The organism is Sphingobacterium sp. UBA6317 (genome assembly GCF_002440385.1).
Classification (GTDB): domain Bacteria; phylum Bacteroidota; class Bacteroidia; order Sphingobacteriales; family Sphingobacteriaceae; genus Sphingobacterium; species Sphingobacterium multivorum.
The window spans coordinates 1-57,671 of sequence record NZ_DJTD01000023.1 but is presented as its reverse complement, the minus strand read 5'-3'; the positions used below and the strand labels follow the sequence as shown (position 1 = coordinate 57,671).

Annotated in this window: 57 protein-coding genes and 2 tRNA genes (1 of these 59 running past the window's edge); 37 read left to right on the top strand and 22 right to left on the bottom strand. The window is 39.0% G+C overall.

Annotated elements, in window-relative coordinates:
* Both pstC and B3E92_RS06965 read right to left on the bottom strand, forming a co-directional pair.
* A protein-coding gene (gene pstC / locus B3E92_RS06970) for a phosphate ABC transporter permease subunit PstC (protein WP_286895942.1) crosses the window boundary here: on the bottom strand, positions 1-585 show its 5' portion. The gene continues 312 nt to the left of window position 1, outside the view; only the first 585 of its 897 coding nucleotides appear in the window; its start codon is at positions 583-585; the stop codon falls past the left edge of the window.
* Between the two features lies 1 nt (position 586).
* Complete coding sequence (locus B3E92_RS06965) at positions 587-1,504, bottom strand: PstS family phosphate ABC transporter substrate-binding protein (RefSeq protein WP_236560197.1); 918 nt, start codon at positions 1,502-1,504, stop codon at positions 587-589.
* Between the two features lie 199 nt (positions 1,505-1,703).
* Between B3E92_RS06965 and B3E92_RS06960 the strand changes: the two genes are divergently transcribed.
* From B3E92_RS06960 to B3E92_RS06920, 9 genes are all read left to right on the top strand, one after another.
* The gene (locus B3E92_RS06960; RefSeq protein WP_286895940.1) at positions 1,704-3,809 is read left to right on the top strand and encodes a HEPN domain-containing protein; all 2,106 of its coding nucleotides are present in this window, start codon (positions 1,704-1,706) and stop codon (positions 3,807-3,809) included.
* A gap of 12 nt (positions 3,810-3,821) precedes the next feature.
* The gene (cobA, locus tag B3E92_RS06955) at positions 3,822-4,580 is read left to right on the top strand and encodes a uroporphyrinogen-III C-methyltransferase (protein ID WP_286751882.1); all 759 of its coding nucleotides are present in this window, start codon (positions 3,822-3,824) and stop codon (positions 4,578-4,580) included.
* Positions 4,581-4,582: 2 nt separating this feature from the next.
* Positions 4,583-5,161, top strand: a complete 579-nt coding sequence (locus tag B3E92_RS06950) for a precorrin-2 dehydrogenase/sirohydrochlorin ferrochelatase family protein (RefSeq protein ID WP_070564161.1) — start codon at positions 4,583-4,585, stop codon at positions 5,159-5,161.
* Positions 5,151-5,852 (top strand): phosphoadenylyl-sulfate reductase, encoded by a 702-nt coding sequence (locus B3E92_RS06945; protein WP_070564164.1) that lies wholly within the window; start codon positions 5,151-5,153, stop codon positions 5,850-5,852. The genes B3E92_RS06950 and B3E92_RS06945 overlap by 11 nt, the downstream gene beginning before the upstream one ends.
* Before the next feature lie 54 nt (positions 5,853-5,906).
* Complete coding sequence (gene cysD, locus B3E92_RS06940; RefSeq protein ID WP_070564167.1) at positions 5,907-6,797, top strand: sulfate adenylyltransferase subunit CysD; 891 nt, start codon at positions 5,907-5,909, stop codon at positions 6,795-6,797.
* A 29-nt stretch (positions 6,798-6,826) separates the two neighbouring features.
* Positions 6,827-8,071 (top strand): sulfate adenylyltransferase subunit 1, encoded by a 1,245-nt coding sequence (locus B3E92_RS06935; protein WP_286895939.1) that lies wholly within the window; start codon positions 6,827-6,829, stop codon positions 8,069-8,071.
* A 525-nt stretch (positions 8,072-8,596) separates the two neighbouring features.
* Complete coding sequence (gdhA, locus tag B3E92_RS06930) at positions 8,597-9,928, top strand: NADP-specific glutamate dehydrogenase (protein WP_070564173.1); 1,332 nt, start codon at positions 8,597-8,599, stop codon at positions 9,926-9,928.
* Between the two features lie 102 nt (positions 9,929-10,030).
* Positions 10,031-10,276, top strand: a complete 246-nt coding sequence (locus B3E92_RS06925) for a hypothetical protein (protein ID WP_046673390.1) — start codon at positions 10,031-10,033, stop codon at positions 10,274-10,276.
* Between the two features lie 6 nt (positions 10,277-10,282).
* Positions 10,283-10,618, top strand: a complete 336-nt coding sequence (locus B3E92_RS06920; RefSeq protein ID WP_231585243.1) for a hypothetical protein — start codon at positions 10,283-10,285, stop codon at positions 10,616-10,618.
* 28 nt (positions 10,619-10,646) lie between these two features.
* Here the strand turns inward: B3E92_RS06920 and B3E92_RS06915 are convergent, their stop codons facing one another.
* From B3E92_RS06915 to B3E92_RS06905, 3 genes are all read right to left on the bottom strand, one after another.
* Complete coding sequence (locus B3E92_RS06915; RefSeq protein ID WP_112374139.1) at positions 10,647-11,303, bottom strand: MgtC/SapB family protein; 657 nt, start codon at positions 11,301-11,303, stop codon at positions 10,647-10,649.
* Positions 11,304-11,366: 63 nt separating this feature from the next.
* Positions 11,367-13,736, bottom strand: coding sequence for an endonuclease MutS2 (locus tag B3E92_RS06910; RefSeq protein WP_115048683.1), 2,370 nt, complete (start codon positions 13,734-13,736; stop codon positions 11,367-11,369).
* Positions 13,737-13,757: 21 nt separating this feature from the next.
* Positions 13,758-14,528 (bottom strand): DUF4296 domain-containing protein, encoded by a 771-nt coding sequence (locus tag B3E92_RS06905; protein WP_286895938.1) that lies wholly within the window; start codon positions 14,526-14,528, stop codon positions 13,758-13,760.
* A gap of 73 nt (positions 14,529-14,601) precedes the next feature.
* On the opposite strand from B3E92_RS06905, the gene B3E92_RS06900 reads away from it, so the two are divergent.
* From B3E92_RS06900 to B3E92_RS06855, 10 genes are all read left to right on the top strand, one after another.
* Complete coding sequence (locus B3E92_RS06900) at positions 14,602-15,294, top strand: YggS family pyridoxal phosphate-dependent enzyme (protein WP_112374798.1); 693 nt, start codon at positions 14,602-14,604, stop codon at positions 15,292-15,294.
* Complete coding sequence (locus B3E92_RS06895) at positions 15,287-15,739, top strand: GNAT family N-acetyltransferase (RefSeq protein ID WP_112374797.1); 453 nt, start codon at positions 15,287-15,289, stop codon at positions 15,737-15,739. The genes B3E92_RS06900 and B3E92_RS06895 overlap by 8 nt, the downstream gene beginning before the upstream one ends.
* Before the next feature lie 21 nt (positions 15,740-15,760).
* Positions 15,761-16,552, top strand: a complete 792-nt coding sequence (locus B3E92_RS06890) for a DUF3298 and DUF4163 domain-containing protein (RefSeq protein ID WP_112374796.1) — start codon at positions 15,761-15,763, stop codon at positions 16,550-16,552.
* A 23-nt stretch (positions 16,553-16,575) separates the two neighbouring features.
* Positions 16,576-17,838 carry an aspartate kinase gene (locus tag B3E92_RS06885; RefSeq protein ID WP_112374795.1) on the top strand — a complete coding sequence of 421 codons (1,263 nt, stop codon included), beginning with the start codon at positions 16,576-16,578 and terminating at the stop codon, positions 17,836-17,838.
* A complete protein-coding gene (locus tag B3E92_RS06880; protein WP_286895936.1) occupies positions 17,839-19,026 on the top strand; it encodes a THUMP-like domain-containing protein in 1,188 nt (395 codons plus the stop codon).
* A 46-nt stretch (positions 19,027-19,072) separates the two neighbouring features.
* On the top strand, positions 19,073-20,062 hold the full coding sequence (locus B3E92_RS06875) for an LLM class flavin-dependent oxidoreductase (RefSeq protein WP_112374794.1): 990 nt from the start codon (positions 19,073-19,075) through the stop codon (positions 20,060-20,062).
* 58 nt (positions 20,063-20,120) lie between these two features.
* A complete protein-coding gene (locus B3E92_RS06870; protein ID WP_286895935.1) occupies positions 20,121-20,933 on the top strand; it encodes a hypothetical protein in 813 nt (270 codons plus the stop codon).
* Between the two features lie 11 nt (positions 20,934-20,944).
* The gene (locus tag B3E92_RS06865) at positions 20,945-21,601 is read left to right on the top strand and encodes a DUF1345 domain-containing protein (protein ID WP_172462394.1); all 657 of its coding nucleotides are present in this window, start codon (positions 20,945-20,947) and stop codon (positions 21,599-21,601) included.
* A gap of 43 nt (positions 21,602-21,644) precedes the next feature.
* Positions 21,645-22,028 (top strand): hypothetical protein, encoded by a 384-nt coding sequence (locus tag B3E92_RS06860; protein ID WP_115048675.1) that lies wholly within the window; start codon positions 21,645-21,647, stop codon positions 22,026-22,028.
* A 91-nt stretch (positions 22,029-22,119) separates the two neighbouring features.
* Entirely contained in the window at positions 22,120-22,539 is a 420-nt protein-coding gene (locus B3E92_RS06855) for a c-type cytochrome (protein ID WP_112374791.1), read from the top strand.
* A gap of 205 nt (positions 22,540-22,744) precedes the next feature.
* Here the strand turns inward: B3E92_RS06855 and B3E92_RS06850 are convergent.
* Positions 22,745-22,824: transfer RNA gene (locus B3E92_RS06850), tRNA-Leu, on the bottom strand.
* A gap of 182 nt (positions 22,825-23,006) precedes the next feature.
* Between B3E92_RS06850 and B3E92_RS06845 the strand changes: the two genes are divergently transcribed.
* Positions 23,007-23,960, top strand: a complete 954-nt coding sequence (locus B3E92_RS06845; RefSeq protein WP_286895934.1) for an aldo/keto reductase — start codon at positions 23,007-23,009, stop codon at positions 23,958-23,960.
* A gap of 244 nt (positions 23,961-24,204) precedes the next feature.
* On the opposite strand, the gene coaD is transcribed toward B3E92_RS06845, so the two are convergent.
* From coaD to B3E92_RS06830, 3 genes are read right to left on the bottom strand one after another with little or no spacing between them, the layout of a single operon-like run.
* Entirely contained in the window at positions 24,205-24,681 is a 477-nt protein-coding gene (gene coaD, locus B3E92_RS06840) for a pantetheine-phosphate adenylyltransferase (RefSeq protein WP_286895933.1), read from the bottom strand.
* 1 nt (position 24,682) lies between these two features.
* The gene (gene rsmD, locus B3E92_RS06835) at positions 24,683-25,222 is read right to left on the bottom strand and encodes a 16S rRNA (guanine(966)-N(2))-methyltransferase RsmD (protein WP_112374789.1); all 540 of its coding nucleotides are present in this window, start codon (positions 25,220-25,222) and stop codon (positions 24,683-24,685) included.
* The gene (locus B3E92_RS06830) at positions 25,213-26,010 is read right to left on the bottom strand and encodes a DUF3822 family protein (protein WP_286895931.1); all 798 of its coding nucleotides are present in this window, start codon (positions 26,008-26,010) and stop codon (positions 25,213-25,215) included. The genes rsmD and B3E92_RS06830 overlap by 10 nt, the downstream gene beginning before the upstream one ends.
* A gap of 85 nt (positions 26,011-26,095) precedes the next feature.
* Here B3E92_RS06830 and B3E92_RS06825 point away from each other — a divergent pair, with 85 nt between their 5' ends.
* The 4 genes from B3E92_RS06825 (at position 26,096) to B3E92_RS06810 (ending at position 30,644) form a co-directional block, all read left to right on the top strand.
* Entirely contained in the window at positions 26,096-27,520 is a 1,425-nt protein-coding gene (locus tag B3E92_RS06825; RefSeq protein ID WP_286895929.1) for an ATP-dependent DNA helicase, read from the top strand.
* An 87-nt stretch (positions 27,521-27,607) separates the two neighbouring features.
* Positions 27,608-27,931 (top strand): hypothetical protein, encoded by a 324-nt coding sequence (locus tag B3E92_RS06820; protein WP_286895927.1) that lies wholly within the window; start codon positions 27,608-27,610, stop codon positions 27,929-27,931.
* Between the two features lie 3 nt (positions 27,932-27,934).
* Positions 27,935-30,094 carry a S9 family peptidase gene (locus tag B3E92_RS06815; protein ID WP_286895926.1) on the top strand — a complete coding sequence of 720 codons (2,160 nt, stop codon included), beginning with the start codon at positions 27,935-27,937 and terminating at the stop codon, positions 30,092-30,094.
* Between the two features lie 7 nt (positions 30,095-30,101).
* Positions 30,102-30,644, top strand: a complete 543-nt coding sequence (locus tag B3E92_RS06810) for a hypothetical protein (RefSeq protein WP_286895925.1) — start codon at positions 30,102-30,104, stop codon at positions 30,642-30,644.
* A 20-nt stretch (positions 30,645-30,664) separates the two neighbouring features.
* Here the strand turns inward: B3E92_RS06810 and ruvB are convergent, their stop codons facing one another.
* The 5 genes from ruvB to pdxH form a co-directional block, all read right to left on the bottom strand.
* On the bottom strand, positions 30,665-31,687 hold the full coding sequence (ruvB, locus tag B3E92_RS06805; protein WP_046673408.1) for a Holliday junction branch migration DNA helicase RuvB: 1,023 nt from the start codon (positions 31,685-31,687) through the stop codon (positions 30,665-30,667).
* A gap of 12 nt (positions 31,688-31,699) precedes the next feature.
* Positions 31,700-32,437 (bottom strand): polyprenol monophosphomannose synthase, encoded by a 738-nt coding sequence (locus B3E92_RS06800; RefSeq protein ID WP_070564553.1) that lies wholly within the window; start codon positions 32,435-32,437, stop codon positions 31,700-31,702.
* A 364-nt stretch (positions 32,438-32,801) separates the two neighbouring features.
* Positions 32,802-33,998 (bottom strand): NADH-quinone oxidoreductase subunit D, encoded by a 1,197-nt coding sequence (locus B3E92_RS06795; protein ID WP_376752073.1) that lies wholly within the window; start codon positions 33,996-33,998, stop codon positions 32,802-32,804.
* A 5-nt stretch (positions 33,999-34,003) separates the two neighbouring features.
* Positions 34,004-34,492: an NADH-quinone oxidoreductase subunit C gene (locus B3E92_RS06790; RefSeq protein ID WP_201639208.1), complete on the bottom strand. Its 489-nt coding sequence runs from the start codon at positions 34,490-34,492 to the stop codon at positions 34,004-34,006.
* 2 nt (positions 34,493-34,494) lie between these two features.
* Positions 34,495-35,148 (bottom strand): pyridoxamine 5'-phosphate oxidase, encoded by a 654-nt coding sequence (gene pdxH / locus B3E92_RS06785; protein WP_112374839.1) that lies wholly within the window; start codon positions 35,146-35,148, stop codon positions 34,495-34,497.
* Between the two features lie 152 nt (positions 35,149-35,300).
* On the opposite strand from pdxH, the gene B3E92_RS06780 reads away from it, so the two are divergent.
* The 3 genes from B3E92_RS06780 to B3E92_RS06770 all read left to right on the top strand — a co-directional run bounded on the left by B3E92_RS06780 (position 35,301) and on the right by B3E92_RS06770 (position 38,243).
* Positions 35,301-35,864, top strand: coding sequence for a YqgE/AlgH family protein (locus B3E92_RS06780; protein WP_201639210.1), 564 nt, complete (start codon positions 35,301-35,303; stop codon positions 35,862-35,864).
* 168 nt (positions 35,865-36,032) lie between these two features.
* Complete coding sequence (gene htpG, locus B3E92_RS06775; RefSeq protein WP_286751864.1) at positions 36,033-37,922, top strand: molecular chaperone HtpG; 1,890 nt, start codon at positions 36,033-36,035, stop codon at positions 37,920-37,922.
* Positions 37,923-38,169: 247 nt separating this feature from the next.
* Positions 38,170-38,243: transfer RNA gene (locus B3E92_RS06770), tRNA-His, on the top strand.
* A gap of 120 nt (positions 38,244-38,363) precedes the next feature.
* On the opposite strand, the gene B3E92_RS06765 is transcribed toward B3E92_RS06770, so the two are convergent.
* On the bottom strand, positions 38,364-39,521 hold the full coding sequence (locus B3E92_RS06765; protein WP_286751863.1) for a glycoside hydrolase family 130 protein: 1,158 nt from the start codon (positions 39,519-39,521) through the stop codon (positions 38,364-38,366).
* A 302-nt stretch (positions 39,522-39,823) separates the two neighbouring features.
* Between B3E92_RS06765 and B3E92_RS06760 the strand changes: the two genes are divergently transcribed.
* The 3 genes from B3E92_RS06760 to B3E92_RS06750 all read left to right on the top strand — a co-directional run bounded on the left by B3E92_RS06760 (position 39,824) and on the right by B3E92_RS06750 (position 42,410).
* Positions 39,824-40,576: a DeoR/GlpR family DNA-binding transcription regulator gene (locus tag B3E92_RS06760; protein ID WP_083295861.1), complete on the top strand. Its 753-nt coding sequence runs from the start codon at positions 39,824-39,826 to the stop codon at positions 40,574-40,576.
* 11 nt (positions 40,577-40,587) lie between these two features.
* The gene (gene rpiA, locus B3E92_RS06755; protein ID WP_286895924.1) at positions 40,588-41,319 is read left to right on the top strand and encodes a ribose 5-phosphate isomerase A; all 732 of its coding nucleotides are present in this window, start codon (positions 40,588-40,590) and stop codon (positions 41,317-41,319) included.
* A gap of 62 nt (positions 41,320-41,381) precedes the next feature.
* A complete protein-coding gene (locus tag B3E92_RS06750; protein ID WP_070564259.1) occupies positions 41,382-42,410 on the top strand; it encodes a Gfo/Idh/MocA family protein in 1,029 nt (342 codons plus the stop codon).
* Between the two features lie 57 nt (positions 42,411-42,467).
* On the opposite strand, the gene B3E92_RS06745 is transcribed toward B3E92_RS06750, so the two are convergent.
* Together B3E92_RS06745 and B3E92_RS06740 are read right to left on the bottom strand one after the other, a co-directional pair.
* Positions 42,468-43,361, bottom strand: coding sequence for a cation diffusion facilitator family transporter (locus tag B3E92_RS06745; protein WP_115048663.1), 894 nt, complete (start codon positions 43,359-43,361; stop codon positions 42,468-42,470).
* 93 nt (positions 43,362-43,454) lie between these two features.
* A complete protein-coding gene (locus B3E92_RS06740) occupies positions 43,455-44,039 on the bottom strand; it encodes a TlpA family protein disulfide reductase (RefSeq protein ID WP_070564265.1) in 585 nt (194 codons plus the stop codon).
* Positions 44,040-44,303: 264 nt separating this feature from the next.
* Between B3E92_RS06740 and B3E92_RS06735 the strand changes: the two genes are divergently transcribed.
* Complete coding sequence (locus B3E92_RS06735; RefSeq protein WP_286895923.1) at positions 44,304-45,587, top strand: retropepsin-like aspartic protease; 1,284 nt, start codon at positions 44,304-44,306, stop codon at positions 45,585-45,587.
* 110 nt (positions 45,588-45,697) lie between these two features.
* Here the strand turns inward: B3E92_RS06735 and B3E92_RS06730 are convergent, their stop codons facing one another.
* From B3E92_RS06730 to B3E92_RS06720, 3 genes are all read right to left on the bottom strand, one after another.
* Entirely contained in the window at positions 45,698-45,919 is a 222-nt protein-coding gene (locus B3E92_RS06730) for a cation transporter (RefSeq protein ID WP_070564271.1), read from the bottom strand.
* A gap of 142 nt (positions 45,920-46,061) precedes the next feature.
* The gene (locus B3E92_RS06725) at positions 46,062-48,479 is read right to left on the bottom strand and encodes a heavy metal translocating P-type ATPase (protein WP_286895922.1); all 2,418 of its coding nucleotides are present in this window, start codon (positions 48,477-48,479) and stop codon (positions 46,062-46,064) included.
* Between the two features lie 146 nt (positions 48,480-48,625).
* Complete coding sequence (locus tag B3E92_RS06720; protein ID WP_286895921.1) at positions 48,626-48,886, bottom strand: hypothetical protein; 261 nt, start codon at positions 48,884-48,886, stop codon at positions 48,626-48,628.
* A gap of 455 nt (positions 48,887-49,341) precedes the next feature.
* Here B3E92_RS06720 and B3E92_RS06715 point away from each other — a divergent pair, with 455 nt between their 5' ends.
* The 3 genes from B3E92_RS06715 (at position 49,342) to B3E92_RS06705 (ending at position 53,084) form a co-directional block, all read left to right on the top strand.
* Positions 49,342-49,485, top strand: a complete 144-nt coding sequence (locus B3E92_RS06715; protein ID WP_159332940.1) for a hypothetical protein — start codon at positions 49,342-49,344, stop codon at positions 49,483-49,485.
* A gap of 86 nt (positions 49,486-49,571) precedes the next feature.
* Positions 49,572-49,940 (top strand): hypothetical protein, encoded by a 369-nt coding sequence (locus B3E92_RS06710; protein ID WP_070564280.1) that lies wholly within the window; start codon positions 49,572-49,574, stop codon positions 49,938-49,940.
* Positions 49,941-49,952: 12 nt separating this feature from the next.
* Positions 49,953-53,084 (top strand): lantibiotic dehydratase, encoded by a 3,132-nt coding sequence (locus B3E92_RS06705; protein WP_286895919.1) that lies wholly within the window; start codon positions 49,953-49,955, stop codon positions 53,082-53,084.
* Here the strand turns inward: B3E92_RS06705 and B3E92_RS06700 are convergent.
* Together B3E92_RS06700 and B3E92_RS06695 are read right to left on the bottom strand one after the other, a co-directional pair.
* Positions 53,040-53,744, bottom strand: a complete 705-nt coding sequence (locus B3E92_RS06700) for a LytR/AlgR family response regulator transcription factor (protein ID WP_286751854.1) — start codon at positions 53,742-53,744, stop codon at positions 53,040-53,042. The two genes, B3E92_RS06705 and B3E92_RS06700, sit on opposite strands and share 45 nt — an antisense overlap.
* Before the next feature lie 28 nt (positions 53,745-53,772).
* On the bottom strand, positions 53,773-54,882 hold the full coding sequence (locus B3E92_RS06695) for a sensor histidine kinase (protein WP_286751853.1): 1,110 nt from the start codon (positions 54,880-54,882) through the stop codon (positions 53,773-53,775).
* Positions 54,883-55,210: 328 nt separating this feature from the next.
* Here B3E92_RS06695 and B3E92_RS06690 point away from each other — a divergent pair, with 328 nt between their 5' ends.
* From B3E92_RS06690 to B3E92_RS06680, 3 genes are all read left to right on the top strand, one after another.
* Positions 55,211-55,663 carry a DinB family protein gene (locus B3E92_RS06690; protein ID WP_286895918.1) on the top strand — a complete coding sequence of 151 codons (453 nt, stop codon included), beginning with the start codon at positions 55,211-55,213 and terminating at the stop codon, positions 55,661-55,663.
* A 106-nt stretch (positions 55,664-55,769) separates the two neighbouring features.
* Complete coding sequence (locus B3E92_RS06685; RefSeq protein ID WP_286751851.1) at positions 55,770-56,240, top strand: OsmC family protein; 471 nt, start codon at positions 55,770-55,772, stop codon at positions 56,238-56,240.
* 135 nt (positions 56,241-56,375) lie between these two features.
* Complete coding sequence (locus B3E92_RS06680; RefSeq protein WP_321167224.1) at positions 56,376-57,611, top strand: TCR/Tet family MFS transporter; 1,236 nt, start codon at positions 56,376-56,378, stop codon at positions 57,609-57,611.
* Positions 57,612-57,671 lie beyond the last annotated feature (60 nt).

Sequence of the window (57,671 nt, the reverse complement as noted above, 5' to 3'; positions counted from 1 at the left end):
AATGGTATCCCATTTTGTTGCACCTAAAGATAGCGAAGCCGCTTTTAGCTCATAAGGTATCGTTTGCAGCACCTCCACCATAATGGAAATCATAATGGGAAAGATCATCACTGCCAATACAATTCCACCGGCAAGCACTGAATAACCCGATGTAACAACCCCAAAGATGGGAGCGATATACAGCTGAATTAAAGGTACAATAAACAATACCCCCCAAACACCATACAGAACCGGCGGTATCGCTGCTAAAATATTGACCAACGGAAACATCATATTTTTTAAGGCATCCGAAGCATATTCAGTCAAATAAACCGCAGTCAGTATACAAAGCGGAATCGCAATAACAAGAGAAATCAAGGTAACAGCAAGCGTACCTGCAATAAAAGGCAAAAAGCCAAACGATCCTTTCATTGGTGACCACACCTTGTCGGTCAACAGTTGAAAGATATTACTGTATTCAAATAACGGAATCGATTTTATAGTTAAACCAATCGCAATAATCACCACAACTGAAAGTGAAATCAGTAGCAGGAGCAAGGTGGATCGCTTGACCAGAGAATCTTTAACGAGACGAGTATTTAGCATGCTATAACTTATTAAGTTCTTCTTTTATCAATGTTTCATTTAGTGGGACATAACCATTCTCAAGGAGTTGTGATTGCGCCTGTTTTTGAAGCACAAAAGAAATAAATTCCTTCAAGAGAAGGGATTCGGTCTTATTGCGCGTTACAAAAGTTAGCTCTCTTGAGGGTGGAGCTGGGTATTTTCCTGTAGCGACGGCCTCTGTCAAATTAGATAGAGTGCCATAAAACTGCTCATCATCCTCAATGTGCCCATTTTTATTGAGATCCAAAGGAACAACCGCAATACGATCAAACACGTTATTGGTTTTCAGATTATAGACGTAGTTAATGTTATTGAATCCAATCCCGTGAGTATCATCTTTAATGGCCTGAGCAATCCCAGGGTCACCAAAAATGCCAATACCTTGCAGATCCTCCTGCTTATGACCAAAAAATTTAGCCCATGTTTCAGCTGCTCCGGCAGCATCTGAACGTACATAAACGTTGATTGGATCCGCCGTAAACTGAGGATCAATTTCTTTCCAGGTCTTAAACTTTCTATTTACAAAAATATTCAGCAATTCTTCGCGGCTCAGACCACGCTTCAAAATAGCGGAATAATTAGGGTTACCGGGATTAATCGTACAGATAACAGCGTCTTTAGCAACAATAACTGGAACAGCCCCTTTTTTTATTTCCTGCTCGTGTAGGTCTCTCGACACCATTCCAATATCAACCATACCTGTCAGAACATCGGCGATTCCTTTTCCAGCACCTCCCGCTGAAATATTGAAACGAACATTAGGGTGTATTTTTTTAAAATCTTCACTCCAAACCACAGCTAAAGGATAAAGGGCAAAAGCACCAGACAAAGAAATATTACCCTCAAAACCATGTTCCTTGCTGTAACCATTTTTGACTTTTGGCGCACAGGAAGTCATTTTAAATACGATTACATAGCTTAAAATCAAGATTATAAAAAACTTTCTCATCATTACACCTAAAAGTCTACAGGTTTTATATATTAAATTTTATAGGGCAAATATATATTAATTTGGTAGATATTATAGAATATTAAAAAAATATTTTTACATTTGACACCGAGAAAAGAATACTAAATCAATAGATTTTATTTGTTATATGCAAAGCTTCCGCACAGAATTAGAAAATCCTATCGTGGAGAAGGAAATTATCGAACTTGAAAAAAAGATTCGATTGTTCCACGAGGGCAAAATTGCCGACGAAAAATTTAGATCGTTGCGTTTGGCTAGGGGGGTATATGGACAAAGACAACCTGGAGTTCAAATGGTTCGTATAAAGCTTCCGTTTGGAAAGGTTACGTTTAAGCAATTGAACAAAATTGCAGCAATATCAGACGAATATGCAAGCCGTAATCTGCACCTGACCACACGTCAAGATATACAGATTCATTACGTTAGTCTTGACCGTACACCAGAACTTTGGTCCAAATTGGCTGAAGACGATATTACATTACGCGAAGCTTGTGGAAATACAGTCCGTAATGTCACCGCTTCTCCAAGTTCGGGAATCGATCCAAAGGAACCATTTGATGTTTCGCCATATGCTCAGGCGACCTTTGAATATTTTTTGCGCAATCCAGTATGTGCGGAAATGGGACGAAAATTCAAAATGTCATTTTCTGCCAGTGATGAAGACACTGCGTTTTCCTATATTCATGACCTTGGTTTTATTCCAAAACTAAAAATTGTTGATGGTGTGGAAGTTCGTGGTTTTAAAGTGTTATTGGGTGGGGGATTGGGATCTCAGCCTTTTTTAGCATCAGTAACAAGCGAGTTTTTACCAGAAGATGAATTGATCCCTTATATCGAAGCGACACTTCGTGTCTTTGATCGTTATGGTGAAAGAAATAACCGAAATAAAGCTCGATTCAAATACCTTATTCAGAAATTAGGGTTAGAGGAAGTGCTAAGTTTAATTGAAGCCGAGAAAATCGCCACGAAGGTGAAAAGCTATCCGATCGACCGAACCAAAATCGAACAGCCAATGCCACCGGACGACAATCAGCTATCAACGATTAACCTAGATAGTGATCTAAACTATCAAGTTTGGAAGGGCACCAATATATTCGAACAAAAACAAAAAGGATATTACGGTGTCTATGTGCGGGTATCCACCGGTGATATAGGTACAGATAAAGCACGCGCGTTGGTTGCAGGTCTGAAGGATTTGGTCGCGGACGATATCCGTATCACACAAAACCAAAGCCTACTGCTAAAATACGCAACAGAAAAGTCACTGCCACATATTTATCAACTACTTAAATCGTTGGATCTAGCGCAGGTAGGTTTTGATAGTACTGCTGATGTAACAACTTGCCCTGGTACGGATACCTGTAATCTAGGCATTTCAAACAGTACTGAAATGGCGCGGGTTATCGAATCTTATATCGCCGAATTTCATCAGGATTTTGTCTTTAATCGGGATTTAAAAATCAAAATTTCGGGTTGTATGAATTCTTGTGGCCAACATGGTTTGGCACATATCGGCTTTCATGGTAGCTCGGTTAAAGCGGAGGGCAAAGTGGTCCCCGCAGCCCAAGTTATGCTTGGTGGCGGGACAATTGGTAATGGTGAAGGACGTGTTGCCGAGCGTATTATTAAAGTGCCGACAAAAAGAGTCTTGCATGTTGTAGAATGGGTGCTGAATGATTATAAAAAAAATGCGGAAGCAAATGAAAACTTCCATGCTTACTACGACAGACAAAGTAAAAATTACTTTTATAATCTTTTAAAGCCTCTATCGGATTTGACCAATCTTGCTGAGGACGAATTTGTCGACTGGGGACATGAAGGAACTTTCCAAACGGCAATCGGAGTTGGCGAGTGTGCAGGCGTGGTGATTGACTTGGTTGCTACGTTGATCTATGAGGCGGAAGAGAAATTACAATGGGCAAATGAAACATTTCGGGAATCCAAATTCTCGGATGCGATTTATCATGCTTATAATGCCTTTGTACAAGCAGCAAAAGCCCTACTATTGGATAAAGGGATTAGCGCCAGCACGCAAAATATTGTAATCAACGAATTCCAAACACATTTCGTGGAAACAGGTGAATATAATTTTGAACAAACGTTTCCAGAATTAGTTCTACAGATTAGTAAAAATGAACCAACGGAGCATTTTGCAATCAACTACCTTCAGGAAGCAACGAAGTTTATCAATGAAGTCTATCAACGGAAAAATTTAAAACCAGTATTGGTATAGGAGGGAATAGGTATGTCAATAAAAGCAAAAGTAACATTGGTAGGAGCAGGCCCTGGTGATCCGGATCTGATCAGCCTAAAAGGCATCAAAGCAATAGAAAAAGCAGATGTCATTTTATACGACGCCTTGGTGAATGATGAACTACTGGATTATGCACAGGCTGAATGCATCAAAATATATGTTGGAAAACGAGCCGAACAACTCTCTACTTCACAGGATGAAATCAATCGCCTTTTGGTGGATTATGCCTTAAACTATGGCCATGTTGTACGTCTAAAAGGTGGTGATCCCTTTGTTTTTGGCCGTGGTGGCGAAGAAATTGACTACGTACAGCAATATGGTATTGAAACTACCGTTGTGCCAGGTATTTCCTCCGCAATTGGACTTACCGGACTACAGCAACTTCCATTAACTTACCGGGGAATCAGTGAGAGCTTTTGGGTCATCACAGGCTCCAAATCGGACGGTTCACTTTCAACAGATCTTTATCTGGCGGCAGAATCCAAGGCCACTGTCGTTGTCTTGATGGGATACGGAAAATTGGCAGAGATCGTGGAAATCTACCGCCAAAGAAATCTTCATAATTTACCAATAGCCTTGATTCAAAATGGTTCATTGCCTAATGAAAAAGTTGTACTAGGTACTATCGATAATATTCTTGACGAATCAACAGAGAAAAGGGTCGGTGTCCCAGCGATTATTGTAATCGGCGAGGTCGTTGCCAAGCATCGTTCATTCCAACACATTAAAGAAAAAGCTTTAGCTTTATAGATATGAACCAGCTATTTCCAATATTCGTCAAATTGAATCAAATTGACACCTTACTTGTTGGAGGCGGGAAAGTTGCATTGGAAAAATTTCAAGCTTTAATTTCCAATGATGAGGGATTAAAACTGACCATTGTGACTCGGGAAATCATCCCGGAATTTAAGGAGCTATTACAAAATTACACACAAATTCAGCTCCACATGCGTCCGTTTAGACCAGACGACCTTACGGACAAACAACTTGTTATTGCAGCAACCAATAACATGGAGCTCAACGAGCAGCTGCGTAATTTAACAGGGCAAAATAACATACTGTTTAATGCCGCGGACAAACCCGAATTATGCGACTTCTACCTGGGGTCCATCGTAAAGAAAGGCGACTTGAAAATAGCTATTTCCACCAATGGCAAATCACCGACGATTGCCAAAAGGGTGAAGGAACTATTAAATGACTTGTTACCTGAGGAAATTGACGAAACACTATCACTCATGAGTGCTTATCGAGAGCAGCTTCGAGGAGATTTTGAATACAAAGTAAAGCAGTTGAACGAGCATACCAAAAATATATTACGTTATGAACGTTAAGGAAATTAAAGAAATTATTGGCGAAAAAAAAGGAGTGGAGCTCTTACAAACAATAGCCTCACTATTTCCTAATGAGGTAGTTTTTTCAACCTCTTTCGGTATTGAGGATCAAGTAATCACGGAATGGATCGGTAAAAATAATATTAATATCGACATATTCACACTGGATACTGGAAGACTGTTCAAAGAAACCTATTCCCTGTGGAGCCGCACCTTGGAGCGTTATCAGTTGCGTATTAAAACATATACTGCGGATACAACATTGTTGGAAGATTTTATCAGCAGAAAAGGTCCAAACTCCTTTTATGAGTCGGTTGAGAATCGGAAGGAATGTTGTAGGATAAGGAAAATTGAACCTTTACAACGCGCGATTAAAGGGAAAAAAATTTGGGTAACGGGCATCCGATCAGATCAATCCATCAATCGCCACGACATGGACTTTATCGAATACGATGAAACGAACCAAATCATCAAAATCCATCCTTTATTTGACTGGACTTTTGAGGAAGTTAAAAATTATTGTAAAGAGCAATATATCCCGTACAATGTGCTACACGACAAGGGTTTCCCAAGTATCGGTTGTCAACCTTGTACAAGAGCAATACAAGAAGGAGAGGACTTCCGCGCTGGTAGATGGTGGTGGGAAGATCAAAGTAAAAAAGAATGTGGTTTGCACGCCGTTAAATCATAAAATAGCGAAGTAGAAACCCAAATTCATTAAAATCAAATTTTATTATTTCAGAGAATGGACTATTTAGATCATTTAGAAGCGGAAGCAATATATATTTTAAGGGAGGTAGCCGGACAATTTGAAAAACCAGCGCTATTATTCTCTGGTGGTAAGGACTCCATTACACTTGTTCACCTAGCAAAAAAAGCATTTAGACCTGGTAAATTTCCTTTTCCACTAGTTCATATTGACACTGGTCACAATTTTCCCGAGACAATTACGTTCAGGGATTCATTGATTGAAGACATAGGAGAAAAACTTATCGTTGGTTATGTTCAAGACAGCATTGATCAAGGAAAAGTCGTTGAGCAAAAAGGAAAAAATGCAAGTCGGAACGCCTTGCAAACAGTTACCTTACTCGATACAATCGCAAAACATGGTTTTGATGCCTGTATCGGTGGCGCACGTCGGGACGAAGAAAAAGCGCGTGCTAAGGAAAGAATCTTCTCCGTGCGTGATGAATTTGGACAATGGGATCCGAAACGCCAAAGACCTGAGCTGTGGAGCATCTTTAATGGCAAAATAAACAAAGGCGAAAATGTACGGGTGTTTCCTATTTCAAACTGGACCGAGCTCGATGTTTGGAACTATATTAAACGTGAACAGATTGCATTGCCATCGATTTATTTCAGCCATGAACGGGATGTTATTACCCGCAATGGGCAACTGATGGCTGCTGCCTCATTCTTAAATATCGATGCAGATGATATCATAGAACGCAAATCTGTACGTTTCAGAACTGTAGGCGACATGACTTGTACAGCAGCTGTAGATTCAACAGCAACGGAGTTAGATGATATTATCGCCGAAATCAAGGCCTCAACGGTAAGTGAACGTGGCGCTAGAATGGACGATAAGGTATCGGAAGCAGCCATGGAAGAACGTAAAAAACAAGGATACTTTTAATTCAAATCAAATACCTGATATTGACAACAATGAATATATTGAAATTTATAACGGCCGGTTCTGTAGATGATGGTAAAAGTACCTTGATTGGCCGATTACTATATGATACAAACTCCATTTTGGACGACCAATTGGAAGCTATACAGCGTGCCAACCGGAAAAATGACGATGGGACGGTAGACTTGGCCATATTGACTGATGGACTTAAAGCTGAACGTGAACAAGGCATAACAATTGATGTAGCCTATAAATATTTCCAGACTGAACACCGAAAATATATTATAGCCGATGCTCCAGGACATATCCAATACACCAGAAACATGGTAACTGGAGCTTCCAATTCAGATCTCATAATCATTCTGGTTGATGCACGCAAAGGCGTAATAGAGCAAACAAAACGTCATTCTTTCATAGCCAAATTATTGGCCATGAAACAAGTTTTGGTCTGCATAAACAAGATGGATATGGTCGATTATAGCGCTTCTGTTTTCGAACAGATCAAGGCTGATTATTTAACTTTAGCTAACAATCTCGGACTTAAGGATATTGATTTCATACCTGTTTCAGCCTTAAAAGGAGACAATATTGTCCATAAGTCCGAAAGAATGAGCTGGTATGCAGGCGAATCTTTATTGGATTACTTGGAAAATGTAGAAATTCACGAACAGGAAGCAGCCAGTTGGAGGTTTCCCGTCCAATGGGTTGTAAGACCACAAACCGATGATTTACACGACTATAGAGGTTATGCAGGCCGAGTACTAGGAGAGGGGCTGACGGTTGGTAACCAGGTTATTGTTTATCCAGCAGAAACATATAGCACAATTCAAGCGATTGAATTAAACGGGCAACAACTTCAACGGGCTGAAAACGGACAATCTGTCATTGTACACCTCAGTGACGATGTCGACATTAGTCGCGGCGATACCATTGCAAGTGTAGAACAGCCGCCAAAGTTTGAGCGCAATATTCAAGCAAACTTATGTTGGTTCGACAATAAACCTTTGGATACTGCGCAAGTTTATCTTGTCCAAAGCCACAGTAAATTAACCAAGGTTAAGATTGTAGATGTGTTATACAAATTTGATATCAATACACAGGAAAAAATATATAATGATCCAATCAAACTAAATGATATTGGTCGAATAGCCATTAAGTCCGCTGAGAATCTAGTATTTGATCTACAGCAGGAAAATCCGGCAAATTCTCAAGCGATTGTTATTGATCCACGGACAAATCTAACCGTTGGTGCTTTAATGATTCAGGCAATCGATTAATATTTTTTTAAACGTAAATATTCAACCTAAATATTATTCAAGGAACTCAGGCATTGTTTGGGTTCCTTTTTTTTATGAAGTTGAACTTATACACCACAGAATCTATTTTAAAGAACCAAGCTTAAAGATCAACTGTATAGAGAGGGCACACTCGGATATTTACTATTTAACATAATATAAATTATAAATACCAAATATATAAAGAAAATAGGGGTCATCTACATTTATCAAATAGTCAGAAAAAAAAGCTAAACATTAAATATTCATCAATTGTAATGAGTATTCATAGCTATTTTATCAAAAACGAAAATGATTCTATCTTTTAGATTTAATTTCGAATAAAATACTGTTAAATGGTCATTATGCCTTCATTTCGCTATTGATTAGTCTGTTTTAAATAATTTTAAAAAAATATGAAATTTCATTAAAAAAGACCAATAATTGTAAATAATTAACAAATATTGGTTTTTTATTAAAAATTATATAAATTAGTGCCAGCCAAAGGGAAATTTTACTAATTAAAACATGTCAAAAAACTTTAACGAGTTCATTTCAATCGTTGAGAAACGCAATCCAAATGAACCAGAATTCTTACAAGCTGTAAAAGAAGTTACTGAGGATTTATTTCCTTATATTACTGAAAATCATCCTGAATTTTTCGACCAAAAAATTCTTGAAAGACTTACTGAACCTGAACGTATTATATCTTTTCGCGTAACTTGGTTGGATGATAATCACCAAGTACAGGTAAATCGTGGTTATCGTGTTCAAATGAACAGTTCAATCGGTCCATATAAAGGTGGCCTTCGCTTCGCCCCTTCTGTCAACCAAAGTATTTTAAAATTCCTCGCTTTTGAACAAGTATTTAAAAATAGCTTAACAGGACTACCAATTGGTGGTGGTAAAGGAGGTTCTGATTTTGACCCTAAAGGTAAATCAGATAATGAAATTATGCGTTTTTGTCAAAGCTTTATGACAGAACTTTATCGTCATATTGGCGCAGATACAGATGTTCCTGCAGGAGATATCGGCGTTGGTGGACGCGAAATAGGCTTTTTATTCGGTCAATTTAAACGACTTCAAAACAATTTTACAGGTGTTCTAACGGGCAAAGGTGAATTATGGGGCGGATCATATATTCGTCCTGAAGCTACCGGCTATGGGCTCCTATATTTTGTTGACTGCATATTCAGATATCAAGGAAAATCTTTACAAGGTAAAGTAGCTACAGTATCTGGTGCTGGCAACGTAGCCTTTTACGCTGTTGAAAAAGCTGTTCAACTTGGCGCCAAAGTAATTACTGTATCAAATAGCTTGGGCACACTTTACGATCCTGATGGTTTTAATGCTGAAAAAATGGCATTTGGGGCTACTTTGGGAAGAAACCTCGATCAATATCCTGCTCGCTATCCAAACGCCAAATTCTTACCTGGTCAAAAGCCATGGCAATTTAAATGTGATATCGCTCTGCCATGTGCAACACAAAATGAATTAGAAGAATCGGATGCTAAAGCGCTTGTAGCAAATGGTTGTATCTGCGTAGCTGAGGGTGCAAATATGCCTTCTACTGCAGAAGCTATTAAAGTTTTTCTAGATGCAAAAATCAGTTTTGCACCTGGCAAAGCTGCGAATGCTGGTGGTGTTGCTGTCAGCGGCTTGGAAATGTCTCAAAACTCAATCCGTACACAATGGTGTACAGAAGAAGTTGACAATCGCTTAAAAACCATTATGGAAAGCATTCACGAAACTTGCTTGAAATATGGCCAAGACAGTGGATTCGTTAATTATCTGAAAGGTGCCAATATTGGTGGTTTTATAAAAGTCGCTAACGCGATGAAAGCACAAGGTATCGTATAACAAGCCTTTTTCTAATCATATCATAATCCTGAGCGCTCAAATGCATTGCATTTGGGCGTTTTTTTATACTTTTATGCTAATTTTAAAAAACACGAAATTTAAATGAGATTAATAGCTGAACTCCCCCATCCCGATTGCAAGATTTCAATCTTTGGTATGAATCAAAAATTCATTATTAAATTTGAACAAGGAAACTTAGAACAATCTTATAAAATTGCAGAAATGGATATAATTGGCGGTGTAAATGGGGTCTTTGATTTACTTGACGAAGAATTTCTGAAGAGTGTGATCGATCAATTCGCATTGATGCGCCAATCTTTTAATAGTGCTTATAGTAGATACGAATAAAAATCCATGCTGAACTATATATATTTTGTGGCATTTTGGGCTTGTCAAATTATTTCATCTATCCTGTTTAAACTTGGCGGGATACATCCAAAGTATAAATGGACAACTTTAATTATAGGAAACATTATTCTTTTATCAGCAAGTTGGTTTCTTGTGCAGTTATTTAAGAACGTCTCTCAACCTATCGTAATAGCCTTATGTTCTGGTGGCACATTTCTGACTGTCCAATTGGCGATGGCGCTATATTTTAAAAGTTCATTGAGCTGGCAGCAGGTACTGGGTATGTTTGTCATCATTTCAGGTATGGTTTTGATTACTTTCGGAGGTAAAGAAACGACTTAAGCTACAATGAGGTTAGTTATAGATGTGTCTATTTGTTATAATAAAACTCATCTATAACTAATGAACCTGCTAATTGTTGGTTAAAACGATCTAAATCGGTCATTTTCCCAGAAATATCATACATTACTTCTAACTTACCACTAATCTTTTCAATAACACGCCTGGTAGCTTTAATCTTAAAATCCAATGCCAATTGTTCAAACTCATGTAAGTGATAAAACTCATTGGAACTAAACTTTACGTGTAGAGAACGGACTAGGTAGTAACGAGCCAAAAGAATTTCGATCCGCTGAAAAAGCGCGAGTATTACCACCATAAAAACAGCAAAGGAAATCGCATAAACCAGTTGCCCCAATCCGGCAAACATGCCAATACCAGCTGTCGCCCAAATAACGGCCGCTGTTGTGAGACCACTAACCGATAGTTTGCCTTTAAAGATCACACCAGCACCAATAAAGCCTATACCAGTCACAATATTTGCAGCAACGCGATCAGTACTATTGCCAATAAACAAACAGGAAACAATAGTAAACATCGCCGAACCGAAACAAATAAGCACTACCGTCCGAAATCCAGCAGATTTATTCCTATACTCACGTTCAAAACCAATTAAACTCCCACACAGAATTGAAGTGAGAGCGTTTAACAATGGCTCACTAGTCAAAAAGTTAATGATATTCTCCATACCGAACTTTACAGAAAGATGAAACACGGAGCTTCGAACATGCTCAGCTCCGTGCAATTAAGACTATAGATAAGCGTAAGTTATACCATCGCCCCCACGATCTTGATGTTCGTCCTCAAAACGGCTTACATGACTATATTTACGAAGGTAATCGCGAATAAATTTGCGCAAAATACCATCACCTTTACCATGAATAATTTTTAAGGACGGATAACCTATCATGACGGCCCGATCCAAAACACGTTCTAATTCATGCAGTGCGTCTTCTGTGCGCATTCCTCTTAAATCAAGTTCTGGCTTGAAATCAGCTACACTGCCAGAAGATAATGATCTTGATAGACTTTTTGCAGACTTCTTCCCTTCCCGCCCTTCGAGTTTAATCACATTCTTTCGCTTTTGAACAGTGCGAAGTTCCCCCATGGCAAGAATAAGGTTGTTCTTTGCAATTTCGACAATCTGCGCTTCAGCACCATTATCTATAATCTGTACCCAATCCCCAATATTTAATTCGGTGGCTTCAGGCGTTTTCTCTTTGACGATTTGCTTCGCCGGTTTTTGCTCTTTGGGAAGAACAGCTTGAAGTGCCTTATCCAAATTGCTGCGCAACTCACGAGTTTTCTCCTTATCCGCTTTTGCAGATTTGATCTGCGCTACCGTATTTTCGATTAGCTTGTTCGAACTTTTAATAATTTGCTGCGCCTCCTCTTTCGCCTTCTTCAAAATTACACGCTTATTTTCTTCTAAATAACTTTGTAATTCCAAATACTCCGATTTAATTGACTCCAGTTCCTTTTCACGCTTATTAATAGCAACTTTTGTATCAAACACCTCCTTCTTTTCTCGCTCAAGATCGATCAATAATGTATCTACCTTCTTCTGCTGAACACCAATTTTACTTTTAGCAGACTCCAAAATATCCTTACCTAATCCTATTTTCTGTGCGATTTCAAAAGCATAAGAGCTTCCTGGCTTACCAATTTGTAGGATATACATCGGTTTCATTTCGCGATTATCAAATAACATTGAAGCATTTTCCAAACCTGTCGTATTGCTGGCAAAAACTTTGAGATTTGAATAGTGGGTGGTCACAACTCCCCTGATTTGTTTTTTGTTAAGGGATTCCAATACAGCCTCAGCAATAGGTCCGCCAAACAAAGGGTCGGTACCGGTTCCAAACTCATCGATCAGTACCAAAGTACGTCCATTTGCAAATTCCGTAAAATATTTCATTTTGGATAGATGCGCACTGTAGGTACTTAAGTCACTTTCAATGGATTGATCATCCCCTATATCTGCAAATAGCTGCTTAAAAACACCGACTTTACTTGTTGGTTCCGCTGGTATTAATAAGCCCGATTGCACCATGATTTGCAAAAGACCAACCGTTTTCATACACACAGATTTCCCACCAGCATTCGGCCCCGATACAACAATAATACGCTGAATATGATCGATTTGAATGTTCAATGGAACAACAATATGATGCTGATTCAGCAATAGAAGCGGGTGTCGACCATTGACCAAATTAATCTCAGCCTCCTTCGATAACTCGGGCATCTCCGCCTCAATATCCAAGGCAAAAAGTGCTTTCGCTCGCACAAAATCTACTTTGGTTAATAGGCTGTGATAGGAAAGCAAGAGCGGAATATGTGGCCGGATCTTGTCCGTTAGTTCGACTAAAATACGGATGACCTCACGCCTACGTTCAAACTCTAGGTCCCTAATTTTATTATTTAACTGAAATACTTCTTCAGGCTCTATATAAGCAGTTTGTCCCGTAGCGGACTCATCATGAATCAAACCTTTGAGCTTTCTTTTATTTTCCGCAAGAATAGGAATACAGAGCCTTCCATCCCGTATCGTCAGATTCCCATCCGCTGTCCATCCGCTGTCCTGTGCGCTCTTAAAGATACTATTGATACGTTTTAGGGCCTCCTGTTCTGCCCGTTGAATTTGTTGGGTTATTTCCAACAGTAATCGGGAAGCATTATTTTTAAGCTTTCCACGCTCGTCAATGACCATTTCGATATCGCGAATAATCCCCTTCTCGATCGGTAAATGCTCAAACAATACCTCTAAATTGGGATAGAGACCTTCCCGCTCATTAAAATAACGGATAATAGCGTAAACAGTCTTGAGCGATAGTAATACCCGAAAAAATTCATCCTCGAGTAAGAACGCGCCCTCGACTCGAGCTTTCTCGATAATGGATCTAAGCGGAAAGAAATTTTCAACAGGAAATGCGCCATCATTCATTAGAAGATCCTTAAACTCACTGGTCTGTCTTAGAAATCGGTCGATTTGGTCAAACCGGGTTTGAGGTTGAATTTTTTCAACTAGCTCACGCCCAGACTCACTTAGGCATTTTTGTTTTATTTTATCTTTTATCTCGGAAAATCCGAGTTTATCAATTGCATTTATTGGATATACCATAGAAATTATATTCTTTGATGGTTAAAGTTCCGTCGGCGGCTTAATGTGCCGTGGCGGTGTAAGAATTGGTCTTTTTTCCAATTCACTTGTTGGTAATTGTGGCTCCACATGGTTTTGTATCACAAGAGTATCCTTGACTGAAGTACCAGGTGTTTTCAGTTGGGAAACCGTATCTTTCTGTGGAGAAGGCGATTCAATTGGTAAATTTGAATTACCGACCGACAATTGGTTCATGAGATAGCCGTTCATGCTTATACCAGTCTTTGTTTGAAAGTTCGTATTAAACAAGGAAGAAGCTTCTCTAAAGGTGAATTTCGTCTTATTAGGCAGATAATGGATAAGTGCTGCAACTCGTTCCTGATAAGCCTGTTGTGCACGCATAACGCGATTGGTGCTATCTTGAATACGCATATTCTGGATTGAATCGCGCGTTCGAATTGAATCTTGCTTTTTCCGTTCTATATCGGCGTAAACCTTATTTTCCTTCGTTAAATTATCCTCCACTTTTTTATAAATCGCAGACATCACTTCAGCATCCTTACCATAATAGTCTAAGTTCTTTCGAAAAGAAACCGAATCCAATCCATATTTATCAAAGGTCACTTGATACAAAGGCAACATTACTTTACGTGCGCTGTCAATGGGTAAAATATTGAGATAGGAGTCTGTCAGTTGGATTTCGGTCAATGCATCCACAAACTTACTTTTGGAGATAATATCTTTCCCTCCAGTTCCGATACAAGAACCAAATAAAAAAATCACTGCAAGTAGATTCAGTATTAATCGTAGCATTTTGTAGTTTTGTACAAATTTACAAAAAGCACCGACATTTGGCACTTTTTACATCATCAAAACTATATCGGAAATGAGTATTGCTAGTAATTTAGAAGCGTTAAGATTGGAAACCGAGGCTGTTGGCGTACAACTTGTAGCAGTTTCAAAAACAAAATCCAATTCGGACATTATGGAAGCCTACGAGGCGGGACAGCGTATATTTGGTGAAAATCATGTTCAAGAATTAGTCGAAAAAGCCGCTCTTTTACCTAATGATATTCAGTGGCATATGATTGGTCACCTTCAAACAAATAAGGTCAAATATATCGCACCATTCGTGAGCTTAATTGCGTCAGTTGATTCTTTAAAATTATTAAAGGAAATTAACAAACATGCGCAGAAAGCGAACCGCACAATCGACTGTTTGCTGCAAGTATATATTGCAGAAGAAGAAACAAAATTCGGTTTCGACCATGCTGAACTAATCGAACTTCTTCGCGACGACGAGTTTCTTGAATTAAAAAATATTCGGATCTGTGGCTTAATGGGCATAGCATCCAATACAGATAATGAAAAGGTAATTAAAGCCGAATTTTATGAGTTAAAAATGTTATTCGATGGAATTAAGGTAAGTTTCTACCGGAAGCAAGAGTATTTCAATATCCTATCCATGGGAATGTCTTCAGACTATAGGCTAGCGATTGAAGAAGGTTCGACAATGGTACGGATTGGAAGCACAATATTTGGCAAAAGAGTAATCAAACACTTCAAAAACAATGATTAAAACAACGATACGAGAGGCAATTGAAAGTGATTGCATCCAAATGCTTGAGCTAATTAAAGAATTAGCTATTTTTGAAAAAGCACCGGACGAGGTCACCGTGTCGCTTGAAGAATTTAAAGATGCAGGATTTGGAAAGAATCCCGTTTGGGGTGCATTTGTTGCCGAAGTGGATGGCGAAATTGTCGGAATTTCATTATATTATGTCCGGTATTCAACCTGGAAAGGTAGAAGACTCTATTTGGAAGATTTGATTGTTACCGAAAGAATGCGAGGTTTAGGGATAGGCAAGCTGCTTTTTGATAAAACTTTAGCTTACGGCAAACAGTGTGGATTTCATGGCATGGTGTGGCAGGTCCTCGATTGGAATGAGCCAGCTATAAAGTTTTATGAAAAATATAAAGCAAACTTCGATGCCGAATGGATTAATGTGTCAATCACGTATTAAATAACGAGAATTATCAATTCAATGCGATTTTACTTTTTTTTAATAGTATTATTTATTAGCTGCGTTCTGTCCGCTTGCAGTGACCACAAAAAGGCCGCTATAGCGAAACAGCCCACAGACACACTTTCCTATAGTCAAAAAATCATCGATGAGCATAGCAATTATTTTCTAAAAGAAGATGATCGCTTGGACACAACTTATTTTCGCGCAAAATACCCGATTTTCCAAGAAAATAAAATCAATACCCTCATATCAAGTATCGTTCATCTTGAAGGCGACACAAGCATGGCAGATGCAGCACATCGCTTTATAAATTCATACAACGAATATGTGGAAGACAATAATGGCAAATCTACATCAACCTGGAGTCGGGATCTACAGATTGATGTAATCGTCAATACACCTGTTTTCTTGGGTATAAGAACCAAACAAGAGGAATATACTGGTGGAGCGCATGGGGACCATTTCACGCTGTACTCCAATTTTGATCGTCAATCTAACAGTGCAATTACAATCAATGATGTCATTCAGGAAGAGAACAAAAATAAATTCGTTCAAATCGCCGAGCAATACTTCCGTAAGCAAGAAGGATTAAGTGCTGATGATTCCCTAAATGGAAAGTACTTTTTTGAAGATGGTAAATTTTCTTTGGCCGATAACTTCACTTTTGAAAAAAACGACATCCTGTTTTACTACAACGTATACGAAATCAAATCTTATGCTGAAGGAAATACTGAATTACGTATTCCCTATACAACATTTAAACATCTGATTTCAGAAAAAGGATTACACTATATTAATAGTATCAACTAGCAATCAAGTAAACTAATAAATAAATGCAGGTTTTTAAATTTGGGGGTGCATCAGTAAAAGATGCTGAAAGTGTCAGAAATTCGGCGCGGATTATTTCTAAATACAAAGGCGACGCCTTGTTAGTCGTCATATCCGCCATGGGAAAGACAACAAACCTTCTAGAGAAATTGACCAAAGAATATTTTAACAACACGGGGAACCAATTTCAGACACTTGAAGAGGCGAAAGCATTTCACTTTCAAATCCTTCAAGAATTATTCCCTGAAGCTGAACATCCTATATTTGATGAGATTTCCAACTGCTTTGTGGAGATCGAGTGGATTTTAGAGGAAGAACCTCAAGATTCATATGATTATCTTTTCGATCAAATTGTTTCGATGGGTGAATTTATCTCCACCAAGATTGTTGCAGCCTACGTTGCATTCATTGGTGAAAAGGTAAAATGGCTAGATGCACGAGATTATATATTTACGGACAACACCTATCGCGAAGCTGTCGTAGACTGGAACAAAACGGAAGAAAAAATCCGTGCCGAACTGCCAGCCATCCTAGACGAGTATATTGTAATTACGCAGGGATTTTTAGGTTCTACCTCTGAAAATTTCACAACCACTTTAGGCCGTGAAGGTTCCGATTACTCTGCGGCAATTTTTGCTTCTTGTCTAAATGCCGAAAATGTAACTATATGGAAAGACGTTCCAGGTGTACTTAATGCGGATCCGAAGTGGTTTGAGAAAACCGAGTTGATTCCTGAGCTATCTTATACCGATGCTATCGAGCTTACCTATTATGGGGCTACGGTTATTCACCCGAAAACAATCAAGCCGCTTCAGAATAAAAAGATCGCATTAAATGTGCGATCCTTTGTGGACCCTGACTCACCTGGAACAATGATAAAGAGTACAAACCAAACTTTACCTGTGCCTTCCTTCATCTTTAAGGTGAACCAGATTTTTATTTCCATCTCCCCGAGGGATTTCTCATTTATCGTTGAAGACAATCTGAGAGACATCTTCAACCTATTTCATGAACATCGTATTAAAATTAATATGATGCATAATACGGCGATCAACTTTACGGTTTCCGTCGATGATACTGGAAAAAATCTAGTCGACTTAATTAACGAACTGGAGCAAAAATTCAAAGTCAGGTATGAATCTGGGCTAGAACTCATTACAATCCGTTATTATAATCAAGAAACCATTGATCGCGTTTTGGTTGATAAAGAAGTTATTAGCGAACTAAAGGATACCTATACTTGCCAACTTCTCGTTAAGAAAATATAAATGAACACATTAATCCTTCAAGAGGAGGCTCAACAGTTTTTAGAACGAAACAAACTGGAGTCTCCGACTAAAATCGCTTTAAAAAAATCTCCTTTTGAAGGAATATCATCTTCCGAGCTCGCGGCACAACTCGATGGTAGACAACGGGCGAGCGGCAAAATTCCACTATGGGCCGAAACAGCAGGGATTTACTTCCCCACCAAACTCAATCTCGAACAATGTTCTTCCGAGAAAACCGGATTATTTAAAAGTTCACTCATCGAAAAAAACAGCCATTTAATTGATGCTACCAGTGGCTTCGGTGTTGATAGCTTTTACTTCTCTAAACGGGCAAAGCAAGTAACATCTTGCGAACTCAATCCCGAACTCGCTGCAATCACCCAACATAATGCAAAGATATTGAAAGCAGAAAATCTTCAGATCATTGCGGCAAATGGAGTTGAATATATACTAAACGATCCAAAGAGAAGATTTGATTATATCTATTTGGATCCTTCAAGAAGAGTTCAAAACAAAAAAGTGTTTCTACTTGATGAATGTGAACCTAATTTGGTTGCCTTGCAAGATGAATTTTTCAAACATGCCAACAAAATAATAAGTAAGCTAGCTCCACTATTGGATATTTCTGCAGCAATACACATGCTGCAACATGTTAAGGACGTTTATGTCGTCTCTTTGCAAAATGACTGCAAAGAACTTATCTTCGTGCAGGAGAAAGGATACGAAGCTGAACCTTGCATCCACGCGGTCAGGTTATATCAAGAACAACAGCAGATTATATCTTTCACTTACGAAAATGAACGTGCAATTTCAAATGACTACAGTAGGCCGCTATCCTATTTATACGAACCGGATGTAGCTCTCTCCAAAGCCGGAGCATTTAAGACTATTGCCGAAGTATTCAACGTAAAAAAACTCCATAAAAATACCCATCTCTACACCTCCGATCAAAAGATCGAAAATTTTCCCGGTAAAACATTCATCATCAAAGAGGTGGAATCATTTACAGATTTTAAGAAAAATAAAAGAGCATTGAATTCCGATATCATCGCCAAAAATTTTCCCTTGAAGACCGAAGATATCAAAAAGAAATTTAAAATCAAAGACGCTGGTGACTCGTTCACATTTTTCACGACAACCGTGAATGATCAATTTAGTGTCATACATACACAACGTATTTTAGAATAGACATTTTCATTACAATTGTCGAATAACTTCTCCGTAATTTTAATGCATGGATAAAATAGCGTTATCAGCATTGGACTTGGCTCCGATCAAAAAAGGAGAGAATACAGCAAGCGCATTGGCTCGCACCGTAAAAATAGCCCAACATGTAGAAAAATTAGATTTTGAAAGGATATGGGTTGCCGAACATCATAATATGGAATATATTGCCAGTTCAGCAACCTCACTCCTCATACAACATATCGCATCAAACACCAGTTTTATACGCGTGGGTTCTGGTGGAATCATGTTACCAAATCACGCTCCTTTAGTCATTGCAGAGCAATTTGGAACATTAGAAACCTTGTTTCCCGGGCGTATTGACCTCGGTTTGGGACGTGCACCGGGCACTGATCAATTGACCGCAATGGCTTTGCGCAGAAACAACTTGAATACAGCCTTTCAGTTTCCACAAGAGGTAAAAGACTTACAGCGCTACTTCAGTGGAGACAACTACGACGCAAAAGTACGTGCGTTTCCAGGAGAAGGATTGGACATCCCACTCTATATCCTCGGGTCAAGTACCGATAGTGCCTATTTAGCTGCTAGCTTAGGTCTTCCATATGCTTTTGCAACGCATTTTGCTCCGGCACAGTTTGCCTCAGCAAGCATGATCTATCATCAAAATTTTGTTCCTTCTAATACCTTAGAAAAACCATATTTCATCTCTTGTGTCAATGTTATCGCTGCCGATAGTACGGAAGAAGCCAATTTCTTAGCAACAAGCTTCTATAATCTATTCGCTGGTATTGTGACAAATACCAGAAGACCACTTTCAGAACCTACTCAAGAGGTAATCTACAAAGGCATTCCCGCGATAGAGCAAGCTGTACAAAGTATGGCTTCCTGTGCATTTATTGGCGATGGCCCTAAAATCCTTCCGGAAATAGAAAAATTCGTAAACGATCACAAAGTGGACGAGATCATGGCGACTTCCTATATCTTTGATGATGAAAAGTGTCTCCATTCATTATCATTGTTGAAAGAAATTCTTACGTAAGAATCCAAACTACTTTATATACGGTGAATTTTATATATTTAAGCAAAATTCACCGCATATGAATGTTTTTTTTTCCTTCAGCCTGATATTGGGTTTGCTCTCCCTGCAGGCATGTTCAAACCAGACAGCAAAACAACAGCAAGATCGACCTGATAAAAAAATAGTATCAGACAGTTTAGCGGTATCGACTGTGGATGACACAACATCTTCTATTTACCAAAAAGCAGACCCTGCTAAAGGTCAGATTTTCCTTGTTCGTAGTTACCGTATCTGGGAAAAGGAAGATCCAACGGCTGTCTTAAATAAAGAATGGTATGATCTTTACGAAGAAAGTGGACAATATTACTTGGCAAAGGCGGATTATGTGATTAAAGATGGTTTTGACGAGTGTGCTCAGGTACCGTCTAAGAGTGTCGAATCACGCAGAAATTCATTGTTATTCTTGAAGTTAAGCGGACTTAAGCCTGGTCTTATTGAACATGTCAAAATAAATCAGGCCGAAATCTGGCCAAAAGAATCTGTACAGTATACTTTTAAAAACCAAAAAGTTAACCTCAAAGCAGTGGGTGATATTAGATCGACTGAAGTGCAAACCGACGAAAACGGTCACGAGAAAGTATTTCATGAGGTTGCCAATTATAAACTCAACTATAGCCCAACTAACGGAGATAAAGAAAAGATAATTTTTCAGGTAGATCAATATGACCATGTATTTATGAGGACATTATTTGTTGGAGATATTGACCGGGATGGCGCGCTGGATTTTATTTTTTCCAATCCAAGGAATTATGAGGAAGAGGCGCTATTACTGCTGCTTTCCAATCATGGCAATCCATTGATTTTTGATGCAGAAGAACAGTTTGATTGTTAATACAACGTGAAATGGAAAAAATAAACTATTACCTACATCGAATGCAATCCATTCATAGGGCAATGATTTCGGTCTGTATTTTTTTATTGATCTACTTCATCTCTCCCATTAAAACCATTCCCTTGCTCAATTTAATGTTGTGCTGGTTTGGTTTTTGTCTTGCCTACGTTTCTATATCTTGGTATACATTCTACACCACACCTATTTCTACCATTGCGCGCAAAGCACAGCAAGAAGATGGCAGCCGTCTCTTTGTATCCCTTTTTATTATTTTAGTGACCATAGGCTGTTTTATTTCAGTATTAATGATTATCATATCAAGTAAGGATAAACAGCTGAATGATGCCTACATTATCATTATTTGTATGCTGGCCATGTTGGCTTCATGGATATTGGTTCACACCATATACACCTTTCATTATGCGCGATTATACTACGAACATCACGCAAATGGAGCTGGACTGGAGTTTCCAGGAGATGACCATCCAGATTATTTAGATTTTGCTTATTTTTCATTTGTGATGGGCTGTACCTTTCAAGTATCTGATGTGGAAATATCGTCAAAAAAAATAAGAAGAGTAGCATTATTTCATGGCCTCCTCTCCTTTGCTTTAAATACGTTTGTCGTTGCATTGACCATTAACATCATTTCTGGATTGATCAATTGAGATTTTGGCCAAAAAAGCTTATTTTAGCACAAAAATTACACACATGAAGTTGTTTAAGCCTTTAGTCTCGTCCGTTTTATTCGTTATCTTATTTATCTCGTGTAAAAAAAATGAAAATACAGGTGGTGCTGCGGACGCTTCCGGCAGCTTTATCGGTCGTGTTAAATACCAAGGCAATTCCATTGAAGTGGACCGGGATAATCGCCTGATACGGGTGCTTCGTGATGGTACCGATACCTATAAAATTGAGTTTTTCACAGGCATCCCAAATATTACAGGCGTTCGATTTGATAAAACCAATGATAGCACTTGGACTTCTACTGATACAACACTCTTAAAAGACGTGAAGATCGAAGGAAAGTTGCTAAAAATTAATTATCAATCCAATAGCCAATCTTGGGTTGTGGATAATGCAGTACGTAAATAATAATCAATCTAAATTGTCATATTAACTTCATTTTCTGTTTGAAAATTATCTCTTTCTCACTATATTTAGGTAAGCATAAAGGAAAAGAGAAATGAAAGAAATAAATAAATTAGGTGCAATTGCATCTGTGTTTGCTATTGCCATTGCTTTGAGTGCATTTAGCTTCCAACAGGAAAAACCTAAAGAAGAACCAAAACCGACTAATCTCAAAGTTCTTCCCAAAAATATCTCCCACGATGAATTGATTTCCACTATGAAGGAATTTAATGTCGCATTGGGTGTAAAATGTGGTTTCTGTCATGCACCGTCGAAGGAAGATCCCAAAAAAATGGATTTTGCGAGTGATGATAACCACAAAAAAGAGATTGGACGAGCGATGATTAAGATGACCCAAAAGATAAACAAAAAGTATTTTAATCGAAGCTGGGATAGCTCGCCTGCCAAAGCTATTTCCTGTAAAACCTGTCATGGCGGAAAAGAAGAACCAGAAATGGTCTTAGCAAAAAACTAATCAAACCACATATTCATGTAACACCATAATACGCTGTATTGTGGTGTTTTTTATTTCTATTACATTTTAATGGAAAAAAGTTTTAGAACCAGAAGAATAAGACCATTCATTTTGGAAATGAATAAGGAACCGCGCGAAACTACGCTAAGCTAAGTATAAAAAATAGTCAGTAAATAAAAAAAGCTTCTCGATTGAGAAGCTTTAGTACCCGGAGCCGGAGTCGAACCGGCACGGTTTCCCACTGGTGTTTGAGACCAGCGCGTCTACCAATTCCGCCATCCGGGCATATCCGTTTGGGATGATGCAAAAGTAAGTAAAGTTTTTATTATTCCAAATCACTATACTGATCATTTTTAAAACTCATTGAAAATGAATGAGAAAATTTTAAAAAAACTTTTCATTGCCCTATAGAACGATTGAAAACGACCTTTTTTACGTATTTTTAATCAGAAAACAATCAAATGATCATGGAAAAAGTAAAACTCGGAAACAGTGAAATTGAATTCAAACCTCTTGTTTTCGGTGGAAATGTATTTGGCTGGACCGTCGATGAGAAACAGTCTTTCGCTCTGTTAGATGCTTTTATCGATATGGGATTCAGTCTTATTGATACATCCAACAACTATTCACATTGGGTGCCGGGACACAGTGGGTCAGAATCAGAAACAATCATTGGCAAATTGATCAGCAAAAGAGATATTCGCGATAAAATTCAGATTGCAACAAAAGTCGGCGGACGTCGAATAGACAATAGTAAACCTAATCTTAAAAAAGAGTATATTATTAAATCTGTGGAAGATTCACTCCTGCGATTGAATGTAGACACAATCGATCTTTATCAATCTCATCACGATGATCTGACAACTGGAATCGATGAAACACTGGAGGCTTATCATCACCTGATACAGAAGGGGAAAATAAAATGGATCGGTGCTTCCAACCTAAGTCCAGAACGGATTTCAGAATCCCTTCGTATAGCCGAAGACCACAATTTACCGTATTATATCGCTATTCAGCCCGAATATAACCTTTACGACCGGATGAAATACGAAGAGCAGTATGAACAATTGGCCCTCGATAATCATCTTGGCGTCATCAGCTATTATTCACTTGCCAGTGGTTTCCTGTCGGGTAAATACCGCTCTATTGATGACATCAAAGGTGCCAAGCGTTATGACGCATTAAAAGACAAGTTTAACACCCGCGGTCTGCGCATTTTAGATGTGTTGGCTGAGATAGCACATACACAACAAGCTAGCATGTCAGCTATAGCATTAGCGTGGAGTTTACACAGGCCTTCAGTTACAGCGCCAATAGTGAGTGCAACTAGTATCCAGCAGCTCGAAGAACTTAGCAGAGCTGTAGAAATCAAGCTGACACCGGAAGAGTATTACCTCTTAAACCAAGCAAGCGATTACTAGACCAAAAGCACAAAAAAACAATCTAGTATATTGAAAATAAGAACATTAAAAATACACTAATCAAGTTACCAAATAATATTTGGCCATACCGTATAGAAGAAAGTGAGCTGTTCTAAAATAAAGAAAACAGATGATTTAGATAACAAATATAAACCTCTGTTTTTCAGCTATAAAAAATGGCCAACAAAATAATATCCTGTTGGCCATTTTTTGTTAAATATCTCTTTTATCAACCCGAGGCAACTTATCTTATTTTTTCCTTCAGGCAGGATAAAATGGAAACAGGCACCATCGCACTGATATCTCCTCCATTAAACCACACGTCTCTAACAATGGATGAAGAAATATGTGCCTTTCCAGATCTACTCATCAAAAAATAGCTTTCAACATCATTATTGAGCAACAAATTATTTTGAGCAACAGCATTTTCAAATTCAAAATCATTGGTATTTCGGAGCCCACGCAATATAAAACGTGCTTTAACTTGCTTACAGAAATCTACTGTAAGACCTTTATATTTATGCACCTCAACCCTACTCACATCGTTAAAAACACGGCTAATTGAATCTACCCGTTCGTCGTGATCTAACATTCCTTTTTTATTGGCGTTATAGCCCACTGCAATAATAATTTTATCAAATAGCGGCATTGCTCTCTCAACAAGATCTTGATGAGCTAATGTAAAGGGGTCAAAAGAGCCCGGAAAAACAGCAATTTTCATATTAGATAGTCTTAGCGTAAAAAGAAAATGATGAATACCCGTATTTTCTAGTTTCTATAAAATTTGGATGATCTTCCATTTGTCTTGTTGACGGATGCTCAACAACAAGGAGCCCATGTTCATGCAGCAATTCCTGTTCAAAAATTAATTTTGGCAATTGTGGCAATTTAGGAATATCATAAGGTGGGTCTGCAAAAATAAAATCATAGGTATTCTTACAGCTGGCAATAAACTTAAATACATCGGCTTTCCTTGCTTTAATTTGCTCCAGTTTCATCTTCCCGGCTGTTTCATTGATATATTGCACACATTTGAAATGAAGATCTATTGCATCTACTGACTCCACATCTCGCGATGCGAGCTCAAAACTAATATTTCCTGTTCCTGCAAAAAGATCCAGACACTTTAAACTATCAAAATCCAGTCGGTTCTGTAAAATATTAAACAGCGCTTCCTTAGCGATATCCGTGGTTGGCCTCACAGGTAAATTGGTTGGTGGGTTCAGCCTTAAACCACCTAAACGACCTCCGATTATTCGCATAGTATAGAATCAAACAATACATTATATGGGGCCAAATTTGACTCGATCTCGCTATCCGCCAATACGACTTTTGTCTTCAAATCCAATATTTCGATATCACCCGCATAAGTAGAGATACGTTTATAATAGGATTCATTTGGAATTTCTCCTGAAAGGAGCACTTTATTGATGGAGTCCCCTAGATTGAATTGTGTTAAAATATTAAGGACATAGTAGCTGATATCATCAAGATTATGAATTTCAAAACTATTATAAAGCTGAAAAACCCCGTTTTTAAACAGATAAAAATCAACTGTATTTTCAGCTACAAAATGAAGCCCCAGCACACTTCCTCTAATAGATACACGCTCCTGGGCACGATCAAGCACAACCGCAAATTCGGGAAGTATAACAGCATCAGGAAACAACCGCTTCCATCTATTTAATAAAAGCCCATCAAACTGGTATACAGCAACTAAATTAAGACTATCTAAAGAATAGCTAAATGTATTTTCAAGATCAGTTGTACCTAAAAACTGTAGGTAATCGCTGATATTTTCGCTCAGAAAAAATTCTTTTGGAATAAACGTAAAAGTTTGATGTGGTATCACAACGCGGACAAATCGAAACGGAAGGCTCATAATCCGCGTGGCATCCAAAATTGGCTCCTCAGACGGATACTCGATCAAAATCGGTGCGATCGACTTTTTATCAACCACCGCCAAGACATCCTTCTGAAAGCCAGCCTTGACCAAAAGATTGTACTCCGGTAAATAATGAATATTAAATTGTTTTGAAATATAATTCATTCGCTGAATTGTAAAAATTAAAACTTCTTAGAGCAAAAATAGCTTTTTCTAGAGGATAAGACAAACCTTTTAAATAACTTTGAGGGTGTTCATCAAAAATCTGTTAATACAGCAATTCCCATGGCAAGCCACCGAACAGCAGTTGGAGGCTTTCGAATTATTGCAAGAATTTCTTCTCGCTTTTGACAAGCAATCCTGCTTTGTACTTAAAGGATACGCTGGTACGGGAAAAACAACATTAATTTCGGCGCTGGTTAAAGTGCTACCTGCATTACGGAAAAAGGCTGTTCTGCTGGCACCAACAGGCAGGGCGGCAAAAGTGATCACCTATTATTCTGGTCGCAAAGCACTGACAATACACAAAAAAATATACCGAAAAAAATCTGCTGTATCATTTCAGCTGGATTTCACCTTGGCGGAGAACCTGCACGAAGACACTTTATTTATCATCGATGAAACTTCAATGATATCCAACGCACCTGTGAATGCATTTTCGGCAAGCCTGTTGGACGACTTGATCCGTTATGTACAATCGGGGAAGAACTGTACCCTATTATTTGTTGGAGATACGGCTCAATTACCTCCTGTAGGACTCCTAGATAGTCCTGCTTTAAACCCAAGCTATCTCGAAAGTGAATTTCATCTTTGCGTTTATCCTTTTGAGCTAACCACGGTTGTCCGCCAATCCAAAGACTCCGGTATATTGTACAATGCAACCAAAATACGCGAAGAGATAACCTCGGCAGAAGAAGATCAAGACGACTTCCCTTTTCCAAAATTCATAACAAAAGGATTTAAAGATCTTTACAGAATGACAGGTGAACGGTTAATCGAAGGTATAAACTATGCATATGACAAATATGGACTCGAAAATACCATGATTATCTGCCGTTCAAATCGATCTGCAAATTTATACAACCAAAATATAAGGAACCGAATTTTGTTCCGGGACGAGGAACTGACGGGCGGAGATTATATTATGGTTGTAAAAAACAACTACTTCTGGTTACAGGAAAACAACATGGGCGATGGATTTATTGCAAATGGCGATATGGCCAAAGTACGAAAAGTAAGTAACATCCACGATCAGCATGGATTTCGATTTGCAGATGTCACACTTGAATTTGTAGACATTGACGAAATAGAACCCATCACCTGCCGCGTTATCTTAGATAGCCTCTATACAGACGGCCCCAATCTGCCCTATGAAAGCCAAAAAGCTCTCTACGAAGAGATTGCCTTGGATTATGCCGATATCATGGATAAGAAGGACAGGCTCGAAGCAATCAAAAAAGACCCTTATTATAATGCGCTTCAGATTAAATTTGCATTTGCAATTACCTGCCATAAAGCACAAGGCGGTCAATGGCCAATCGTGTTTGTTGACCAGGGCTATATAAACGATGATATGTTGGATCTTGAATTTTTAAGATGGTTATACACTGGGGTTACCCGAGCAACAAAGGAACTTTTTCTGGTCAATTTCAATGAAAACTTCTATCCATCATAGGATTATTACACGAATCATTCGCAAAAGAACCTAATAATAGATATTTTTACGTTCAGAACCATTATTATACAATTATCTATATTATTAATGCATAAGTACTACTTAATCCTAGCGGCGAGCTTATTGCCCTATGTTAGCACTGCACAACAGGCGAAGGAAGCCCCTATAAAGTCAAATTATCAGCTGGCTGCAAAATTCTCCCCTGAAAAATTAAAGAAAATGATTTTTTCGACCAGCATCAAACCAAATTGGATCAATTTTTCCGATCGCTTTTGGTATGATTACGCAAGTCCACAGGGAAGAAACTGGTACATTGTAAACCCTGCGCTGAAAAAGAAAGAACTTCTTTTCAATAACGACAACCTCGCCGCACAAATTACTAAAATCGTTAAAAATCCTGTAGATGCATAACATTTGGAATTACAGGGCCTTCGATTTACCAAAGATGAGAAAAAATTGAGGTTTCAGATTCAGAGCACCAAAGATACGGTGAAATCCAAAGATGAAATACAAAAGCTCAAGAATAAGTCCGATACCACCAAAAAGAAACTATTTTATCTGGAATATGACTTAGCAGCACAGTCTGTGGTAGAAATCAGCGACTCGACAAAGGTAAAACCGCCATTGGGTTGGGCGACATTCTCGCCTGACACCAATACAGTCTATTTTGCGAAAGATTACAACTTGTATTGGATGGACAAATCCAACTATCTTAAAGCGGTAAAGGATGAAAAAGACAGCACCATTGTTGAGCACCAGATAACAAAAGACGGGGTGCAATATTATGCTTGGGGCGGTGATGAATATAGCACAACTACGGGTGAGGAAAAAGATAAAGACAACGATACTAAACGCAAGCGGGTATGGATCAGCTGGTCTCCGGATGGACGTTATTTTACCTTGACCAGAAAGGACAACCGTTCTCTAAAGCCCTTATGGGTAATCAATAATGTTGGCTCATCCCGGCCGACACTTGAAACTTATAAATACCAAATGCCAGGCGAAGTCGATTCGACAGAAACTGAACTATATATCTTCGACGCGGCAGCAAAAACTCCACGCCGCATCAATATAGCTGCGTTTAAAAATCAGACCGTCTCTACCTGGACAAAAACCCCGGATAAAAATTCTTATAAAGAGGATTATTTTACCAACTATTGGCTGGGCAATAACGAAGAGTTTTACATTTCACGCTCTAGCCGCGACCTGAAACGAATTGATCTCCTAAAGGTCAATATAAATGGTACGGTAAACAATATTATCCAGGAGCGTTCCAATGTATATCTGGATATTCAAAAACCATTCCTGATCGAAAACAAGAAGCAATTAGTTCATTGGTCGGAAAGAGATGGCTGGGGCCACTACTACCTCTACGACACAAATGGAAAATTGATTAATCAAATTACAAAAGGAGCTTTTCATACGGAGGAAATTACCGGCTTTGACCCTGCTTCCGGAACATTATACTTTACAGCATCGGGACGTGAGAAAAACGAAGACCCCTATTATCTACATCAGTACAGTGTAAATACAAATGGTTCCGGAATTAAATTATTGAATCCAGGAAACTTTGACCACCAAGTGGAAGTGAGCGAATCTTCCCGATATTTTGTCAATAATTCCTCCAGAGTAAACACGACTCCTGAATCCGTCTTATACAATAGCAATGGACAGAAAATAATGACACTGGAAAAAGCTGACCTATCCTTGCTATTTGCTGCAGGTTACAAATTTCCAGAACCTTTTAAAGTGAAAGCTGGGGATGGCACCACGGATCTCTATGGGGTCATGTACAAACCATTTGACTTTGACAGTACCAGAACTTATCCAATTGTGGAATATGTATACCCTGGGCCTCAAACCGAAGCTGTCAATAAATCCTTTGGAAGAAGCATGGACAGAATCGACAGGCTAGCGCAGTTTGGCTTTATCGTCATCACAGTTGGTAACCGTGGTGGACATCCTTCACGTTCGCAATGGTATCATACCTATGGATATGGCAATCTGCGCGATTATGGTTTGGAAGATAAAAAAGTAGCGGCGGAACAGCTCGCAGATCGTTATAAATACATCGACATTAACCGCGTTGGTATAACTGGTCACTCCGGCGGTGGTTTTATGTCTACAGCGGCGATGCTTGTTTACCCTGACTTCTTTAAAGTTGCGGTGTCTGGCGCCGGAAACCATGAAAATCAGATTTACAACCGCTGGTGGAGTGAGCGTCATCATGGAGTGACAGAAAAAGTATCCGCTAAAGGCGATACAACATTCTCCTACCAAATCAATAAAAATACAGAGCTCGCAAAAAACCTAAAAGGCAGACTACTTATCGCTACCGGAGATATTGACAACAATGTGCACCCGGCAAATTCAATTCGCATGGTAGACGCATTGATCAAGGCTAACAAAAGATTTGATTTCCTGCTATTACCTGGACAAAGACATGGCTTTGGCGATATGACGGAGTATTTCTTCTGGAAAATGGGCGATTACTTTAGCCAATATCTGTTGGGTGATTCCAAGATGAACGAAGTTGACATGACTGAAATAAATCGAGAAAAGCCACAAAAATAACGGTTACATGACCTACAATGAAAAATTAGCATTTTTATCCGTTACCTTGAGATCTTTCGAGGTAACGGATTTTTCTTTGGAGATGCTCCAAGGAATAACCCTGGCTGATCTGCTGAACATCTCCTTAGAGAAGGATAAAAAGGTTGCCTTTCGCGCCGCATGGGTATTTGAAACCATCGTTTTAAAGAATACAGCGTTGCTAAAATCTGTTCTCCCGCAATTCTTGAACAATTTAAAAAAACAAAAAAACTGGAGTTGTCTTAGAAGCTATACTAAAATTCTATTATTTTTAACGTCTAAAAAAAATAAAGAATATACACTTCAAAATGAGATAGAAGAAGAAATTATCGAGCATTCCTTCCAATGGATGATCGAACCTGCATGTCCTGTCGCTGTATTGGTCAACTGCCTGGACATCTTAAATAACCTACGAAAAAAGTACCCTTGGATACATGAGGAGTTACAGGCTCAGATAAACTATTTTCAACGAACAAAACCTAGTCCAGCCCTAATGAGCCGGACCAATAAAATTATTCAGCAGAAAAGTTAAAGTATCGTTTCTATTCGCGATTAAAACAATGTATTTCCTTTCGAGTGATTGACACGGCCCAAATGCTTATAAGCAGCCTCGGTACATTCGCGCCCCCGCGAGGTCCGCATAATGTATCCTTCTTGAATCAGAAAGGGTTCGTAGACTTCCTCAATCGTACCTTCATCCTCCCCAACTGCTGTGGCTACAGTTTTTAAACCGACAGGTCCACCTTTAAATTTGTCTATAATAGTCGTTAAGATTTTGTTGTCCATCTCGTCTAAACCATTTTCATCCACATTAAGCGCGTGCAAAGCATATTTCGCTATTTCTTTATCGATGCTTCCGTTACCCTTTATCTGTGCAAAATCCCGTGTACGGCGCAGTAAAGCATTGGCTATCCGGGGTGTACCTCTGCTCCTTCGTGCAATCTCATAGGCACCTTCATCAGAAATCGGTGTGTTTAAGATATGTGCCGAACGCAACACGATAGTTGTCAGGAGTTTCGCATCATAATATTGTAGGCGCGAATTAATTCCAAAGCGTGCACGCAAAGGGGCTGTCAAAAGTCCTGAGCGCGTTGTTGCCCCGATTAGGGTAAACGGATTAAGGGAGATCTGCACGGACCGTGCATTCGGTCCTGTTTCCAGCATAATGTCGATTTTAAAATCTTCCATTGCCGAATAGAGATATTCTTCTACTAAAGGGCTTAAACGGTGGATCTCATCGATAAACAAGACATCCCCTTCTTCGAGATTTGTCAATAATCCTGCAAGATCACCCGGTTTATCCAATACAGGTCCCGAAGTAATTTTAATGCCAACACCCATCTCATTAGCAATGATATGGGATAAGGTCGTCTTTCCTAAGCCTGGGGGGCCATGTAGCAAAACGTGATCCAGCGCCTCGCCTCTCAGCCTGGCTGCCTTCACAAAAATATTGAGGTTCTCTAATATTTTAGCCTGACCTGTAAAATCTTCAAAAGCCTGAGGCCGCAATGCCCGTTCAATATCACGATCTGTGTTGCTCAGACGCTCTGGATTTGGATCTAAATTCTCGTTCATTGTAGCGATCTTTTAATTTCTCTTGTACCGCTTTCCGATACTTCCTAATTTCAATTGGATAACTCCAAAAAAAGCTTCCTTAAAGATACTTGTGCTCATCTTTGATGTGCCTTCGGTCCGATCTGTGAATATAATGGGTACTTCGACTACATCAAAGCCATATTTTATGGCGGTGAATTTCATTTCAATCTGGAAAGCATACCCTACAAACTTAATCTTTTCGAGTGGGATTGTCCTCAGGACTTCCCTCGTGAAACAAACAAATCCTGCGGTAGCATCCTGGATATTTATTCCCGTTATAAAACGAACATATACTGAAGCAAAATAGGACATCAACACACGGCTCATCGGCCAATTGACAACATTCACGCCCTTGATATAACGCGAACCTATGCTCATGTCTGCACCATCCGCACAAGCCTGCCGTAAACGAAGTAAATCCTCTGGATTGTGGCTGAAATCTGCATCCATTTCGAAAATATAGCGGTAATGTTCGCGGGATAGCGCCCATTTAAATCCATGGATATACGCTGTTCCTAAACCCAGCTTCCCGATTCGCTCTTCGATAAACAAACGGCCAGAAAATTCATTAACCTGTAAATTCTTGATGATTGTAGCCGTCCCATCGGGCGAACCATCGTCTACAATTAGAATATCAAATGCGTGTGATAAGGAAAAAACTTTGCGAATGATTTTTTCAATATTTTCCTTTTCATTATATGTTGGAATGATAACTAAACTATCCGTCACTTTTTTATATTTAAGACCAGTAAAGGTAATCATTTACGTTAAATTCTAGTACAGGAATTCGATGAAATCTACAGGATAATCAACAATACTCGCGAGAAAAAGCAGTAAACCCTTCAAGCTCAAACCAACACACCAGTATCATAAATACACAGCATCAATAGATTGCACACTATAAAAAAGAGAAGCCCGTTACTTTGGGAGTAACGAGCTTTCATTAACCAATTATAAACTTAAATTATGAGACTGCAAATATGATGAAAATTGCTTTCAATTACAAATTTAATTGCGTTTTTATGCAACATTTTCAATACAATCTCTATTTTATTTTGCTAAATCGTTTATAAAACATGCACACTACCGCAGTCTAACGATCAACCTCCCCCAAAACGATATCAATCGATCCTAGGATCGCAATTAAATCAGCAATCAGCACCCCTTTTCCAAGTTCTGAAATCACGGAAAGGTTATTAAAGCTTGGGCCCCTTGACTTGACCCGCAACGGGATATCTGATTTATCTTTTGTGACAAAATAAAACCCTAATTCTCCTTTCGGATTTTCAGCACGAACATAGTAGTCCTGAGCTTTCAGATTCACTTTCTTCGGGACCAAAGCGCGCGGATCAAATTCGGCCGTACGTTTAAAGTCTTTCTGTAGTCGTTCAAGGCATTGCTCGATAATGCGAACCGATTCCTTGACCTCGTCCACCCTAACTTTATAACGATCCCAGCAATCACCGATTACCCCCATTTCACCTTTTCCCACAGGTATCTCGAAATCAATTTCTGGGTAGATAGAATAACCATCTATGCGTCTCAAATCCCATTTTATTCCCGAAGCACGCAGCATAGGTCCCGATACACCATAATTTATAGCAACATCAGCAGGAAGTACACCTATTTTAGCCGTACGGGAAATAAATATTTGGTTCTGTGTCAATATCTCATCCAGTTCGACCAATTTAGGTTTGAAATACGTGATAAATTCTGTACAGCGCTCTTCAAAGCCAACGGGCAAATCATAAAATAACCCGCCTACCCAGATATAGTTGTACAGCATCCTGGAACCTGAGGCCCATTCCAACATATTCATGATATGTTCACGATCCCGAAAACACCACAAAAATGGCGTTGTGGCACCGATATCAATACCATATGTACCAATAGCAATCAGGTGGGATGCTATTCGGTTGAGTTCACAGACCAAAACCCGAATGTACTCTATTCTTTTAGGTATTTTGCTGTCAAGGCCAAGCATACGTTCAACTCCCATAACGAAAGCATGGCTATTGTTCATCGAAGCCAAATAGTCCAAGCGATCAGTAAAAGGAATTGTTTTTGCATAATTCAACGATTCAGCATGCTTATCGAAACAACGATGCAGATAACCCAAATGTGGAACAACCTCTTTCACGATCTCTCCGTCTGTAATCAGTTGTAACCGAAGCACACCATGTGTCGAAGGGTGCTGAGGTCCCATATTCAACACCATTTCCTGACTTGAGATCTCTGTAAGGTGTTTTTCATAGCGCAGTAATGCCTCTTTATATTTTGGATTCGCCATTTCTATCAATTAATATGAATGCCATGATATTTCTCCGCTTCCTCATAATCCTTCCGTAAAGGATAGCCCTCCCAATCGTCAGGCAGCAAAATCCTTCTAAGGTCCGGATGTCCCTCAAAATAAATCCCCATCAGGTCAAATGCTTCGCGCTCATGCCAGTCTGCCGTGCGCCACACCGAAGTAAGCGAAGGAATCTCCGGTAGTTCATCCAGCGAACGATGACCAGACAACTCAACTTTTAAGACCAAACTGTGTTGATACGGCAAGGAATTTAAATGGTAGACAATGGTAAAATGCGTTTGATAATCCACTGCAGTAAGGTTGCTTAAAAAATCAAAATATAAGCTTTCTGTATCCCGGAGGAATAAACAAACGGCTACAATATCTGCTTTATCTATAAATAGTGCAGGCTGCAGCCCATTGCGATCTTCTTTAAGAATAAGTTGAGTTCCAAATTTGGAAACAAGCATCGATTTAATTTCGTCAAATGTCATATTTATGGAGCTATACGCGTAATCTTCCAGGAATCCGACACCTTTTTATAGACTATGCGATCATGTAGCCGGCTTGCACGCCCCTGCCAAAACTCAAAATAAATCGGTTTCAACAGATAGCCACCCCAATGTGACGGTCTCGGTACAGAATCGCTTCCATTGTATTGGTTTTCGAGTGCTTCCACCCTGTTTTCCAAAAAACTACGGTTGGGGATTTCATGGCTCTGCGGGGATGCTAGTGCACCGATACGGCTTGCTTTTGGGCGCGATTGGAAATATTCATCGGAATCGGCCTCACTTACAAAATCAATAACACCTTCAATTCGGACCTGCCTTTGTAATTCAGGCCAAAAAAACAACATGGCAACATGCGGATTCACTTTCATGTCTTCCCCTTTACGGCTTTCATAATTTGTAAAAAAGACCAGTCCTTCAGCTACAATGTCCTTCAATAAAACAACTCGCGAGGAAGGTAATTGATCGGATGACACCGTTGAAAGCACCATGGCATTAGGCTCGATTACCTCGCTGTGAATAGCCTCATCAAACCATTTTTTAAACTGGTGGACTGGATTACGATCCACATCCGATTCAGATAGGCTACCTAATACGTAATCCTGTCTGATTGCTGCAATATCTTTATGTTGAATGGACATAGAAACCTGTTTTATATCCCACAAACTTACTAAAATCATTGCTTTTTCTCTATAAAGTTAGTAGAAATTGACAAAATCTCAATTTTGGCACAAATCTCGCATAGATTAAATAAAAAAGATTAAATTCAATAAATAATTAAAATTCGCGCTATATGTTTACCGAACTAAACCCACAAAAAGGAAGTCTATTGATTTCCGAGCCATTTATGCTAGACCCTAGATTCCTCAGATCCGTGATATTGTTATGTGAATACAATACAGAGGGTTCCCTCGGATTTGTCCTAAATAATCAAACCAATGTTCGCATAGGCCAATTATTGGAATCTATACCGAATTGCAATTTCCCCATCTACGTCGGTGGTCCTGTGGCTCAGGAAAGTCTTTTTTTTGTACATAGCCGTTTTGATTTACTGCTAAGTGGCGAGGAAGTGGCTCCTGGAATCTATTTTGGAGGCGATGAAGAAAAGCTTATTGAAGCCATACAAACCGATAGCATAAAACCTGACGAATTAAAATTCTTTATCGGATATTCTGGATGGTCTGCCGGTCAGTTGGACGGCGAAATCAAAGAAAATAGCTGGGCTGTACAAAACAAATACCACCATCAGCTCATTTTTGAAGGTAATGGCGAATTGCTATGGAAGGATGCCATCATTGGATTAGGTCCCAAATATGCACATGTCGCCAACTTCCCACAGAGCCCAGGTCTAAATTAGCGAAAGGGACTTACGCTATATGACAGTTTGCTTTACGAGTCCGTAAATCACCGAATGAGCCTATGACAAAATAGGCGGTTTTCTGCCATCATGTCCTGTAGGGACGATTTGGAACACTGATTGTATGTTTAAAACAAATCATAAAATTAAAATAGCGACATACAAATTATGAATCCAGAAAAAGGTAGTATTTCAATTCACACGGAGAATATATTTCCCGTAATCAAAAAGTTCTTATACTCTGATAATGAAATTTTCTTGCGTGAACTGGTATCTAATGCCGTTGATGCTTCTCAAAAAATCAAACGTCTGGCTTCTTTGGGTCAATACCAAGGGGAAACAGGAGAATTGATTGTAGACGTAAAATTTGATGAAGCGGCCAAGACCATCACTATTTCCGATAATGGTATTGGTATGACAGCCGATGAAATAAAAAAATACATCAACCAGATCGCTTTCTCAGGAGCAACAGAGTTCATGGAAAAATTCAAGGAGGCAAATGACGCAAATGAAATCATTGGTCGCTTTGGTTTAGGCTTCTATTCCGCATTTATGGTAGCCGATACCGTAGAAATCCAATCTTTATCCTATCAAGATGGCGCAGAACCGGCTCATTGGACTTGCGATGGTAGTACATCTTACGAAATTTCTACGGGCTCAAGAACCACACGTGGTACCGACGTCATCTTACATATTAATGAAGAATCAACAGAATTTTTAAGCCAGGCACGACTACAGGACATTTTAGATAAGTATGCTAAATTTCTTCCTGTTTCAATCCGTTTTGGCACCAAAACAAATTCTGAACAGGACGGTGAAGACGAAGAAGGAAAACCAAAATACAAATCTGTAGAGGTAGATAATATCATCAATAATACCAATCCAGCCTGGACAAAATCACCGTCTGAATTAAAAGACGAAGATTATCTAGCCTTCTACCGCGAACTCTATCCATATTCAATGGATGAACCTTTGTTTTGGATACACCTCAATGTTGATTACCCATTCAACCTGACAGGTATCCTCTACTTCCCTAAAGTTAAAAATGAACTGGAAATCCAGCGTAATAAAATTAAACTCTATTCTCGACAAGTGTTTATCACCGACGAGGTGAAAGATATTGTTCCTGAATTCTTGATGTTACTTCATGGGGTAATTGATTCACCGGACATTCCGTTAAACGTATCCCGTTCATTTTTACAGGCAGACAGTAACGTAAAAAAAATCAACAGTTATATCACCAAAAAGGTGGCTGACAAATTGAACGAAATATTTAAGACCGACCGTAAGGGATTTGAAGAGAAATGGACGGATATCGGTTTATTTATCAAATACGGTATGCTTAGCGATGAGAAATTTGCTGAAAAAGCAAATGACTTCTGTTTAGTAAAAAACACAGGTAACCAAAGCTTCACCATTAAAGAGTATTACGAAAAGGTCAAAGATATCCAGGTAGATAAAGATGGTAACATTATCTACTTATATACACATGACGCCGCTCAACAAGATGGCTTTATCCAAACGGCATTAAACAAAGGTTATGATGTTTTGATGCTTGATGGGCCATTGGATACACACTTTGCAGCTTATTTAGAGCAAAAGGGCGGCGATAAGGTACAGCTGAAACGTGTAGATGCTGACGTTATCGATAAGTTGATCCAAAAAGATGAAAAGGTTGAATTGGCCCTTTCAGAAGAAGAATCCAAAAAAGCGCTGGAGGTTTTCGAAAAAGCAATTTCGCGCCAAGATATGAAAGTTGAAGTTGACGCGTTAAATGAAAGTGACCTGCCTGTATCGGTAACAATTGATGAATTTATGCGTCGAATGAAAGATATGGCCAAGACAGGTGGTGGCATGAATTTTTATGGTTCATTGCCCGATAATTATAAGGTAACAGTCAATGGGAACCATCCGCTGATCAAAAGAATTTTATCGTCATCAGATGAAGAAGGTTCAAAACTGGCAAAACAAGCTTTTGATTTAGCACTCTTATCCAGAGGTTTATTGTCTGGAGCAGATCTGACATCTTTTGTGAAGAGAAGTGTAGAAATGATTTAAGGGTATTCCTTCTAATAAAGAAGGCGGTCTCTTTAATAGTAACCGCCTTTTTTATTAAAAATTGGACACAAATGACAAATTTGGAGCAGCCAAATGCATAGCACTATCAAAATGCAACCCTTTAGATGTTTTTTATTAAAATTTAATAAACTAATCTTCACCCAGTTGGCTTTAAACGCTGTTTTTTTTCAGTCAAATATTTGGAGGGAATAGGGTTTAATCGTACTTTTGTATCATCAAAATCACGGTAGGTATAGCTCAGTTGGTTAGAGCACTAGATTGTGGTTCTAGGGGTCGTCGGTTCGAGCCCGATTACTTACCCAAAAAGGCAGATCAAATGATCTGCCTTTTTTAATTTGATAAGTTCTCAGCCAACTAAACAAATGCTCCTTGACCAGCTACCCATCATCCGAACAAGCTTCAAAGGCAACTTCTTCCCTTTTACAGTTCAGGCACAGGATCCATAAGTCCTGGATGGCGCGGATCATAAATAGCCACAGCAACTTTAGAGTCCGCACAACCATAATATAAAAACCATTTTTGTTTAAAAAAGACCAATCCTTCGATAAAAACCGTTCCATCTATATATTGTCCACTTTTTTCGAAAGATTCCATGGGGCGTAAAAACGGAACATCCATTCGAGCCAATACGCTTGTCGGATCTCGTGGACTAAACAAAACCTGTCCAGCGGAATAGGTATTTTTATTAAAACGCACATCCCCTTTCTCAGCATGATTCTTACCATTGTATAGCAATACAATTCCTTTATCAGTCAAAACTGCTGGAGGACCGCACTCTGTCAATGAACTATCAAAGTAACCATCCCTTGGCGAAATGAAGGCTTTCAGTGTACCTCTATTATCTGTTACGGGTTCCCAGTCAATCAAATTATCGGATGTGGCGCCATAGACACCATGTTCTCCCCAGTACAACCAATATTTCCCATTGATTTTAGCTATAACCTGTTTGTTACCTTTCAATGTAGTCACAATAGAAGCCGATTTATGCGGTTCATTGACTAGAGTGCGCCTATTTCTCGAGTTCTTAAAAATAGGACCGTATTTAGTCCAGTGTTTCAGATCAGTGGATATTGCTACACCAAGCCGCGGTACCTTTCGGTTCCATTGGGTATAAAATAGCACAAAACGCCCATCCTCAGTCTGTGCTATCCGAGGATCTTCTGTCCCGCCAGGCCACTCGTTATCTTGCTGCTCATCAGGCCCCGGATAGAATATCGGCGTTTTCAGTCGTTCAAAATGAATACCGTCAGCACTAGCTGCTAACCCCAATCGGGAGGTCCGGTGGCCAATAGCTTTTCCTGTCCGATCTTCTGCACGATAAATGACATAGATACTATCTCCCCTTACTACTGCAGCAGGATTAAAAGTGTCGTTGTCCTCCCATCGAATTTCTTTCTTCAGCATTGGATCATAAAATACGGAACTCGTATCGGGCTCAATAATTGGATTGACACCTTTGGGCCTTTCAAAGCCTCCTAATACCCATTGTTCTTTTTTAAGCTTTCCAGCAGGCTGCACGCTGCAGCCGCATAAAAAGACGAACAGAATAGAGCCTGCAATTTTTACGATAATATTCATATTTTAATTGATTTCTATGGTTTTACATGTAGTAGCAAACAACAGCCTGTAAAAGTGAAAATTATAAATTGGTTACCACTGAAGAGCGATCGAAACTATTATTGATCATTCACAAATATAATGCTAATAGAAAAAAGTACCGCAAAAACAAGTTCAACAAAATTGAATTGGGACCAAAACTAAAAAACACAAATAAACAATTCAACGATAAATAACTCGAAATATTGCAATATATCGCAATACTACAACGATTATAATGACAAATATTACAACATATAGCACAAAAACACTACATTTATAGCATGATATCCAAAGAAGAACGTCACGATTTTATATTAGTTAAAATCAAAAAGGAAAGGAAATTAGTAATGACAGAGTTAGCGGCCGAACTTGGTGTCTCTGAGCATACCGTCCGACGTGATCTTAAAGAACTATCTGACGCTGGCTTGCTCCGCGCTATTCGAGGGGGAGCCACTTTACGGTCAAACTTACCATTCGATATATACGACCGAAATAACCTTGATGTTATGGAGAAACAAGCCATAGCAGAAAAATCGATCACACTATTGAAAGATCATCAAGTCGTCTTTTTTGACGGTGGCACAACAACACAGGCAATTGCTGGCAACATTCCAGATAGCCTAAACCTTACTGTGGTCACACATAGTCTCCCGATAGCCAATATACTTGCAAACCTCCCAAACATCAGCTTGATTTTCGCGGGTGGCGCTTTCTGCAAATCATCTCTTACGATGCAGGGACAGCAAACTATTTCTACCTTTGAAGAAATATATGCGGATGTCAGCTTCATAGGTGTATGTAGCCTGGACCCCTATCGTGGACTTACGGCAAGAACTCGCGAAGAAACAGCTATCAAAAGAGTACTATGTAAAAATTCAATGAACATTGTTGCTGCCACAACGAGCAATAAGCTCGATACCCTGGCATCTTTTCTAACATGCCGCGCATCTGATATCAGTTATTTAATTACAGAAAAGGATCCTTCTGATCGCATTTTGCAGCCTTATGTCGAACAAGGTATTACAATTTTATAAGTTTACCATTTATGAACAATCTCAAACAGGAAGCCGCCAAAGCTGCTCTTCAACTTTTAGAACCTGATCAATTCATTGGACTAGGTGTTGGATCAACAATAGCTTATTTCATTGAATTAATTGCCAGTAGGGTCAGTTTTAAATCCAGCCTGAAATTTACATCGCCTTCTTTGGAAACCAAAATACTGCTCCAAGAAAATGGTCTTATTTGTATTGATAACAGTACCATAGCAACGCTGGATTATTATTTTGACAGCTGTGATCAGGTGGACATTCATTTAAATGCGTTCAAAAGTGGCGGCGGCGTACATACAGGTGAAAAGATTATGGCGAATATGGCAAAGCAATTTATTCTCTTGGTCGATGGCGCAAAGATGGTCGATAAACTGACCACAAAATATCCGCTATGTGTTGAAATTATTCCCGACGCCTGGCTATCGGTACTTAAAGAACTAAAATCAAGCTATTCTTCAGCGATATCAAATATTGTATTACGAAAATCTGAACAAAAATCGGGGCCTCTACTATCTGAGAGAGGTAATTTCCTGGCAGACATTTATTTTTCTAAACTGCCTGATATTTTTGATTTGAATAAACAAATCAAACTCATTACAGGCGTTGTAGAACATTCACTTTTTTATCAACTGTGTTCGGTATGTCTTCGAGCAACAGAAGATGGCGTAACACATCACTTTGCAAACCGCATTGTAGAATCGAACACGGACAAAAAAAACACGCAATAGCATTAAATTTTATATTGAAGTCTAACAAGTAGCAAGACTGCGCTAAAATATTTTAAATCAACATGAAACACACTCAAATTAACACAGGAATACTAAGTTTTGGCATGTCAGGACGTGTTTTTCACGCGCCATTTATACATACCAATCCACATTTCAATCTCAGCGCTGTTGTAGAACGGTCGAAAAAAAACGCACATGAATTTTATCCGGCAATAAAAAGCTACGATAATATAACTGAATTACTAGCGGATGAAAGCATCGAACTGGTCATTGTGAACACACCAAACTATACCCATTTCCAATACGCAAAAGACGCCCTAGAGGCAGGAAAACATGTTTTGATAGAAAAACCTGCCGTTGATGATTCTACACAATTCGATACGCTTCTTGCCATCAGCAAAAAACAAGGAAAAGACTTATTTTTCTATCAAAACAGACGATATGACAGTCACTTTTTAGACATTAAAAAAGTGATCGAAAGTGGAGAATTAGGAAAGCTGATTGAAGTGCATTTCAGATTTGATCGCTATAAAATGGAATTGGGACAAAAATACTTTAAGGAAGATACGCAGTATATTTCCAATGGTATCACTTATGACCTAGGTCCGCACCTTATTGATCAGGCAATCTCACTTTTTGGAAAACCGGTTAAATTTACCAAGACAACATCCATCAACAGACCCGATTCTAAAGTTGCAGATTATTTTCACTATCATCTTTATTATCCAGCTGGACTGAACGTGTATTTAACAGGCAGTTTACTTGTCGCCTCTCCGCAGCCCGCCTTTGTCTTACATGGTACAAAAGGGAGTTTTATCAAGAATATGACGGATGTGCAAGAACAGCAATTGCTAGATGGTATGCTGCCCGACGATCCATCTTATGGCCTTGAGCCAGCCGGCCTCGAGGGAAAACTTGTTACGATAGACGTATCAAATCAAAAACATGAGTCTTTAGTAACGCCACATACAGGAGATTACAATCAGCTGTTTGAAGCCATTTATGAAAGCTTAAGAAATAATATCGATTACCCTATTAAAGCGGATCAGATTAAATGGCAGATTCAATTGCTTGAAGCTGAAAACACCTAAGTTTTTAAACAATCAAATGGCAGCACGGTTCAAGAAAAATAATAGGTGCTGCCATTTTTAATTTGATTCCCAAAGGCATTCGTTCGGTTCAATATGGATCATCACATGACCAAGATCAGGAATATGCGCAACCAAATGGTCTTTGAGTTTATGCGCCAGCTCATGCCCTTCCCTTACCGTAATTTCACTATCGACAATAGCGTGCAGATCGACGTGATATTTAGCCCCCGATTTGCGGACAAAACATTTTTCCGTGGCTTTTATCCCATCTACTTTTAATGCTTCTTGCCGGATATTGTCAATGACCTCATCGTATACATTTTCATCCATGATCTCGCCAAGCGCCGGTCTGAAAATATGGTAACAGTTATAAAGTATAAATCCAGCGGCAAATAATGCCGCGTAGTCATCCGCATTTTCATATCCCTTTCCGAGCAACAATGCAATAGATATCCCAATGAAAGCTGCAACTGACGTTATCGCATCGCTTCGATGATGCCAAGCGTCTGCACGAAGTGAAGAACTATTAGTTTCTTTACTTTTCTTCATAACGATCCTATAAGAAATCTCTTTCCACACAATGATCCCACCCAGAACAAATAAGGTCCAAGGCTTTGGCAGGTCATGTGGCGTTCCTATATTCTCAATACTTTCATAAGCGATTATGGTTGCAGAAACAATTAGAAAACCAACGACAATAAATGTAATGAGTGGTTCTACCCGACCATGGCCATAAGGGTGATTGTCGTCGGCAGGTCGTTGCGCATATTTTAAACCGAGGAGCACTAGAAATGAAGAGAAAATATCTGCCGTTGACTCAATTGCATCCGCTATCAGCGCATAAGAGTTCCCAAAGAAACCAGCTAACCATTTTAATAATGCCAGTGATGCATTACCTACAATACTAAAATAAGTCGTTCTGACTGCAGTCTGCTCTTGAAGTTCGGACATAGCTATAAATTAACTTGACACCGCGAAAATACTGTTTTTCTTTTCAAATTCTATTCTCCAGCTATAGAAAATAGTGATCACAACCTTCGAGCTTTAGCTACCGCTCGCGATATCCTCCAATGCTTTTTTTATCTCAGGGGCCCCATAGTCACGGCTTCCTTCCAGACGCTCTACGATCTTACCCGCTTTATCCAAGATAACCGTTGTTGGTATGGACTGTCCTAAGAATTCTGCAGGAATTTCACCCGCTGCTATGTAAAGTGGTAGATCATACTTGTTTTCGGCCATGAATGCTGAAGACTTTTCTATGTCGCCATCAACATCTACCATGAGAAAAACGATATCTTTATTATCTTTAAGCGATTGCCTAAGCTGGTCAATAGAAGGTAGTTCATGAATACATGGGGGACACCAGGTCGCCCAGAAATTAATAAACACGACCTTACCTTTTAAAGCACTTAATTGAAGAACCTTACCCTCTTTATCCTTAAAAGATAACTCCTGCGTTGTGGTTGCAGTGTCAGCAATAGCTTCAGCAGGTCCCTCTACCTTTTCGGCCTTGGCCTCATTTTTAGTGCCTGTGTTTCCACAGCCAAAAAATAAACTGGTCGATAAAGCCGCAAGACCAAAAAAAATAATTCCTTTATTATACCTAATATTCATCGTCTTCTGTTTCATTAAATTATGCTATTTACAAATATATTACTGTCCACCAATCGCGGAGACCTCGTCTATCCAATCCTTCTGGGAGAAATTTCTCAAAACATTAGCTAATTTAACCTTAATTATTCAAGACCACAAGTATTACACACAACTCCACAACATAAACCATTGATCAATAACAAAATAAGCAACAATAAAATTAAAAAATTAACAAGAACTTTTCCGACATTTAAGAGCGTGAACATATCGTTGACCAAAAGACAATTAATTGAATACACCATGAATCTCCCAGCAAATCATTTCAAAAAATGCGTATCAATATGTTTCCTGTTATTCATCACCATCCAGCTTAATTTCGGACAATCCTCCTCAACTAAATTCAACAGGCTATATCAGCTAATAGCATCAAAAGATTTCTTCACTGCCCGCGACCTGTTTAGGGTAAATAAACCTTTCTTAAACGCCAATGAGCAAGTTTTTATTTTGGCAATACTCGATAACGCCTTTAACAAACCCATCGCTTCAAACAAAAAAATAGCACTATTGAGCGCAGCAACAGAAGAATTACCCGACACACTGCGACTAAAATTACGGCGTGTTCAGGAAGATAATTTTGTCAAACTGAAAGATTACGCGGGGGCAAAACAGACAACCCAGAAAATCTTACTCGACTTCGATCCTTTGCTGTCAACAGATACAAGAGCGGATCTCAGAAACAATCTAAAAATCTGGTCAGCACTAGAACATGTGCGGCCACAGCTTATAGAAATCAACGCCGATACCCGTCTTAAAATGACGAAAGATAAAGCCGGGTTGAAGAATCTAACACTAACAGTCAACGGCGATACGGCAAGTTTTATATTTGATACCGGAGCAAACCTATCGACAGTCACAGAGTCCGTGGCCAAACGTCTTCATATGGATCTTATCCGTGCAGATATTGATGTAGACGCCATTACCGGTGTTTCTATCAAAGCCGATTTGGCCGTTTGTAAACAATTAAAACTTGGTAGCATCAACATTTCAAACGCAATATTCCTGGTTTTCCCAGACAGCGCACTTTGTATCCCGCAAATTGGCTATCAGATCAATGGTATAATAGGCTTCCCTGTTATTGAAGCACTGCAAGAAGTACAGCTTACACAGGACGATTTTTTCATTGTACCCAAGAGACCTACAGTTTCATGGAAAGCATCGAATCTTGCAATAGATGGGTTATCACCGCTTATTGCCATTGATGGAAAGCACTATACTTTTGATACAGGAGCTGAAAAAACAATCCTTTATGCACCATTTTACGAAACCTACAAACAACATATCGAAAAACAGGATATACCGACCAAGGTCGCCATGGGAGGCGCAGGCGGTCAAGTTGAATATGACGGATTTGTTATACAACATACATTCCATATTAGCGATAAACCGATCGCTCTTAAAAATATAAGCCTATTAAAATCGAAGATTAAGAATGAAACCGTGTATGGAAATATAGGACAAGATATTATTCGCCAATTTTCTATAATGATACTAAATTTTAAAGATATGTTTATCCAATTTAATTAACAGAAAGCTAAGCTCGGTTTAGTCTCATCACAATACCCCATAAAAAACCCCTAAAGGTTGGAGAAAACTTTTAGGGTGTTTTTATGGGGTTCTATAGATTTATTGAACAATTAGGCGGAGCAGGCCGTGGCATTAAAGCCCTTCTTTTTGATAATTTCAATGATTTCTTCCTCCGAAACGCCTTCAGCTTTTACAGTCAGAATTTTGTCTGCATTTGTGGTGTCAACATTCCATTCATAGATACCGTCTACACTATCCAGATCAGCGCTTACTTTGGACACGCATCCCCCACAAGTAAGGTTTGTTTTAAATTGAAATTCTTTGCTTTCCATGTTATTTAATTTTAATGTTATTAATCTATTTAATTATCTATACAAATATCCCTTTAATTCGATGGGTTGTACTTACAGTTTTTCTATTTTGTTTTGCAATATTTACCGTTTAAGATGAGGTCTAGACCTCAACCATAGTTAGCTATTTTTTCCAGCGAAGTCGCAAGCTATTACTGACAACACTTACACTACTCAATGCCATTGCAGCTCCAGCTATCATCGGGTTTAAAAGGAAACCATTGAATGGATACAGAATACCTGCAGCGAGGGGAATCCCAATTAAATTATAAATAAACGCCCAGAACAAATTTTGTTTAATCGTCGCGACCGTTTGTTTCGAAAGTCGAATGGCCTGCGGTATCTTCGTCAAATCAGATGAAATAATTGTCATTTTTGCTACATCCATTGCAATATCACTTCCCTTCCCCATTGCAATACTGACATCGGCCGTTGCTAAGGCTGTACTGTCATTAATACCGTCCCCAACCATAGCGACCACCTGCCCTCTTTGCTGCAATTCTTTAACAAAATCAGCTTTGTGCTCTGGCAATACTTCCGCTTTGTAATGCTGAAGACCTGTTTCCGCGGCAATGGCCCTAGCCGTAGCCTCGTTGTCACCAGTCAGCATATATAGCTCAATGCCCATGGCCTGCATCTCCTTGATAGCACGCACAGAAGTTTCCTTAATCCGGTCCGCAATGGCTATTACCGCTAACGCAGTATGACTGTTGGCAAACCAGATCACTGTTTTGGATTGATTTTCCCACTGGGTGCCATGTTCCATCAAATCCGTCGGAATTGTAATCCCATTCTCATCCAACAACCTGCGATTACCTACAGAGTACGTTTCGATTCCATCACTGCCTTTAACACCTTTCCCAGTAATACTTTCGATAAAGGATACTGGAGTAGCTTTTACATCTTTAAAATACCCGACTACAGCTTCTGCCAATGGATGCTCTGACTGTTTCTCCAGGCTCAACAAGATACCTTTCAAACTATCCTCATCATTTTTCCAATAAAGGTCAGTGACCACAGGCTTTCCTTCCTTAATGGTGCCGGTTTTATCCAAAACAACTGTATTTACCTTTTTGGCCAGCTCCAGACTTTCCGCATCTTTAATTAAAATACCCTGCTCAGCTCCCTTACCCACTCCAACCATGATTGCTGTGGGAGTTGCTAAACCTAGTGCGCAAGGACAAGCAATAACCAAAACCGTTACTGCCGCCATTAAACCCTGTACCAGATGGTTTTCTCCACCTAAAGTAAACCACAGTAGAAAAGTTAAAATAGCAATACCAATGACAATAGGAACGAATACAGCAGCAATTCGATCGACCAGTTTTTGCACAGGGGCCTTGCTTCCTTGTGCATCCTGTACCATTTTAATGATTTGGGCAAGCATTGTTTCCCGGCCAACTTTTGTAGCTTTGAACTGAAAACTGCCCTTCTGGTTGATCGTCCCTGCAAATACCTGCTCATTGCCCATTTTTAAAACAGGGACCGGCTCTCCGCTTAACATACTTTCGTCAACATAGGAATTTCCGCTGATAACAACCCCATCAACGGCGATCTTCTCCCCTGGTTTCACCAGAATAATATCGCCAGTATTAACGGCTTCTATAGCGACCTGACGCTCTGTTCCATCCGATTGAATGACCATCACCGTCTTAGGCTGCAGGCCCATTAGCTTTTTAATGGCGGATGAGGTGTTACCTTTAGCCTTCTCTTCCAGTAGTTTACCCAATAAAATAAAAGCAATGACGACTGAGGCGGCCTCAAAATACACATGTGCATGCAAGCCACGCTGATGCCAAAATTCAGCAAAGAGCATATTAAACACACTAAAGATGTAGGCTATTCCTGTGCTTAACGCAACAAGCGTATCCATATTGGCCGAACGATGTTTTGCCTGTTTCCACGCGTTGACAAAAAAGTCCTTGCCCAGCCAAAGAACTACTGGCGTGGAAAACAGCCACATAATAGGATTTGCGTACGGCATATCCATAAAGAACATACCTATCACGACCACGGGAAGCGAAAGTATTACTGCCCATCGAGTTTTGATTTTAAGCTTACGGGATTTCTCGGCGTGAATAGCCTCCAACGTTTCCTGCTGAGTAGATTCATCTTCGATTAATAAATCATAGCCACCAGCCTGAACCGCTTTCTGGATTTTTAAATGATCCGTAATATTAGGCAAATACTCCACCGTAAGGTTTCCTGTTGCAAAATTTACAGACGCATTGACAACCCCCTGTTCATATTTCGCCATACTTTCAGCGCTACTGGCACAAGAGGCACAAGTCATCCCAAGAACTGGAAAAGTTTTGGTTAATGTAGAAACACCATAACCAAGATCTTTGATCGTTTTTACACTGCTAACGACGGCTTCACTATCCTTCGGTACGATAGCAGCTCTGTGGTTATTCAATTCCACCCGATAGCTCGCTAGGCCTTTAACCTGGGCTAGTCCTTTTTCGACAATTGATGCACAATGTTCGCTTTCAACATCTTCTAAAGGTAGATAAACCGTATCCTTATAAATATCTGTCGCCATAACTTATTGTTTAATTTTACACAACAAATTTGGCCACAAATAAGATTAAAGTCATTACACAATTAAGGAATTGATTTGTAAAATTTACTCGATAATAAAATACGAAAGGTCAAGCTCAATGGAAAAATCATATGGAGAACTCTTCTTTAGCTTTCAATTTTCTCAACAAAACCATAGATAATGTAATCACCCCGTTCTTCGAGTTTAATCTTTTCCATTCCACTCCAGCCGGATGCACTGGTATCTTCATCGATAAAATTTTGAATTCTGTCAAATGCGACACCGATCGTTGTTTTCCCATCTCCATAGATTTGATATCTCGCAGAGGTCTGCCAGCTTACTTTTTTTCTAAATAACCGTAAACCTTCTCTTTTCAAAAAACCATACATTTCATTAGATAAATTCATATTCTCATTTGTTTTACGCGCCCACACTACTCACCTATTTTTTTGGTAGATGCTTTTTTGGTTTAAGGAATTACCTCAAGCCCTCTCGTTGGTTTATCTATTTAAGCTACATGGATTTAATGGCTAAAGAAATGGTTTTTTGATGCTAAAATAGACGAATCTAAGATAACGAACCAGATGGAATACTACAATGAAGCTACTGCTGTTTCATCGTACTCAAATGCTATTTCGTCGAATTTTCCAGAAACACACAATAGAACTTCTTTCAATGTCCATGATGATCTGGCAGGCTCTGCAAACAAAGTCTACTACATCGCGAACATAAATAGCAACAGACACTATTTTTTTCGTCGAATAGATTCTTTAGTTCGTCTGATTCATTTTCAATTCTGTCGATATTTTTCGTTGTTCTTTTCCATAGCGAGCACATTTGTTTACAATTTAAACGTATAACTATGGAAAACATTGAAAATTTTTTAGCAGAGGATTTTGTACTGGATGTACAAACTGTCTGCGCGGTAGAACCGATCTCATTTTTTGATTTTGATGATATGGAACTGGTAACTATTAAGACAGTTACATCTTCAAAAGTAATATAAAAGAGGATAACGCTGTGAAGGCGTTCTGGTAGGCGCCTTTACAGCAATCGTCTTTATTGCCTAATAAATAAAAAAGAATCGAGTATATGACTTCACCCAAGCTTAAATGTATTCTCATTGAGGATGAACCACTGGCGACAAAAAAAATAGTTGAATACATTCACATGTTTCCAGATCTTCAATTGATTAAGATGGTTGAAGACATTGAAAATCCAGCATTATTTAGCCATGATCTAAAATCTGCAGACATCCTATTCCTCGATCTCATTGTTAGCGGCGGTAATATTAATACACTAGCCGAATTGATCGCTGATATTCCAATCCTGATCATCACCTCCGCCGTGTCACGTTGGCAATATCCAGAATTTATCAAAAACAGGAAGCATTTTGCGCTGCAAAAACCAATTTCGCCCCAGATGTTTCAGTCTTGTATAAAACAAGTCATGCAATACTAGTCCAACTAATTCATGTCATTATTCCACTTATCCGATTATTTTCTTCTGCGCACTCCGCTACTTCCAGCTGCATCTGCCGTTGATCTTTTAACGATAACTGAGCGACATGAAATAGAAGAGAAACTTCGTCATTTGTTTCAAATTGAGCAATTAAAAGAAGCCTTATTTCTGGCAAGCCCGGCCTTCTCGGCGGAAGTTCAAAAATGGCTTGAATACAAGAAAGAAAGCAGCTCAAAAATGATCGCTTCACTACTCAAATATGCGATTAGGATGAGCACCAGAAGTACGCCTTTCGGTTTATTCGCAGGGGTATCTTTTGGGAACATTGCCGTCTCCGAAAAAAAGGTATCGTTAATCAGGTCAAATGCAAATCAAGCTGTTTTAAAACTGGATACCACCATTTTGACAAAAATTATTGAACAGATATCAAAAGACAAAAGAATTTACAGTCAACTCTATTATCGTCTCAATCCCACCTTATACTTAGATGGTAAATATTACAAATATTATCAAAAAGTGACAAATGGGAAGAAAGGACAGCATATCCTGAAACGTATAAGGCTTACTCCAGTTTTGGATCGAGTCATCCAATACTTTGAACACAATAAGAAAACTAGTCATTATCAATCATTAATCGATCTGCTGCAAGGTCTTGGAGCATCGATAACGCATGCGGCCCTATTCGTCAATAACCTCATCAGCCTTGGAATCATATCCTCTGAATTACAGCCCAATGTCATTGGCCGAGGTTATCTGGACAGCCTGATAACGACGCTTGAAAGAGTGGATAAGGAGGGAAATTATTTAAATCCTTTATTAACGATAAGAAAATGGCTTCATAGTTCTCAATCTGTCATTGAGATCCGAACCGCCATCCTTAAATTATTGCAGCCTTTGGCTCCAGACCTCGATATGACCAATTCGTTACAGGGGGACCTTCTCATAGGGATGGACGAAAACAATTTATCAGATACCGCATTAGATCACATAAGAGATCAATTTCAGGATTTACTACCACTTTGCAGCCAGGCTAAGTTAACAGATTTTGATCGGTTTAGAGCTGCGTTCTCTGTTAAATATGAAGATAGAATGGTTCCGCTAACGACAGCTCTAGACCCCGATATTGGGATTGGTTACGGACGTCAAGAAGGTGTTTACAATATAACGGATGAAATACTCGGGGAAGTTAACAACATCACCCCGGCGGGCGAAAAAAAATATGGCGACCACCATTATCAAGATCTGGTCATTGAAAAATTTGTAGAAAGTGTAAAAAATCAATTCACCGAAATTCGGCTGACCAGCAAAGATCTAGATCATATCGCTAAACAACGTAAACAAACTGTCAATACGATCCCTTCTTCATGCTATGCCATCGGCAATCTCCTTAGAAGTTCATGTCAGGAAAACTTATTCTTCAATCTGGTTACCATTGGTGGTTCGTCATCAGGAAACTTAATTTCCAGATTTGCACATCTGGATGAAAAATTGAATAACAAGTTGAAGGAATCTGCCGACACAGAGCAACAGCAGTTTCCAAATGCGATACTTGCCGAGATTTGTCATTACCCAGACAATAATGCTGGAAATATCATTTATAGACCTGCGCTGCGAAAAGCATCAATTTGTCTAAGCCCGACAATCGATAAAGAACAAGAGCAAATTGATGTTAATGACTTATACCTGTTCATCAAAGACCAGCGCCTAATCTTGTGGTCCAGGAAATTCAATAAAATGGTTATACCTCGTTTAACTACCGCCCACAATTTTGAACAGGGTATGAATATATATAAGTTTCTCGCAGATTTTCAGTTCCAAAATAATAGGTTGGATCTTTCCTGGAATTGGGGGATTATGAAGGAGCAGCCGAGACTCCCAAGAATAAGCTACAAAAATATTATCTTGTCTAGAGCACAATGGCGAATTCAAAAAATAGCGAAATACTCCAGTACCCCTCAGGCTTTCATAAAAAATATACAAGCGGAGCTAGCAATTCCTGCAATGGTCATCATCAGCAGTGGCGATAATGAATTGTTGATAAATTTAGACAATCCTTTTTGCATAGAAATCGTATTGGATCATATGTGCAAAAGAGAGATCATATTAACCGAATATATCCTGAATGACTATTCATCAGTAGCCTGCGATAAAGATGGACATATTTTTGCCAACGAAATCATTATTCCAATAGAATCACAGCAGGAGACTTTCACAAATGAATCAGCCCCTCAAGAAAGTAACCTAAAAAGATGCTTCCCCTTGGGCAGTGAATGGCTTTACGCCAAGATCTATTGTGGTTTACATGTTGCAGACACCTTGTTAAAGGAAATTTTCCCCCTAATCGTAGCGACACTTAATCAACAAGATGTCCTAAAAAAATGGTTTTTTATACGCTACAACGATCCATCGCCCCACATTCGATTTAGAGTTGAGCTTTCAGATCCAAGCCAGTATTATTTCGTTATATCCACGCTTAATACCCTATTGGAACAGTTTATTAAAGATGGACAGATATCAACGCTATCCTTTGACACTTATACACGGGAGATTGAACGATATACACCATTTTGTATGGAACTTAGTGAGGAGCTATTCTATCAACAGAGCGAAACGGTACTGAAGGTTATCCAACAAAGTACTTCAATCAATGATCGATGGCGCCTGGCTTTCGAAAATATTGAGTCGCTCTTAGAAGCTGCAAAATTTACACTGATCGAGAAAAGAGATTTCTGCCTACAGATGAATACCCTTTATCAGCAAGAATTTGATAATAATAAAAACCTTTGGATTCATCTCAACAATAAGTTTAAAGAGAAAAAAGACTGGTTCGAAAAACCTTTAGACAACCCTGAAGAATCGAAAAAGAAACTAAATGCACTTCAATACAGCATATTTAACACCTTACGGAGTCATACCGATCAAGATGAATTCAAGTCAGCCCGAACATCGTTACTATCAAGCTACATTCATATGTTCATTAACCGATTGTTCATGTCCGATCAACGCTTACATGAACTTGCTGTTTACCATTTTATGGTTGGCTATTATAAAATGCAAATTGGGAAACAGAAAAAACGTATAACCTATGAACCCGATAAATTATATAAGTCCCATCTTCGCGAAGAGCTGATTACGATATTGTAAACCAATACCGAGTTCTGTCCCATTTTTCAGAATGACTTTACTTGCCTCAACACCCTTGATCTGTTTGATATTGACAATATAGGATCGATGCATACGAGCAAACATATCCCAAGGCAGTTCTGCTTCCATATCTTTCATGGTCGACAGCAAAGTCTGCATACCTTCTAACGTATAAATTTGAATGTAATCCCCCCAGGCTTTTAGATAGAAAATATCTGCAGGATCTATAAAAATAGTTTTGTTCCGATCCTTTATCTTAATCGCTTTTCTTTCACTCTGTGCCCCTCTTCGAGAAAACAAGATTGCCTTTTGAACTTTTTCAATTGCCTTGATCAATCGCTCTTCCGTCAGGAGTGGCTTTAAGATATAATCGATTACTTCCAATTCAAACCCATCAACAGCATACTCATAATGCCCAGTTATAAAAACAACAAATGGTGGATGAGCAAGTCCTTTGAGAAAGGTAATTCCATCCATTTCAGGCATATCTATATCTGACAAAATGAGATCTACCTCCTGCTGCCTTAAAACGTCAATTGCTTGCAATGGGTTTTCAAATACACCCAATATTTCGATCAGGCCTAATTTGGAAACTAATTTCTCCAGGCGACCTCTCGCAATAGGCTCATCTTCAATAAGGATAGTTTTAATTCTATTCATAAGTACTTCGCAACCCGCTGCTTTGGTGCTACGGTTCTGTTTCCGAATGTAAAGTTACAACAAGATTAACACTAAATACACCCTCATGCGACTTTATTTCCAAATTATGATGATGAGGATAATGAAGTTCCAGTCGCTTTTTTACATTTTCTATCCCTAATCCGCCGATATAATTTTCTGGTTTTGAAAGTTCCCTATATGCATTAGCCACGTGCATATACACCTTGTCATCCTTCACCTTAATGTCTATGGATATCCATCCCGCCGAAGAACTTAGCCGAGGTCCGTGTTTGAATGCATTTTCTACAAACGGAAAAAAGATCAAAGGAACCATCATGCAGCTTTCGTCTTCAGCCGCCAAATTTAGATTGATCTGCACGGTCTCGCTATAGCGTAACTTTTCCAATTCAACATAATCCTTTAGCAATTGAAATTCGCGACTAATTTCTATCCTGGGTTGATTACTTTCATGCAGTAAATACACCATCATACTGCTTAAACGCATCATACTTTCGCCGCCTCTTTCATCATGATCGGATACCAGCACATAGATGCTATAAAGTGTGTTAAGTAAAAAATGTGGATTAATCTGGTATTTTAGAAAAGCAAGTTCCAACTGGACATTGTTCAACTCAAGTGCTGAATTTTTCAATTCGAGTTTCATTTTTGAATTTCGGACAGACATAAACGCCTGTACAATTTTTACGGTCAAAGGCAGGGCCACCAGAAAAATAAAATCCAACAAATAATCGCTAATGGAAGAAAGGCGAAAAGCACCGAAGATTCCTTGACTTAGTATTATTTCAAGATAGCTTGACAGGCGAACATCTGGTGTTAGATATTTCAATGTTAATAGGGCTGCAAAATAACTTAGAAACGACCACCAGGCATAAATAAACAATAACCACAATATACACAACACAAACTTTCCTGGAATAAACCAGCGCGGAATGATGACATACGCTGTTACATAAAATATGGTCAACAAAGAAAATACGTCCTTTACAAACAAAATCCAGGAATTATCAATATCTATCCGCTGATAGGAAATGAATTGCATTCCCAAAACCAAAAACCAAAAACACAAATGAAGAATAATACGTTTTCCCGTATTGTAATTTTGGAAAAACCTGTTCATAGATAGCATACTTTTCGATAATATCAGTCTAATATAATGATATCCTTTAGTCTGTGGTAGTCTGACTTGCTATGCGAGAACGCAAAAAGACATTTCTGCGACAAAAAACAACAACCTATAACGCTAACAATCTGAATATATCTCAATTAAGATCTGAACAAACCAAAAAATAGAATTACGTAGAAAAGAATAAAATTGTAACAAATATATTGCTTTAAATTTTCAACCATAAATTGTCCATAAAATGAACGATTGATGGGGTTGGCAAAAAATTTATTGCGATCTTCCGTATATTTAATTTTATAGAACCCACATAAACAACAATTAGATGTCAACTACTTTTATGCAGCTTTGGTTATATAATGACTGGGCCAATACAGCACTCCTGGATAAATTGAAAAGTGAAGGCGAAAATGTACCTCATTCTTGCATACGGCTCTTTAGCCATATTGTCAATGCTCAGATTATTTGGTTAAGTCGATTAACTGGTGAAAAACCACCTGTTGGTGTTTGGGATGAGCACAGTATCATCGATTGCCAAAGGTATCACGATTTAGCTTCTGAAGGATTTAGGCAGCAAATTCGGCGCAGAAATGATACGGAGGATGAAATTGTCAATTATACAAACACACAGCATCAGGCTTTTCATAACAAGGCCAACGACATTCTGTTACACGTCTTTAATCATGGCACCTATCACAGGGCGCAAATAGCAAGCGAAATGCGAAAAAATGGCATTGAACCTGTCAACACAGATTATATCACTTTTGTTCGCACATAACAGTACTGTCATCAGACGCCGCCGTGGTCTGATGACAAACGAAGTAGTTGCAGTTGGCGGACTAGACGTTCTATAATATCGGAGAATACCTTAAATTTGAAACAAAATGAGTTACAAACATATCTTTAAAGCGTCCTTGGCTTGGAATCATCCTGAACAGCCTAGTGCTGTAGGTTCAAAAATTTATACAAAAAGCCATCACATCGCGATCGAGGGGAAAGCTGACCTGCAAGTTTCCGCAGCAAAAGCATTCAAGGGTGACCCTGCATTGTACAATCCGGAAGATTTGCTGCTGAGCAGCCTGATTTCTTGCCACATGATGTCCTATTTATACGTCTGCTCGAAAAATAGCATCGAGATTTTATCCTATAAGGACAATGCTATCGCTACCCTGGAAACGGATGGAGATGGAAGTGGTCGTTTTACAGAAGTTATATTACACCCCGAGGTTCTCATCACAGATGAATCCCAGATAGAACTTGCTTTATCCTTACATACCCAAGCAAATAAACTGTGTTTTATTGCGAATTCATGTAATTTCACGGTGCTGCACCATCCCAAATGTCAAGCGATTTAACCAGAAATGGGCACGCTATCGAAAGAAAAAAGCTCCCTCTTTTCGATTTGTTAACGCTATCGAAAATGCGACACTCACCACAAATTAGTAATTAAATAACAAACAAGTTTTTAAGGATTTCATTACTTTTGAATCATGATGGAAAATTCCAAGAAAAAAGCAGCAATCGGATTCATATTTATTACACTACTAATCGATATTACGGGTTGGGGAATCATTATTCCTGTCGTCCCTAAACTTATCGAGGAATTGATTCATAGCGATGTCAGTGAAGCGGCAAAATATGGCGGTTGGCTCGGCTTTGCCTATGCTTTCACGCAATTCATCTGTTCTCCCGTCGTTGGTAACCTCAGCGATAAATATGGCAGAAGGCCAATTATATTGATCTCACTTTTTGGCTTTGCGGTAGACTACATCTTTCTTGCCCTCGCACCAACTATAGGTTGGCTATTCTTAGGACGCGTTATCGCCGGATTGACAGGTGCTAGTTTTACAACGGCAAGTGCTTATATCGCCGATATATCTACGGATGAAGATCGGGCAAAGAACTTTGGCTTGATAGGCGCTGCATTTGGTCTAGGTTTTATCATCGGCCCAGTTATTGGCGGTCTGCTCGGTCACTATGGTGCCAGGGTTCCCTTTTATGCGGCCGCAGGACTGTGTATGCTAAACTTTCTATATGGCTATTTTATCTTACCTGAGAGCTTAGATAAAGAAAAACGTAGAGCTTTTGAATGGAAACGCGCAAATCCAATTGGATCCTTTAAGTTTCTTGGAAAACATCCAGAAATATCCGGATTAATCGTTGCCTTAATTTTAATATATATCGCAGGCCACGCAGTTCAAAGTAACTGGAACTTCTTCACCATGTATAAATTCGACTGGACAGAAAGAATGGTGGGTATCTCATTAGGTGTTATTGGATTATTGATTGGATTGGTTCAGGGCGTTTTAATTCGATGGACAACGCCCAAACTTGGTGAACAAAAAAGCATTTTCTATGGATTGACCCTGTATGCTATTGGACTACTGTTATTCTCGTTTGCAAGCGAAGGATGGATGATGTTCGTCTTCCTTATCCCCTATTGCTTGGGTGGTATTTGTGGACCAGCTCTTCAGTCTGTTATTACAAAAAATGTTCCTTCAAACGAACAGGGTGAACTTCAAGGTGCACTAACAAGCTTAATGAGTGCAACATCGATTATTGGTCCACCAATGATGACAAACCTATTTTATTATTTCACCCATGACAAAGCACCATTTAAATTTTCTGGCGCGCCGTTTTTCTTAGCATTTATCCTGATGACGATTAGTGTGATCATTGTCTATAATGCTTCTCGCAAAAAGAGAAATCAGCAAATAAATCTTTAAACCTGATTGATCAGTCTGCACTATTTTCATCTATCTTCCTCTAAAACTCAACTGGCCTAT

Coding starts and splice junctions, on each gene's coding strand:
- cobA (WP_286751882.1), top strand. CDS start 3,822: ATGTCAATAAAAGCAAAAGTAACATTGGTAGGAGCAGGCCCTGGTGAT.
- B3E92_RS06895 (WP_112374797.1), top strand. CDS start 15,287: ATGATTAAAACAACGATACGAGAGGCAATTGAAAGTGATTGCATCCAA.
- B3E92_RS06890 (WP_112374796.1), top strand. CDS start 15,761: ATGCGATTTTACTTTTTTTTAATAGTATTATTTATTAGCTGCGTTCTG.
- ruvB (WP_046673408.1), bottom strand. CDS start 31,687: ATGAACGAGAATTTAGATCCAAATCCAGAGCGTCTGAGCAACACAGAT.
- B3E92_RS06680 (WP_321167224.1), top strand. CDS start 56,376: ATGATGGAAAATTCCAAGAAAAAAGCAGCAATCGGATTCATATTTATT.
- B3E92_RS06865 (WP_172462394.1), top strand. CDS start 20,945: ATGGAAAAAATAAACTATTACCTACATCGAATGCAATCCATTCATAGG.
- B3E92_RS06885 (WP_112374795.1), top strand. CDS start 16,576: ATGCAGGTTTTTAAATTTGGGGGTGCATCAGTAAAAGATGCTGAAAGT.
- pdxH (WP_112374839.1), bottom strand. CDS start 35,148: ATGTCCATTCAACATAAAGATATTGCAGCAATCAGACAGGATTACGTA.
- B3E92_RS06780 (WP_201639210.1), top strand. CDS start 35,301: ATGTTTACCGAACTAAACCCACAAAAAGGAAGTCTATTGATTTCCGAG.
- B3E92_RS06925 (WP_046673390.1), top strand. CDS start 10,031: ATGAGATTAATAGCTGAACTCCCCCATCCCGATTGCAAGATTTCAATC.
- B3E92_RS06710 (WP_070564280.1), top strand. CDS start 49,572: ATGACTTCACCCAAGCTTAAATGTATTCTCATTGAGGATGAACCACTG.
- cysD (WP_070564167.1), top strand. CDS start 5,907: ATGGACTATTTAGATCATTTAGAAGCGGAAGCAATATATATTTTAAGG.
- B3E92_RS06855 (WP_112374791.1), top strand. CDS start 22,120: ATGAAAGAAATAAATAAATTAGGTGCAATTGCATCTGTGTTTGCTATT.
- B3E92_RS06830 (WP_286895931.1), bottom strand. CDS start 26,010: ATGAATTATATTTCAAAACAATTTAATATTCATTATTTACCGGAGTAC.
- B3E92_RS06730 (WP_070564271.1), bottom strand. CDS start 45,919: ATGGAAAGCAAAGAATTTCAATTTAAAACAAACCTTACTTGTGGGGGA.
- B3E92_RS06870 (WP_286895935.1), top strand. CDS start 20,121: ATGAATGTTTTTTTTTCCTTCAGCCTGATATTGGGTTTGCTCTCCCTG.
- B3E92_RS06725 (WP_286895922.1), bottom strand. CDS start 48,479: ATGGCGACAGATATTTATAAGGATACGGTTTATCTACCTTTAGAAGAT.
- B3E92_RS06745 (WP_115048663.1), bottom strand. CDS start 43,361: ATGTCCGAACTTCAAGAGCAGACTGCAGTCAGAACGACTTATTTTAGT.
- B3E92_RS06715 (WP_159332940.1), top strand. CDS start 49,342: ATGGAAAACATTGAAAATTTTTTAGCAGAGGATTTTGTACTGGATGTA.
- B3E92_RS06695 (WP_286751853.1), bottom strand. CDS start 54,882: ATGAACAGGTTTTTCCAAAATTACAATACGGGAAAACGTATTATTCTT.
- B3E92_RS06720 (WP_286895921.1), bottom strand. CDS start 48,886: ATGAATTTATCTAATGAAATGTATGGTTTTTTGAAAAGAGAAGGTTTA.
- B3E92_RS06795 (WP_376752073.1), bottom strand. CDS start 33,998: ATGGCGAATCCAAAATATAAAGAGGCATTACTGCGCTATGAAAAACAC.
- B3E92_RS06810 (WP_286895925.1), top strand. CDS start 30,102: ATGACCTACAATGAAAAATTAGCATTTTTATCCGTTACCTTGAGATCT.
- B3E92_RS06880 (WP_286895936.1), top strand. CDS start 17,839: ATGAACACATTAATCCTTCAAGAGGAGGCTCAACAGTTTTTAGAACGA.
- B3E92_RS06750 (WP_070564259.1), top strand. CDS start 41,382: ATGAAACACACTCAAATTAACACAGGAATACTAAGTTTTGGCATGTCA.
- B3E92_RS06960 (WP_286895940.1), top strand. CDS start 1,704: ATGCAAAGCTTCCGCACAGAATTAGAAAATCCTATCGTGGAGAAGGAA.
- B3E92_RS06765 (WP_286751863.1), bottom strand. CDS start 39,521: ATGAATATTATCGTAAAAATTGCAGGCTCTATTCTGTTCGTCTTTTTA.
- B3E92_RS06760 (WP_083295861.1), top strand. CDS start 39,824: ATGATATCCAAAGAAGAACGTCACGATTTTATATTAGTTAAAATCAAA.
- B3E92_RS06875 (WP_112374794.1), top strand. CDS start 19,073: ATGGATAAAATAGCGTTATCAGCATTGGACTTGGCTCCGATCAAAAAA.
- B3E92_RS06915 (WP_112374139.1), bottom strand. CDS start 11,303: ATGGAGAATATCATTAACTTTTTGACTAGTGAGCCATTGTTAAACGCT.
- B3E92_RS06690 (WP_286895918.1), top strand. CDS start 55,211: ATGTCAACTACTTTTATGCAGCTTTGGTTATATAATGACTGGGCCAAT.
- B3E92_RS06790 (WP_201639208.1), bottom strand. CDS start 34,492: ATGACATTTGACGAAATTAAATCGATGCTTGTTTCCAAATTTGGAACT.
- B3E92_RS06735 (WP_286895923.1), top strand. CDS start 44,304: ATGAATCTCCCAGCAAATCATTTCAAAAAATGCGTATCAATATGTTTC.
- htpG (WP_286751864.1), top strand. CDS start 36,033: ATGAATCCAGAAAAAGGTAGTATTTCAATTCACACGGAGAATATATTT.
- B3E92_RS06950 (WP_070564161.1), top strand. CDS start 4,583: ATGAACCAGCTATTTCCAATATTCGTCAAATTGAATCAAATTGACACC.
- gdhA (WP_070564173.1), top strand. CDS start 8,597: ATGTCAAAAAACTTTAACGAGTTCATTTCAATCGTTGAGAAACGCAAT.
- rpiA (WP_286895924.1), top strand. CDS start 40,588: ATGAACAATCTCAAACAGGAAGCCGCCAAAGCTGCTCTTCAACTTTTA.
- B3E92_RS06685 (WP_286751851.1), top strand. CDS start 55,770: ATGAGTTACAAACATATCTTTAAAGCGTCCTTGGCTTGGAATCATCCT.
- B3E92_RS06820 (WP_286895927.1), top strand. CDS start 27,608: ATGCATAAGTACTACTTAATCCTAGCGGCGAGCTTATTGCCCTATGTT.
- B3E92_RS06845 (WP_286895934.1), top strand. CDS start 23,007: ATGGAAAAAGTAAAACTCGGAAACAGTGAAATTGAATTCAAACCTCTT.
- B3E92_RS06905 (WP_286895938.1), bottom strand. CDS start 14,528: ATGCTACGATTAATACTGAATCTACTTGCAGTGATTTTTTTATTTGGT.
- B3E92_RS06945 (WP_070564164.1), top strand. CDS start 5,151: ATGAACGTTAAGGAAATTAAAGAAATTATTGGCGAAAAAAAAGGAGTG.
- B3E92_RS06860 (WP_115048675.1), top strand. CDS start 21,645: ATGAAGTTGTTTAAGCCTTTAGTCTCGTCCGTTTTATTCGTTATCTTA.
- coaD (WP_286895933.1), bottom strand. CDS start 24,681: ATGAAAATTGCTGTTTTTCCGGGCTCTTTTGACCCCTTTACATTAGCT.
- B3E92_RS06700 (WP_286751854.1), bottom strand. CDS start 53,744: ATGAATAGAATTAAAACTATCCTTATTGAAGATGAGCCTATTGCGAGA.
- B3E92_RS06900 (WP_112374798.1), top strand. CDS start 14,602: ATGAGTATTGCTAGTAATTTAGAAGCGTTAAGATTGGAAACCGAGGCT.
- B3E92_RS06965 (WP_236560197.1), bottom strand. CDS start 1,504: ATGACTTCCTGTGCGCCAAAAGTCAAAAATGGTTACAGCAAGGAACAT.
- B3E92_RS06740 (WP_070564265.1), bottom strand. CDS start 44,039: ATGAAACAGAAGACGATGAATATTAGGTATAATAAAGGAATTATTTTT.
- B3E92_RS06910 (WP_115048683.1), bottom strand. CDS start 13,736: ATGGTATATCCAATAAATGCAATTGATAAACTCGGATTTTCCGAGATA.
- rsmD (WP_112374789.1), bottom strand. CDS start 25,222: ATGCGAATAATCGGAGGTCGTTTAGGTGGTTTAAGGCTGAACCCACCA.
- B3E92_RS06935 (WP_286895939.1), top strand. CDS start 6,827: ATGAATATATTGAAATTTATAACGGCCGGTTCTGTAGATGATGGTAAA.
- B3E92_RS06705 (WP_286895919.1), top strand. CDS start 49,953: ATGTCATTATTCCACTTATCCGATTATTTTCTTCTGCGCACTCCGCTA.
- B3E92_RS06920 (WP_231585243.1), top strand. CDS start 10,283: ATGCTGAACTATATATATTTTGTGGCATTTTGGGCTTGTCAAATTATT.